The organism is Brevibacterium atlanticum (genome assembly GCF_011617245.1).
In the GTDB taxonomy this organism is placed as follows: Bacteria; Actinomycetota; Actinomycetes; order Actinomycetales; family Brevibacteriaceae; genus Brevibacterium; species Brevibacterium atlanticum.
The window spans coordinates 572,906-630,576 of the sequence record NZ_CP050152.1 but is presented as its reverse complement, the minus strand read 5'-3'; the positions used below and the strand labels follow the sequence as shown (position 1 = coordinate 630,576).

Annotated in this window: 46 protein-coding genes and 2 riboswitches (2 of these 48 running past the window's edge); of the genes, 23 read left to right on the top strand and 23 right to left on the bottom strand. The window is 65.4% G+C overall.

What is annotated here, in order from left to right; genetic code table 11:
* Positions 1-576, top strand: the 3' portion of a protein-coding gene (locus GUY23_RS02750; RefSeq protein WP_166969519.1) for a GOLPH3/VPS74 family protein. Its footprint begins 144 nt before the window's first position; the window shows 576 of its 720 coding nt (coding positions 145-720); its start codon lies beyond the left edge, outside the window; the stop codon is at positions 574-576.
* 129 nt (positions 577-705) lie between these two features.
* Here the strand turns inward: GUY23_RS02750 and GUY23_RS02745 are convergent, their stop codons facing one another.
* Positions 706-1,311 (bottom strand): TetR/AcrR family transcriptional regulator, encoded by a 606-nt coding sequence (locus GUY23_RS02745; protein ID WP_228282680.1) that lies wholly within the window; start codon positions 1,309-1,311, stop codon positions 706-708.
* A gap of 142 nt (positions 1,312-1,453) precedes the next feature.
* Here GUY23_RS02745 and GUY23_RS02740 point away from each other — a divergent pair, with 142 nt between their 5' ends.
* The gene (locus GUY23_RS02740) at positions 1,454-2,311 is read left to right on the top strand and encodes an SDR family oxidoreductase (protein ID WP_228282679.1); all 858 of its coding nucleotides are present in this window, start codon (positions 1,454-1,456) and stop codon (positions 2,309-2,311) included.
* 98 nt (positions 2,312-2,409) lie between these two features.
* Here the strand turns inward: GUY23_RS02740 and GUY23_RS02735 are convergent, their stop codons facing one another.
* Together GUY23_RS02735 and GUY23_RS02730 are read right to left on the bottom strand one after the other, a co-directional pair.
* Positions 2,410-3,396, bottom strand: a complete 987-nt coding sequence (locus tag GUY23_RS02735; protein ID WP_166975500.1) for an LLM class flavin-dependent oxidoreductase — start codon at positions 3,394-3,396, stop codon at positions 2,410-2,412.
* A gap of 116 nt (positions 3,397-3,512) precedes the next feature.
* Positions 3,513-4,463 (bottom strand): ABC transporter substrate-binding protein, encoded by a 951-nt coding sequence (locus GUY23_RS02730; RefSeq protein WP_166969515.1) that lies wholly within the window; start codon positions 4,461-4,463, stop codon positions 3,513-3,515.
* A 162-nt stretch (positions 4,464-4,625) separates the two neighbouring features.
* Between GUY23_RS02730 and GUY23_RS02725 the strand changes: the two genes are divergently transcribed.
* On the top strand, positions 4,626-5,888 hold the full coding sequence (locus tag GUY23_RS02725) for a PQQ-dependent sugar dehydrogenase (RefSeq protein ID WP_228282678.1): 1,263 nt from the start codon (positions 4,626-4,628) through the stop codon (positions 5,886-5,888).
* A 323-nt stretch (positions 5,889-6,211) separates the two neighbouring features.
* Here the strand turns inward: GUY23_RS02725 and GUY23_RS02720 are convergent, their stop codons facing one another.
* Both GUY23_RS02720 and GUY23_RS02715 read right to left on the bottom strand, forming a co-directional pair.
* On the bottom strand, positions 6,212-6,847 hold the full coding sequence (locus tag GUY23_RS02720; protein ID WP_166969513.1) for a copper resistance CopC family protein: 636 nt from the start codon (positions 6,845-6,847) through the stop codon (positions 6,212-6,214).
* 65 nt (positions 6,848-6,912) lie between these two features.
* Positions 6,913-7,488, bottom strand: coding sequence for a low molecular weight protein-tyrosine-phosphatase (locus tag GUY23_RS02715; protein ID WP_166969511.1), 576 nt, complete (start codon positions 7,486-7,488; stop codon positions 6,913-6,915).
* Between the two features lie 73 nt (positions 7,489-7,561).
* Here GUY23_RS02715 and GUY23_RS02710 point away from each other — a divergent pair, with 73 nt between their 5' ends.
* Entirely contained in the window at positions 7,562-9,532 is a 1,971-nt protein-coding gene (locus GUY23_RS02710; protein ID WP_166969510.1) for a M13 family metallopeptidase, read from the top strand.
* Positions 9,533-9,657: 125 nt separating this feature from the next.
* Here the strand turns inward: GUY23_RS02710 and GUY23_RS02705 are convergent, their stop codons facing one another.
* Positions 9,658-11,253 carry a DUF1684 domain-containing protein gene (locus tag GUY23_RS02705; protein ID WP_228282677.1) on the bottom strand — a complete coding sequence of 532 codons (1,596 nt, stop codon included), beginning with the start codon at positions 11,251-11,253 and terminating at the stop codon, positions 9,658-9,660.
* Between the two features lie 136 nt (positions 11,254-11,389).
* Between GUY23_RS02705 and GUY23_RS02700 the strand changes: the two genes are divergently transcribed.
* Together GUY23_RS02700 and thiC are read left to right on the top strand one after the other, a co-directional pair.
* The gene (locus tag GUY23_RS02700; protein ID WP_166969508.1) at positions 11,390-12,697 is read left to right on the top strand and encodes a M18 family aminopeptidase; all 1,308 of its coding nucleotides are present in this window, start codon (positions 11,390-11,392) and stop codon (positions 12,695-12,697) included.
* A gap of 315 nt (positions 12,698-13,012) precedes the next feature.
* Positions 13,013-13,121, top strand: a riboswitch (TPP riboswitch).
* Positions 13,117-14,997, top strand: a complete 1,881-nt coding sequence (thiC, locus tag GUY23_RS02695; protein WP_208085452.1) for a phosphomethylpyrimidine synthase ThiC — start codon at positions 13,117-13,119, stop codon at positions 14,995-14,997. It overlaps the preceding riboswitch by 5 nt.
* A gap of 287 nt (positions 14,998-15,284) precedes the next feature.
* Here thiC and GUY23_RS02690 read toward each other — a convergent pair whose 3' ends face one another.
* Positions 15,285-16,277, bottom strand: coding sequence for a TAXI family TRAP transporter solute-binding subunit (locus GUY23_RS02690; protein WP_208085451.1), 993 nt, complete (start codon positions 16,275-16,277; stop codon positions 15,285-15,287).
* A 53-nt stretch (positions 16,278-16,330) separates the two neighbouring features.
* Positions 16,331-18,787, bottom strand: coding sequence for a TRAP transporter permease (locus GUY23_RS02685; RefSeq protein WP_228282676.1), 2,457 nt, complete (start codon positions 18,785-18,787; stop codon positions 16,331-16,333).
* A 337-nt stretch (positions 18,788-19,124) separates the two neighbouring features.
* Here GUY23_RS02685 and GUY23_RS18885 point away from each other — a divergent pair, with 337 nt between their 5' ends.
* The 4 genes from GUY23_RS18885 to GUY23_RS02665 all read left to right on the top strand — a co-directional run bounded on the left by GUY23_RS18885 (position 19,125) and on the right by GUY23_RS02665 (position 22,681).
* Positions 19,125-19,493, top strand: coding sequence for a TetR family transcriptional regulator (locus GUY23_RS18885; protein WP_166969506.1), 369 nt, complete (start codon positions 19,125-19,127; stop codon positions 19,491-19,493).
* Positions 19,390-19,803, top strand: a complete 414-nt coding sequence (locus GUY23_RS02675; protein WP_166969504.1) for a thioesterase family protein — start codon at positions 19,390-19,392, stop codon at positions 19,801-19,803. The genes GUY23_RS18885 and GUY23_RS02675 overlap by 104 nt, the downstream gene beginning before the upstream one ends.
* A gap of 49 nt (positions 19,804-19,852) precedes the next feature.
* On the top strand, positions 19,853-20,632 hold the full coding sequence (locus tag GUY23_RS02670) for an amidohydrolase family protein (protein WP_166969502.1): 780 nt from the start codon (positions 19,853-19,855) through the stop codon (positions 20,630-20,632).
* 330 nt (positions 20,633-20,962) lie between these two features.
* Positions 20,963-22,681, top strand: a complete 1,719-nt coding sequence (locus GUY23_RS02665) for an ABC-ATPase domain-containing protein (RefSeq protein ID WP_166969500.1) — start codon at positions 20,963-20,965, stop codon at positions 22,679-22,681.
* 190 nt (positions 22,682-22,871) lie between these two features.
* On the opposite strand, the gene GUY23_RS02660 is transcribed toward GUY23_RS02665, so the two are convergent.
* Positions 22,872-24,338, bottom strand: coding sequence for an MFS transporter (locus GUY23_RS02660; protein WP_166969498.1), 1,467 nt, complete (start codon positions 24,336-24,338; stop codon positions 22,872-22,874).
* Positions 24,339-24,473: 135 nt separating this feature from the next.
* Here GUY23_RS02660 and GUY23_RS02655 point away from each other — a divergent pair, with 135 nt between their 5' ends.
* Positions 24,474-25,556 carry a TetR/AcrR family transcriptional regulator gene (locus tag GUY23_RS02655; RefSeq protein ID WP_166969496.1) on the top strand — a complete coding sequence of 361 codons (1,083 nt, stop codon included), beginning with the start codon at positions 24,474-24,476 and terminating at the stop codon, positions 25,554-25,556.
* Between the two features lie 35 nt (positions 25,557-25,591).
* Here the strand turns inward: GUY23_RS02655 and GUY23_RS02650 are convergent, their stop codons facing one another.
* The 3 genes from GUY23_RS02650 to GUY23_RS02640 all read right to left on the bottom strand — a co-directional run bounded on the left by GUY23_RS02650 (position 25,592) and on the right by GUY23_RS02640 (position 30,117).
* Positions 25,592-26,401 carry a hypothetical protein gene (locus GUY23_RS02650; RefSeq protein WP_166969494.1) on the bottom strand — a complete coding sequence of 270 codons (810 nt, stop codon included), beginning with the start codon at positions 26,399-26,401 and terminating at the stop codon, positions 25,592-25,594.
* Positions 26,398-27,495, bottom strand: coding sequence for a hypothetical protein (locus GUY23_RS02645; RefSeq protein WP_228282675.1), 1,098 nt, complete (start codon positions 27,493-27,495; stop codon positions 26,398-26,400). The genes GUY23_RS02650 and GUY23_RS02645 overlap by 4 nt, the downstream gene beginning before the upstream one ends.
* A gap of 105 nt (positions 27,496-27,600) precedes the next feature.
* Positions 27,601-30,117 (bottom strand): thioredoxin domain-containing protein, encoded by a 2,517-nt coding sequence (locus GUY23_RS02640; protein ID WP_166969492.1) that lies wholly within the window; start codon positions 30,115-30,117, stop codon positions 27,601-27,603.
* 100 nt (positions 30,118-30,217) lie between these two features.
* Here GUY23_RS02640 and GUY23_RS02635 point away from each other — a divergent pair, with 100 nt between their 5' ends.
* The gene (locus GUY23_RS02635; RefSeq protein WP_166969490.1) at positions 30,218-31,363 is read left to right on the top strand and encodes a hypothetical protein; all 1,146 of its coding nucleotides are present in this window, start codon (positions 30,218-30,220) and stop codon (positions 31,361-31,363) included.
* A gap of 147 nt (positions 31,364-31,510) precedes the next feature.
* On the opposite strand, the gene GUY23_RS02630 is transcribed toward GUY23_RS02635, so the two are convergent.
* Entirely contained in the window at positions 31,511-32,356 is an 846-nt protein-coding gene (locus GUY23_RS02630) for a glycerophosphodiester phosphodiesterase (protein ID WP_166969488.1), read from the bottom strand.
* A 432-nt stretch (positions 32,357-32,788) separates the two neighbouring features.
* Between GUY23_RS02630 and GUY23_RS02625 the strand changes: the two genes are divergently transcribed.
* From GUY23_RS02625 to GUY23_RS02595, 7 genes are all read left to right on the top strand, one after another.
* Positions 32,789-34,300, top strand: a complete 1,512-nt coding sequence (locus tag GUY23_RS02625) for an alanine/glycine:cation symporter family protein (protein ID WP_407647374.1) — start codon at positions 32,789-32,791, stop codon at positions 34,298-34,300.
* A 138-nt stretch (positions 34,301-34,438) separates the two neighbouring features.
* Positions 34,439-34,747, top strand: coding sequence for a hypothetical protein (locus tag GUY23_RS02620; protein WP_166969486.1), 309 nt, complete (start codon positions 34,439-34,441; stop codon positions 34,745-34,747).
* Between the two features lie 160 nt (positions 34,748-34,907).
* Positions 34,908-35,939 (top strand): Lrp/AsnC family transcriptional regulator, encoded by a 1,032-nt coding sequence (locus GUY23_RS02615; protein ID WP_166969484.1) that lies wholly within the window; start codon positions 34,908-34,910, stop codon positions 35,937-35,939.
* Positions 35,940-36,031: 92 nt separating this feature from the next.
* Complete coding sequence (locus GUY23_RS02610; protein WP_166969482.1) at positions 36,032-36,976, top strand: polysaccharide deacetylase family protein; 945 nt, start codon at positions 36,032-36,034, stop codon at positions 36,974-36,976.
* A 144-nt stretch (positions 36,977-37,120) separates the two neighbouring features.
* A complete protein-coding gene (locus GUY23_RS02605; protein WP_166969480.1) occupies positions 37,121-38,434 on the top strand; it encodes an MFS transporter in 1,314 nt (437 codons plus the stop codon).
* A complete protein-coding gene (locus GUY23_RS02600) occupies positions 38,431-39,273 on the top strand; it encodes an SDR family NAD(P)-dependent oxidoreductase (protein WP_166969478.1) in 843 nt (280 codons plus the stop codon). The genes GUY23_RS02605 and GUY23_RS02600 overlap by 4 nt, the downstream gene beginning before the upstream one ends.
* Positions 39,274-39,289: 16 nt before the next feature.
* The gene (locus GUY23_RS02595; RefSeq protein ID WP_166969476.1) at positions 39,290-40,309 is read left to right on the top strand and encodes a ketopantoate reductase family protein; all 1,020 of its coding nucleotides are present in this window, start codon (positions 39,290-39,292) and stop codon (positions 40,307-40,309) included.
* Positions 40,310-40,361: 52 nt separating this feature from the next.
* Here GUY23_RS02595 and GUY23_RS02590 read toward each other — a convergent pair whose 3' ends face one another.
* From GUY23_RS02590 to GUY23_RS02550, 9 genes are all read right to left on the bottom strand, one after another.
* Positions 40,362-40,790, bottom strand: coding sequence for a hypothetical protein (locus GUY23_RS02590; RefSeq protein WP_166969474.1), 429 nt, complete (start codon positions 40,788-40,790; stop codon positions 40,362-40,364).
* 616 nt (positions 40,791-41,406) lie between these two features.
* Positions 41,407-41,814, bottom strand: coding sequence for an ectoine synthase (locus tag GUY23_RS02585; RefSeq protein ID WP_135810511.1), 408 nt, complete (start codon positions 41,812-41,814; stop codon positions 41,407-41,409).
* A 168-nt stretch (positions 41,815-41,982) separates the two neighbouring features.
* The gene (gene ectB, locus GUY23_RS02580) at positions 41,983-43,281 is read right to left on the bottom strand and encodes a diaminobutyrate--2-oxoglutarate transaminase (RefSeq protein ID WP_166969472.1); all 1,299 of its coding nucleotides are present in this window, start codon (positions 43,279-43,281) and stop codon (positions 41,983-41,985) included.
* Between the two features lie 257 nt (positions 43,282-43,538).
* Positions 43,539-44,033, bottom strand: coding sequence for a diaminobutyrate acetyltransferase (gene ectA / locus GUY23_RS02575; RefSeq protein ID WP_166969470.1), 495 nt, complete (start codon positions 44,031-44,033; stop codon positions 43,539-43,541).
* 595 nt (positions 44,034-44,628) lie between these two features.
* A complete protein-coding gene (locus GUY23_RS02570) occupies positions 44,629-46,191 on the bottom strand; it encodes an L-serine ammonia-lyase (RefSeq protein ID WP_166969468.1) in 1,563 nt (520 codons plus the stop codon).
* Between the two features lie 88 nt (positions 46,192-46,279).
* Positions 46,280-46,678: a glycine cleavage system protein GcvH gene (gene gcvH / locus GUY23_RS02565; protein ID WP_208085448.1), complete on the bottom strand. Its 399-nt coding sequence runs from the start codon at positions 46,676-46,678 to the stop codon at positions 46,280-46,282.
* A 164-nt stretch (positions 46,679-46,842) separates the two neighbouring features.
* A complete protein-coding gene (locus GUY23_RS02560) occupies positions 46,843-48,114 on the bottom strand; it encodes an aminomethyltransferase family protein (protein WP_166969466.1) in 1,272 nt (423 codons plus the stop codon).
* Complete coding sequence (gene gcvP, locus GUY23_RS02555; RefSeq protein WP_166969464.1) at positions 48,114-51,047, bottom strand: aminomethyl-transferring glycine dehydrogenase; 2,934 nt, start codon at positions 51,045-51,047, stop codon at positions 48,114-48,116. Before gcvP ends, GUY23_RS02560 begins: the two co-directional genes overlap by 1 nt.
* A 124-nt stretch (positions 51,048-51,171) precedes the next feature.
* A riboswitch (glycine riboswitch) is annotated at positions 51,172-51,290 on the bottom strand.
* A gap of 75 nt (positions 51,291-51,365) precedes the next feature.
* On the bottom strand, positions 51,366-52,154 hold the full coding sequence (locus GUY23_RS02550; RefSeq protein ID WP_166969462.1) for an SDR family oxidoreductase: 789 nt from the start codon (positions 52,152-52,154) through the stop codon (positions 51,366-51,368).
* A 136-nt stretch (positions 52,155-52,290) separates the two neighbouring features.
* Between GUY23_RS02550 and GUY23_RS02545 the strand changes: the two genes are divergently transcribed.
* The 4 genes from GUY23_RS02545 (at position 52,291) to fabG (ending at position 56,614) form a co-directional block, all read left to right on the top strand.
* Complete coding sequence (locus tag GUY23_RS02545; protein WP_228282673.1) at positions 52,291-53,112, top strand: phosphotransferase family protein; 822 nt, start codon at positions 52,291-52,293, stop codon at positions 53,110-53,112.
* Between the two features lie 148 nt (positions 53,113-53,260).
* Positions 53,261-54,448 carry a CaiB/BaiF CoA transferase family protein gene (locus GUY23_RS02540; protein WP_166969460.1) on the top strand — a complete coding sequence of 396 codons (1,188 nt, stop codon included), beginning with the start codon at positions 53,261-53,263 and terminating at the stop codon, positions 54,446-54,448.
* 88 nt (positions 54,449-54,536) lie between these two features.
* On the top strand, positions 54,537-55,700 hold the full coding sequence (locus GUY23_RS02535) for an acyl-CoA dehydrogenase family protein (protein WP_166969458.1): 1,164 nt from the start codon (positions 54,537-54,539) through the stop codon (positions 55,698-55,700).
* Between the two features lie 92 nt (positions 55,701-55,792).
* Positions 55,793-56,614, top strand: coding sequence for a 3-oxoacyl-ACP reductase FabG (gene fabG / locus GUY23_RS02530; protein ID WP_166969456.1), 822 nt, complete (start codon positions 55,793-55,795; stop codon positions 56,612-56,614).
* A 164-nt stretch (positions 56,615-56,778) separates the two neighbouring features.
* Here the strand turns inward: fabG and GUY23_RS02525 are convergent, their stop codons facing one another.
* A protein-coding gene (locus GUY23_RS02525) for an acyltransferase family protein (protein ID WP_166969454.1) crosses the window boundary here: on the bottom strand, positions 56,779-57,671 show its 3' portion. 424 nt of this gene lie beyond the right edge of the window; only the last 893 of its 1,317 coding nucleotides appear in the window; the start codon falls outside the window, past its right edge; it ends in the stop codon at positions 56,779-56,781.

Here is a 57,671-nt window from a genome sequence, read left to right as displayed (position 1 = left end):
ATGCGCGATCTCGTCGAGGTTCGTGAAGAGAAGAAGACGACCTTTGTGCGTGCGGCCTCCCGCTCCGCAGTCGGATACAACGAACCGACAGACCGGCTGTTGGCTGACGCGTTTACCGCTCTCGGGAACGCGGAACAGAAGGTTTCGACGTTCGTCGAGAACGAATTCCCGAAGATCGACGAGGTGGTGCTCGACCGCCTCGTCGACCGTGGGATCCTCGCACGCGAGACGACGAGATCACTGTGGGTGTTCACGACCACGCAGTGGCCGGAGAAGGATCCCCGCCCCGAGGCGGCGCTGCGTTCGAACATCACCGACGCCCTCGAGGGGCGGGCCGATCCGGACGAGCGCACAGGTGCGATCATTGCTCTGCTCTCGGCGGCAGGTGTGCTCAACTGCCTCAGACCACCGCTGCCGTGGAGCAAGGACATCAAGAAGCGGGCGGCGGAGATCCAGAGCTCGAACTGCGGCTCTGCGGCGGTGTCCGCGACCGTCGAATCAGTCACCTCCGCCGTCGCCGCGACCATGGCCGCAGTACTCGTCGCGACGACCGCAACGACGGTCGTCACCACCTGAAAACAGCGTTCCGACTGGTTGAGGGCTCAGGTCAGACCGTGGGCCAGCCCTAACCGCCCCCGATCCAAGGGCCAGCCGATGCAGCGGACGATTCCCACGCCCTTTCGGGGTCGGCCACCCAATAGTCGACTACTCAACAGGGGTGCGCCGTGCGGGCGGACAGATCCCGTCGAGGATGAACCGGGTGCGCCGCTCATAGTCCGCGGCGAGCGGCCGTCGGCCGAATTTGAGGGCAAGTGAGTTATCCACGGTGATCATCTGAAAATCGTCTGGAGTGAACTCGTCGGACAGCACATTCTCGACACGCCCTGCCTCGACCAGCTCACCGTGGAATTCACCGCCCACTCGACAGAGATCCATCAGCGGCTCCGAGTCGGGGTAGGCCTGGAGCAGGACGTCGTTGACCGCCGGCAATCGGTATTGGAGGTCTCTGATGGCTGTGACGTAGAACCGGATCCTGTCGCGGATTCCGTCGATCGCCCGCGACTCTTCGATGACCGCCTTGAACTCCATCGCCGCGACGTCGTCGATGACGGCGTCGATCAGCCCGACCCTCCCGCCGAATCTGTTGAAGATCGTCGCCTTGCTCACCTTCGCAGCCGCCGCGATGGTCTCCAGCGGCACCGCGAACCCTTCGGCGCGGAAGAGCTCGATCGCCGAGGCGCGGATCCGCTCGAGATTGCGACGTGCGTCGGTGCGCAACGACGACTCAGCACCGCGCCCTGGCACGCTCACTGTCACTCCCTTCACATAAGTTGACTACCCCGGTCAGTTTACTCCAGAATGAGGCTCATCGATAAATTGACCCACATGGTCAGTTTATTGGGAAGCATCCTCACTGCAACTGCCGAAAGCCCCACATCCACGAAGGAACTTCATGATGATCGTCGTCACCGGAGCCACCGGGATCCTCAACGGACACACCGTCGAACACCTTCTTCGCAGACTCCCGCCCGGAGACATCGGTGTCAGCGTCCGTAACCCGGAGCGCGCACAACACCTGTCCGATCGCGGAGTCAGAGTGAGACGTGGAAGCTATGACGACAGGAAGGCGCTGCGTGATTCGTTCGAGGGGGCCGATCAGGTTCTCCTCGTCTCCTCCAGCGATGTCAAAGCCGACGTCGTCACGCAGCACCGCAATGCGATCGACGCGGCGGTCGAGGCCGGCGCCTCTCGGATCCTCTACACCAGCGCTCAGGGCTCCGCATTCGACTCTCCTTACCCGCCTCTGGCGATTCATGCTGCCACCGAACAGCATCTTGCCGACTCGGGGGTGGCGTGGACGGCCCTGCGCAATGGCTTCTACGGAGACCTCGGGCAGCTGCTCGGCCCCTGGTGGACAACCGGCACGATCGCCATGCCCGGCGATGGACCCTTCTCGTGGGTCGACCGACGGGATGCCGGCGAGGCGGCCGCTGCGATCCTCATCGACGAGGCCGCGGCCCACGGCCCCCTCGATCTCACTCTGCCGGCACCGGTCACGCTCGACGACTTCGCCGCGCAGGCATCCGAACTCGTCGGTCGTCGCATCGAACGCATCGTCGTCGATGATGAGGAATGGGTCGCAGCCGAGACTGCTCGCGGAATGCCGGAGACTGTCGCACGATTCACTCTCTCGATGTTTCAAGCCACACGCACAGGGCACTTCGCACATCCCGACCCCGCACTTCAGCGCCTCCTCGGGCGAGAGCCCCGCAGCATCGCCGATCAGCTCGCAGACCAGACGGGAGTGTGACACAGCGGCGGTCGCGCACAGACGGCGAACGGAGCGTAGGGGTCACGCCACCAGCTGGGGCGTCTATTGCGGCTTCTCCACCCGCCGGCCCTCGCCCTTCAGAACCAGGCGTCGGCGAGCAGCCGCAGAGACTGGCGCTGCACCTCAGGGTCAAAGGCGTAGGTGACGGTGATGAGCTCATCGGCGCCGGTGCGCCGGACGAACTCGGCCATCTGCGCGGTCGCCGTGTCCGGGGAGCCGACGGCACTGATCGCCAGCATCGGGCTGGTCCCGCCCTGTGCAGCGATCTCGGCCGGGTCGACCGGGGGCTGCAGCGACCGGCGGCGCCCGCTGCGCATGTCGGCGAACATCTGCTGGACGGAGGTGAACTGGCGAGCCGCCTCGGCGTCGGTGTCGGCGACCATGACGTTGATTCCGGCCATGACATAGGGTTCGTCGATCTGCGCGGTCGGAGCCTCGGTGGTGAAGGAATCGCGGTAGGTCTTGATCGCAATGTCGATCTGGTCGGGCGCGAAGTGCGAGGCCAGCGAGAACGGCAGACCGAGCTGACCGGCGATCGAGGCACCGTTCATCGTCGATCCGAGCACCCAGATCGGCACGTTCATCCCCGCCGAGACGGCGGACTTGATCGGCGCGGTGTGGGCCTGCCCGGTATCGGAGAACCATCCCTGCATGTCGTAGATGTTCTGCGCGAAGTCCTGCGGTTCTGCCGAGGATCTGGCGAGCGCCTGCGCGGTCATTCCGTCCGTGCCGGGCGCCCGGCCGAGGCCTAGGTCGATGCGGTCACCGTGGATGTTCGCGAGCGTTCCGTACTGCTCGGCGACCATGAGCGGGGAATGGTTGGGCAGCATCACGCCGCCGGATCCGACCCGAATCTTCTCCGTCACCGAGGCGGCCTGAGAGATGAGCAGGGCCGTGGCGCTGGCGGCCAGCCCCATCGTGTTGTGGTGTTCGGCGAACCACAGCCTTGTGTATCCGAGTTCGTCGGCCAGTCTCGCCGAGGTCATCGATTCCGTGATCGCCTCACGAGCGGTGGATCCGTCGCGGATGGAGACGAGGTCGAGGATATTCAGCGGGACGGACACGGTGCGGGGCCTTTCGATCGGTGGATGCCGGACACCCTCAGCGAAGAGCGCGTCCACTGATGGCAACAGCCCACCGTGATGGTTCTATTCCGCGTGCGATCGGCGACCGCGACCGATCATTTCTTGAGGATGTCCTCGATGCCGCTCTCGGTATCCAGCCATTCGAGGCTGGCGGGGCTTGCCGCGTTGATCGCCGCAGCGAAGTTCTCGTCGATGAACATCGCCGAGTCGTTCTTCACCGACGGCAGATCCTCATACGCAGGATTGTCTTCGACGAGCTTCTTGCCGTCACCGTCGAGGGGCCAGATGAAGAGGTAGTCGGCATCGAGCTCGTTCATCTTCTCCGTGGACAGGGCGACGTTGTTGACCTCGTCGGGTATCTGGTGCTTACCGGGCTTGAGTCCGTAGAGTTCGAGCGGCTTCGCGTTGCCGAAGTAGATCTCGCCCTTCTGCGGGGAGATCAGTTGGTACGTCTTGCCCGTGACTCCGAGTTCGTCACCGGCGGACTCAAGGTCGCGCTTCGTCTTGTCGATGAGTTCGTCGACCTCTTTGTCCTTGCCGAGTGCCGTGCCGACTGCCTTCGCGGTGTCATCCCAGTCGGGGTTGGCCGCATCGGAATCCGGCGTGACGACCGGCGCGATGGCCGAGAGCTGCTTGTAGACCGAATCGTCGGTGACGTTCCACGGTGCTGCCAGGATGACGTCGGGTTCGAGATCGGCAACGTTCTCGACGTTGACCGCGAACGACTGCCCGTCGACGAGCGAGTCATCGGCGACATCGCCGAGGAGGTCCTGCTCCCAGGGATAGAGTCCGTTCGATCCCGTGGCTACTGTCCCTGCCACTGCAACCGGCTTGCGCCCCAGCTCCGCAGCCGTGTCCGCAGCAGCTCCGTTGATCGCCACGATCCGCTTCGCATCCTTCGGAACCTCGACCTCGCCTTTGCCCGTCGGCACGGTGATCGTTGCCGACTCGTCTGCCTCATCGGCGGCGGAGCTGCTGCCGCATCCGCCCAGTGCCAACGATCCGACGGCAAGTGCCGACGCGAACGCAACGACTGACTTCTTCATCTCAATCCCTCTCGCAGGAGTATTTTAGGTCAGGCTAACCTAAAGCTAGCGGACGGGTACGTGTCCGGCAAGAGGAGGCCGCTCGCCGAGCTGCCGGCCATTCTCCCCACCGCCCCGAGACGCTAGGCTGGACGGTACTGGCCCTCACGCACAGGAGGAACCGTGGACTCCACGGCCCACCCGCATCGACCCTCTCAGTCCACTCTGCTGTCTGACCGGCGCCGCCGAATGCCGGGCCAGAGGCGACTCACCGGTGTCGCCTTCGCCGTGACAGCCCTGCTCACGGCCTGCTCGTCCGGCTCCGGCGAGACCGACGGTCGGGACGGACGCGAGCCGGGAGCCACCTCGGCGGGGGCGGACTCCGGATCGTCAAGCACACGGTCGGGATCGGATTCCGCTGCGGGAGCACCCGATGCCGACTCCCCTGAGGTCATCGCCACCGGGCTCGAAGCCCCGTGGTCAGTCGCCTTCATCAGCGACACACCCCTGGTCAGCGAGCGCGATTCCGGGCGCATCCTCGAGATCTCAGGAGGCGGGCGGGCACGGGAGATCGGTCGCATCGACGAGGTCTCCGCGGGAGGCGAGGCCGGCCTCCACGGTCTCGCCGTCGATGACGACCGGCTCTATGCCTTCTTCGCCGCCGATAAGGAGAACCGGATCGTCAGGTTCGACCTCCGCGGCGAGGCGGGGGATCTGTCTCTGAGTGACCCCGAGACGATCGTCGACGGACTGCCCACGGCGAATTTCCACAACGGCGGGCGCTTGGCCTTCGGACCCGATGGGATGTTGTACGCCACGCTCGGCGACACCGGCGATCGTGACAGTGCGCAGGACGAGGACGCACTGTCAGGCAAGATCCTGCGCATGACGCCCAACGGAGAGGCCCCAGAGGACAACCCCTTCGGCGATTCCCTCGTCTACAGCATGGGCCACCGGAACCCGCAGGGGCTCGGCTGGGATGACGAAGGCAGGATGTACGCCGCGGAATTCGGGCAGGACACGTGGGATGAGCTCAACGTCATCGAACCCGGCGGCAACTACGGCTGGCCCGAGGTCGAAGGCATCGCCGAGGATGGGCGCGGTGGAGGCGGTACCGCTGGTGGCGGTGCCGGCAGTGGCGATGGCGGCGCGGGCGACGCCGAATTCATCGACCCTGTGCAGCAGTGGTCGACCGACGAAGCGAGCCCCAGCGGACTGGCCGTCACCGAGAAGTCCATCGTCATCGCCGGCCTGCGCGGTGAACGCCTGCACCAAGTACCCCTCGACGACCTTGCCGACTCCACCTCTCTGTGGACGGGAGAATACGGTCGTCTGCGCGATGTGGTGCAGGGCCCCGACGGTTCGCTGTACGTGCTGACGAACAACACCGACGGTCGCGGAGACCCCGGCCCGGACGACGACCGCCTGCTGCGCTTCGCACCCTGAGTTGCCTGGCACACGCTGAGCGGCCCCCTACCGCCCTGGTCACACTGCCGGGCCCGCCACCGCTCGGCCCTCAAGGCACACGTTTCTCTGAAATCCTCACAGAAGAACGTGAGTATTTGAGAGAAGAGTGTCCCGAATTCCGTGGATGCCACTGGGGCCCGCGAACAAAGACCGGCACTCGACCTCGCCGAGTCACCGGATCGCCGCCCGTCATCGGATCGCCGCCCCGACTCCGGATCACCGCCCGTCACCGGATCGCCGCCACGACAGAAGTTCGGGCCCGGAAGCGATCGCTTCCGGGCCCGAGTTTGTCCGAGTGCGCCTCAGTCGCCCTTGGTGCCGGGCAGTCCCTTGGACTTGCGGCGCATGAGCAGGACGACGATGACGATGATCGCCAGGCCGCCGACGGAGAGCAGCACGATCATCGGCGTCGACATTCCCGAGTCGCTGCCGGTGGATTCGCCGATCTCGCCGCGGTCCTCGTTGTTCTTGCCCGGCTCGTCGACGACACCGCCGCCGAGTCCGGCCTTCGTCGACTCCTCGACCGAACCGCCGGCACCCTCGGAGTCCTTGATCGCGAACGAGTAGTCCCCGGAGATCGGGTGACCGTCCTGCGAGACCACACGCCAGGTGACCTTGTAGTCACCGGGCTTGAGGTCATCGGGCAGTGCCACAGACAGTTTCTTGTCCTTGACGGTCAGCTCACCTGCGGAGACGTCCTTGCCGTCGACGACGACGGTGACCTCGGAGCCGACCTCCTGGATGTTGCCGGAGAAGGTCATCTCGAGCCACTTCGGCTGCTGATCGAGTTCGGCGCCGTCCTCGGGATTCGACGACACCAGCTGGTCGTGCGCGCTGGCGGCGGGCGCGAACGCGAACACGCTCATCGCCGCCACCAGCAGAGCGGCGAAGCTCATCCTGAGAGCGGACCACTTCGTTCGAGCGGCGGATCGGGTCATGAGAGATTCTCCTTCAAGGCGTACCTGGGATATCGGCCGTGCCGACACGCTTCTGCCTACCAGTATCACCGAGAGGCCGCCGCCAATGCATACAGTCGGTCGGTGATTCCCGGCACGGACACCTCGATTGTCTCAAGAGTTTCTTCGAAATCCTTCAATTCCCCGTACCAGGGGTCCTCGACGTCGGGCGCGGGCACTCCGTCGACCTTCGCCGAGGCGGCCCCGCCCTCTCCGACATCATCCGCGGTCGCCTGCCCTCCCGCACCGGGGACATCGGGCACCCGCGGATCGAACTCGCGCAGCATCCGCAGCTCCGGGGCCGCCTCGGCGGGCAGATCGGCGATCATCCGCTCAAGGGCACGGTAGTGGCGGGCGGTCATCGCCACGGCGAGGTCGCGGTCGGCCAGCCATTCGGGAGTGATCTGGCGGGCGACATGATCACCGGTGCGGTAGCCGGCGGCGGCAAGCACACGCGCCTGACGTGGGTCGATGGGGTTGCCGGCCTCCTCGTCGCTGATTCCGGCGGAGTCGACGACCGCCTCGGCGCCGTTGACGGCAAGATGATGCTCAAGCACGCGTTCGGCGGTGACGGACCGGCAGATGTTGCCGGTGCACACGAACACGACGGATGCCATACTCATTCGCTCCTCCTCGTCGATGCTGCGCCGCAGATTCTCAGCACGGATCGCCCACTGATCACGATACTGTTGGACCATGACTTCTCAAACCTCATCCGGCTCGATCCGGCCGCAGGACGACCTCTACCGGCACATCAACGGTGAGTGGATCGATTCCTTCACCATCCCCGACGATCGTGCCGGCGACGGAGCGATGCGGGAGCTCTTCGACACCGCCGAGACCAAGGTCCGCGACATCATCACCTCCGTCTCCGACACCCCTCAGGAACCCGGAACCGAGGGCCAGAAGGTCGCCGACCTCTTCACCTCGTTCATGGACGTCGAACGCATCAACGACCTCGGCGTCGCACCCCTGGAGTCGACGTTCGCGGCCATCGACGCCGCCGAGGACAAGTCCGAGCTCGCGGCACTGCTGGCCCGGCTCGAGACCGAGGGCATCGGGGGTGTGCTCGGCGGGTACGTCACCGCCGATGCCAGGGACTCCGACGTCTACGCCCTCTACCTCGTCCAGGCCGGCATCTCCCTGCCCGATGAGGACTACTACTTCAACGACGACCACGCCGAGGTGCGGGCGAAGTTCCTCGCGCATGTGCAGAAGATCGCCGCCCTGGCCGGGCTCGGTGAGAAGTCGGGAGTCTCCGACGCCGAGGTGGCCGCGAAGGTGATGGCGTTCGAAACCGAGATCGCCCGCCACCATTGGGACCGGGTCGCCTGCCGGGATGCGGAGAAGACCTATAACAAATACTCGATCGCCGAACTGCGCGACCTCGGGCCCGAGTTCGACTTCGACTCCTACCTGGGCATCCTCACCGCCGATGCGACGGACCTGAAGTACCTCGTCGTCTCCCAGCCCTCGTTCGTCACGGGCATGGCGAAGGTGTGGGCCGAGACGGATCTCGAGACCATCAAGACCTGGCTGCGCTTCGTCGTCGTCTCCGACACCGCCTCGCTGCTCTCCGATGAGTTCGTCGAGGAGAACTTCGACTTCAACTCCCGCACCCTCTCGGGCACGCCCGCACTGCGGGAGCGCTGGAAGCGCGGGGTCAGCCTCGTCGAGGGCTACCTCGGTGAGGCCGTGGGCAAGCTCTACGTCGCGGAAGAGTTCCCGCCCGAGGCCAAGGACGCCATCGACCACCTCGTGGCGATGCTCATCAAGGCCTACGACGCCTCGATCCGGGACCTCGACTGGATGAGCGCGGAGACCAAGGACAAGGCGCTGGTCAAGCTCTCGAAGTTCACCCCGAAGGTCGGCTATCCGGAGGTGTGGCGGGAGTACCCGGCCACGATCGACGCCTCCGATCTGGTCGGGAATGTGAGGCGCTGCTCGCAGGCTGAGCACGCTCGGCAGGTGGGTCGCATCGGCGGTCCGATCGACCGGACCGAGTGGCTGATGACCCCGCAGACGGTCAACGCCTACTACCACCCGGTGATGAACGAGATCGTCTTCCCGGCCGCGATCCTGCAGCCGCCGTTCTTCGACGCCGAGGGCGAAGTGGCGGCGAACTTCGGGGCGATCGGCGCGGTCATCGGACACGAGATCGGACACGGCTTCGACGATCAGGGGTCACGCTATGACGGGGACGGCAACCTCGTCGACTGGTGGACGGAGTCGGATCGGGAGCTCTTCGAAGAGCGCACGAAGGCGCTCATCGACCAGTACGAGGCCTTGGTGCCGGCCGGGTTGGACGAGAATCAGCACGTCAACGGGGCACTGACGGTCGGTGAGAACATCGGCGACCTCGGCGGACTGTCGATCGGGTGGAAGGCGCTCGAGCTCGAACTCGGCGAACGCGCCGGGACGCCCGGTGTGCCGGTGACACCGTCGGCGGAGCAGGCGAAGGAGTTCTTCGAAGCATGGGCGAAGGCCTGGCGGTCGACAATGCGCACTGAGGAACGCGTGCGCAGGCTCTCGATCGACCCGCATTCGCCGGAGGAGTTCCGGTGCAATCAGGTCGTGAAGAACATGACGGCCTTCCACGACACCTACGAGGTGGCCGAAGGCGACGCAATGTACCTCGCCCCAGCAGACCGAGTCACCATCTGGTAATTGCTACCTGACGGCGGCCCAGCAACCTCGCGCGAGGTTGCTGGGCCGCCGTCAGGTGGTTCTGGGGGTGAGACGTGGGCGCGTCGGGGCGTGCGGCGTTTCGCGCCCGCGACCGCGACCGCGGGTCAGCGGTGGTGGCGGATGAGAGCGACCATGCGGTAGTCGAATTCCTGCCAGCTGGTGATCGGGCTGTCCGCCTCCATCGCCGCGGCGAAGTCCTCGACCTCGGTGCGCTCGGATTCGAGCGGAATATCGAAGGGCATCTCGACGTAGAGCAGTCCGCTGGCGTCCTGGTGGACGACGTCGAACCCGGCCCTGCCCGGTTCGAGCTCATTGTTCATCACGATGAGCAGCCGGTCCGCCGATGCCTCGTATTCGACGTCAATGCCGTCGTTGTAGCCCTGCTGCGAGCGCAGCTCCCGCTGGGCCTGGATGACGAAGGCGGAGTACGCGCCGATGCCGATGACCGGTATCCGGGAGGTCAATGCCTCGGTGGCGACGTCGATGAGCCGCGACCGCGCCTTGCGACCCAGCGGTCCGAGGTCGCCGCCGGACATCGCGACCCCGTCGAAGCCGACGAGCGAGACCCGCTCCTCGTCCTGGGTGGGGTTGAGGATGGTGATGTCGAGGCCGAAGCGGGAGTACCAGGGTCGAGTCACCTCGGCGCTGTCTTCGTCCCACCAGACGTAGAACAGGAACGGAACGTTGATCCCGGCCTCCGAATAGAAGAACGGGGGACGCCGCTCACCTGCAGTGACGTCGAAGGGAACGACATTGCCCTCGATCGGGGCGGGGCAGGTGGCGAACGCGGTGAACGCGAACGGGTAGTTGACCGCACGGTTGAAATCGATGACGAGCGAACCGTCCTGGTTCGGCACACCGAGGTCGATGGTCCGCCACGCCGAGGTGGTCCTGCCGTTGGTGCCGTCGTGGAAGTCGAGCTGGAGCCCGGTCTTCGGGCAGCCGGTGGCGAGCAGACTGACCTCGCCCTGTTCGGTCTCGAAGGTCACCGTCCCGGCCGCCTGGGTCTGCAGCTGCAGGTCCTCCTGCGCGGTCTCGATCGTGTGCGTCGGGAACGGGTCGAAGCGGGTGAAGCGGCCGAGGAACACGAAGTCCGGATTCGGGTCGAAGGCCGGGACCTCGAAGAACTTGCCGAGCAGCGGTGACTTCGAATCGCGCACGCGCACGCCGATCCGCCCACCGCGGTCGATGAGTTCGTAGAGCACGTTGCCGACGGTGAACCAGTTGAGCGATCCGCCGGCGGGCAGGTGGGCACTGAAGCCGTTGTCCTCGACGCGCACCTGCGGGCGCTCTGGTGCAGGCTCGGCCCCGTCTTCTGCGGCGAGCTGTTCGGTCACGGTGGGCATGGTCGAGGTGTCGCTGGGCACCGACGGGCTCGTCGCCCTGGTCACCCCGCCGCTGCCTCCGACACCGTTCCCGGCACCGCCGGCCCCGTCCCCAGCACCGGCCGCACCGCCGTTGCCGCCACCGGCACGGCTCAGGAGGTCGAAGGTCTCTGCGGCGGGTCCGGCCTTGATACCCGATTCGAGGGCCACGGTGACCCAGCCGTCGGCGACGGTGAAGGTGCCGGGAGCACCGGGCCACGTCGATTCCTGATCGAGCCAGTGCAGTCCGACGACGCTGAGCCAGCCGAAGGGTTTCGCCAGTGCCGAGTTTCGTGAGTCGCGCCAGGTGTTCCACTCAGTCACGAACTGGTTCACGTCGAACACTCCTTGCTTTCGCTGCCGCGGTCACCGGGTCGGGGATCACCCGCCACAGCCGCCGAATCCGGGAGGACCCGACGCCTGGGACAAAACCCTTTGTCATCCAAACTACCGCAAAGGATAGGCTGGGGAAATGAGTGAATCGCACCCGAGCCCCGACACCGCCGCGCAGACGGTCGCCGACCTCGCAGACTTCGTCAGCGCCTCCCCCAGCTCGTATCATGCGGTCGCCACCGCCGCCGCCCGCCTGGAGGCGGCCGGGTTCTCCCGCCTCGACGAAACGCTGAGCTGGGCGCTGACGCCCGGGTCCGGGCACTACGTCGTCCGCGACGGCGCGATCATCGCGTGGATCAACCCCACGACCACCGCCGAGGCTGTCCCCGGGTTCCGCGTCTTCGGATCCCACACCGATTCCCCGGCCTTCAAACTCAAACCCGGCGAGGACTACATCGCCGAGGGCGTGCGCCAGGTCGGCGTCGAGATCTACGGCGGACCGCTGCTGAATTCGTGGCTCGACCGCGAGCTCGCGTTCGCCGGGCGCCTCAGCCTCGCCGACGGGCGTGTCGTGCTCGCCCGCACCGGTCCGATCGCGAGGATCCCACAGTTGGCCATCCACCTCGACAGGCAGGTCAACGACGGTCTGACCTTGGACAAGCAGCGCCACACCGCTCCGGTGATCGGCCTGGCCGATCTCGCCGAGGCCGATGTCATCGACCTCCTCGCCGCCGCCGCCGAGGTGGATCCTGAGTCGGTCGTCGGACACGACGTCTACACGATCCCCGCCCAGGAGCCGGGCCGTTTCGGTGCCCGTGAGGAGTTCTTCGCCTCGCCGAGGTTGGACAACCTCCTGTCCGTCCACGCCGGTGTCAGTGCGTTGGCCGACGTTGACGCCGATGGTCTCGACGCCATCGCCCTGTTCGCCGCCTTCGACCACGAGGAGATCGGGTCGAACTCGCGCTCAGGTGCGTGTGGACCCTTCCTCGCCGACGTCACCGAACGCATCATCGCCTCCCTGTTGCCGAACTCGACGCGCAGCGACTACCTCGCCGCTCTCGCCGCGTCGGTGTGCGTGTCCTCGGACGCCGGGCATGCCGCCCACCCGAACTATCCGGAACGGCACGATCCGCATGTCCGCCCCTGCCTCGGCGGCGGTCCTCTGCTCAAGCTCAACGCTCAGCAGCGTTATGCCACGGATGCCGTGGGCACGGCGGTGTGGTCGCGGGCGTGCGCGGCGGCCGGGGTCGAGCACCAGGACTTCGTGTCGAACAATGCGATGCCGTGCGGATCGACGATCGGTCCGCTCACGGCGACCCGTCTGGGTATGACGACCGTCGATGTGGGGCCGGCGCTGTTCTCGATGCACTCGGCCCGCGAGATGGTCGCGGTCTCCGACGTCGTCGCCCTCGGCGCAGTCGCAAGGACGTTCCTCCAGGGAGCCTGACCACGCGGCGCCTTCGCACACGCACCCGCTCGCGCGGCTCCTCAAGGCGCCGCGCGGAAATGTGCCCTTCCCTCGACCGCCCTGCGCGCCACCAACGTCGATCAAGGCGCAGCGCATCTGTCGACCGGTGCACAGCTCCATAAGCGTGCCGCGCCTTGATCGAGCTGCGCGGACCGAACGAACTTCGCCTAACGCGCTTCCTCGCCCATCCATGAGGGAAGTCCAGACCACTCACCTCACTCCGCTCAGCTCTTCTCCCGCGCCCGGCCCACGGCGCCGAGTTTGTCCTCACCACAGCAGTCGTGATACGAATTGCACGACCCCACGGGAGCCCACTGCAAGGGCTGAGATCGGACTGGATCGTCCGAGACCGTAGAACCTGATCCGGTTGATACCGGCGTAGGAAGTGAGGACTGCAGATGACTGCATTCACCCCTGAAACATCCGTCCCAGCCACTGCTTCACGCAACTCGCCTGCTCTGCAGGAAGCCCTGCAGGAAGACGCCACCACGCGCAACATCTCCGATCGCAGCACTGAGGAATCCTCGGCCGGCGAATCGTGCACCCTCGAGCAGTATTCGACCCATTCCCCGGCGTGGCTCGAGGACACCGAGCACGACATCCGCGTTCCCGTCACCCGCATCGAACTCGACGACTCCAACGGACTGGCCAACGACCCCGTCGAGGTCTACCGCACCGTCGGGCCGGGCAGCGTCCCAGAGGAGGGCTTGCCCGCGCTGCGGTTCCCCTGGATCGACTCCCGCCTCGACAGCGAGACCTACGAGGCCCGCGGCCACCTCATCGCCGATGACGGACGCGCCGCCGTCCGCCGAGGTGCGCCCTCGCAGCAGTGGAGAGGTCGCAAACCGGTTCCCCGCCGTGCCAAGCCCGGACGGACGGTCACCCAGATGCACTACGCCCGCCAAGGCGTCATCACCCCGGAGATGCGCTTCGTCGCCCTGCGCGAGCAGTGCAATGTCGAGCTCGTCCGCTCGGAGCTCGCGGCTGGCCGTGCGATCATTCCGAACAACATCAACCACCCCGAGTCCGAACCGATGATCATCGGCAAGGCATTCCTCGTCAAGATCAACGCGAACATCGGCAATTCCGCCGTCACCAGCTCCATCGCCGAGGAGGTGCAGAAGCTGCGATGGGCCGCGAAGTGGGGTGCCGACACCCTCATGGACCTCTCGACCGGCAACGACATCCACACCACCCGGGAGTGGATCATCCGCAACTCCCCCATCCCCATCGGCACGGTCCCGATCTACCAGGCGCTGGAGAAGGTCGACGGTGATGCGAACGCTCTGACCTGGGAGATCTACCGAGACACCGTCATCGAGCAGTGTGAGCAGGGCGTGGACTACATGACCGTGCATGCCGGTGTGCTGCTGCGCTACGTCCCGCTCACAGCCAACAGGGTCACCGGGATGGTCTCCCGCGGCGGGTCGATCATGGCCGGCTGGTGCTTGGCTCATCATGAGGAGAACTTCCTCTACACGCACTTCGACGAACTCTGCGAGATCTTCGCCCGCTACGACGTCGCCTTCTCACTCGGCGACGGACTGCGGCCAGGCTCGATCGCCGACGCCAACGATGCCGCCCAGTTCGCCGAACTCGACACCCTCGCCGAACTCACCGAACGCGCGTGGGCCCACGACGTCCAGGTGATGGTCGAAGGGCCAGGGCACATTCCGCTCCACCTCGTGCGCGAGAACGTCGAGCGCCAGCAGGAGCTGTGCCACGGGGCGCCGTTCTACACCTTGGGTCCCCTCGTGACCGACATCGCGCCCGGCTACGATCACATCACCTCGGCGATCGGGGCGACCGAGATCGCCCGCTACGGCACGGCGATGCTCTGCTACGTCACCCCGAAGGAGCACCTCGGCCTGCCCGACCGCGACGACGTCAAGACCGGGGTCATCACCTACAAGATCGCCGCACATGCTGCGGACGTCGCGAAGGGCCACCCCGGCGCGACTGCCAGGGACGATGCGCTGTCGAAGGCGCGGTTCGAGTTCCGGTGGCGCGATCAGTTCGGCCTCGGCCTCGACCCGGAGACCGCAGAGGCGTTCCACGACGAGACGCTGCCCGCGGAACCGGCCAAGACCGCGCACTTCTGTTCGATGTGCGGTCCGAAGTTCTGCTCGATGCGCATCTCTCAGGACATCCGCGACACCTACGGCAGCGCCGAGGCGCAGGCGGCTCTGGCCGGAATGCAGCAGAAGAGCCGCGAGTTCCTCGCCTCGGGCGGCAAGGTCTACCTCCCCGAACCGACAGTCGGCCCCGACGAGGTCTGAACGCGGAGTTCGGCCGGGGCGCGCTGCGACCGCATCACATGGCGATCGCCTCGGCGCCGCCGTTCAAGGCGCAGCGCGCCTATCGACCGGCGCACGAATCGAAATGTGCGCCGAGGCTTGAACGACGCTCATCCCATCGTCGTTCAAGGCGCAGCGCGGATATACGCCCGTACCGCAGCACGCCCAGCCTCGCCACCGTCGTTCAAGCGTCAGCGCGGATGCCGAAAGGAGCACCAATCGACATCCGCGCTGCGCCTTGAGCGAGCGGCTGCGCTGCCGACCTCCCCCTAGTTGTTCAGCTCGTCGAGGGCATTCTGCGATCCCGGGTGCAGGGTGATCGGTTCGGGCGGTTCGGCGGTGTCGGCGCTGATCTCCTTCGCTGCGGCGTGGACTTTGACCAAGTCGTCCTGCTTGTCGAAGATCAGCTTCGTCAGGGCGCAGGCGGTGCCTTCGTCCATATCGTTGCGGACCATGAGCACGTTCGGGGTCACGATCGTCTTGACGGTATCGACGCCTTTGTAGGTGTCGCCGGGAATCTCGGCCACCTCGTAGACGGGGTTGATCTCCTTCATCTTGTCCTCGAGGTCGGAGATGTCGAGGAATTCGACGTCGCCTCCGTTCGAGGTGAACAGGTCGGTGATGCCCGCAGTCGGCAGGCCGCCAGACCACACCATCCCGTCGATCGTGCCGTCCTTCATCCCGTCGACGGTCTTCGACAGATCGAGGCGCTGCTTGGTCACGTCGCCGTCCTTGAGCCCGGCGGATTCGATGAGGCGGTTGGCGATGACCTCGGTGCCGGATTTCGGCGATCCCGTCGAGATGGTCTTGCCCTTGAAGTCCTCCACCGACTCGATCTTCGCGTCCTTGCGCACGACCACGTGGGTGAAGTTGTCGTAGATGCGGCTCAGCGCTGAGATGTCCTCGGCCTCCTTGAAGTCCGCGTCTCCGGAGACCGCGTCGGCGGCCGTGTCGGCCAGCGAGAACGCGATGTCGAAGTCGCCCTTGGCCAGCTGTTGGAGGTTCTGCACGGAAGCACCGGTCTCCGAGGCGGTCGCCTTGAGGTCCGTGTTGTCCGAGATCACCTGCGCCAGACCACCGCCGAGCACGTAGTACACACCCGTCGAATTGCCTGTGGCGATGGTGATCTGTCCCGAGGCGGCGGTGCAGCCGTCCCCACCCTCGGCAGCGGGTTCGGCTTCGCGTTTGCCGCCGCACGAGCTCATGGTCAGCACCGCGGCCAGGGCTGCCGCGGCGATCGTGAACATCTTCGTTCGCTTCATGGACTTCGTCCCTTTCTCAGTTGGTCCCGACCGGTGATCCGGCCGAGGGCGGTTCATTCGAGGTGTCGTCTGAGTTCGTCATCCCCGTCGCCGAGGCGGCCGTTGAGTTCGTCGTCCCCGTCGCCGAGGTGGCCGTCGGAGTTCGTCATCACCCTCGCCGAGGCGGCCGTTGAGTCGGTCCCCGTCGCCGAGCCCGCCGACGCACTGCGATCCCCCGCCGAGGCGGACGTCGCGTCCCCCGCCACCGCACCCCCGCCTCGGCGGATGACCAGATGGATGACGACGGCGAGGACGAGGGCGGCGAATCCGACGATCATCGACAGCGGCTGCAGGTAGAGCAGCGCTCCGGCGGCGATGAAGCACAGGATCCGCTCGGGCCAGCCGGCGCGGCGGATGATCCATCCGCCCGCTCCGGCGGCGAGCGCAGCCACCGCGAAGGCCGAGACGACACCGGTCCACACTGCGCCGACGAACCCGCCCTGCGCGACCAAAGCGGCACCTTCCGGGGTGAAAGTGAAGGCGAGCGGAACGAGGAAGGCCGGGATCGCGTACTTGCACGCCTGCCACATCGTGGCGATGACGCGGCCGCCGGTGATCGCCGAGGAGGCGACCGCGGCCAGCGCGGTCGGCGGAGAGACCTCGGAGAGGACGGCGTAGTAGAAGATGAACATCGCGGCCGCCGCCTCGGGGACGCCGAGGGTGATGAGCGCGGGGCCGACGATGACCCAGCTGATGATGAAGGAGGCGGTCACCGGCACCGCCAGGCCCAGAACGGTCACGGCGACGGCGGCGAAGATGCAGGTGAGGACCAGAACGACCGTCGGATCGGTCGAAAACGCCTGCGCACCTCTGATGAGGATGTCGGAGATGACCTGGCCGAGGCCGGTCTTCGTGATCGTTGAAACGATGATCCCGGCGGCCGCGCACACGCTGGTGACCGGCAGAACGGAGCGGATTCCCGTCGACAGCGCTCCGTAGAATACGTCCCAGACGGCGCGGAGGATCCCAGTCGGTTCGCTGCGGCGGGCGAGGATGATCTCGATGATGCCGAATCCGATGCCGACGAGCGTGGCGTAGACGACAGCTTTGAACGGTGCCATGCCGAGCGCGAGGAAGACGACGATGATGCCCAGCGAGATGAAGTGGTAGAAGCCTTTCTTGAAGATCGGCCACGACCGCAGTCCCGGCGGCGGGGAGTAGTCGACCTCGATCTTGCGGGAGTCGATCTCGATGGCGAGGAAGATGCCGAGGTAGTACAGGAGGGTGGGAACGACGGCCCAGAGGAGGACGAGTCCGTAGGAGACGTTGAGGAGTTCGGCGATGATGAACGCGGCCGCACCGAGTGTCGGCGGGGACAGGATGGCGCCGATGCCGGAGGCGGCGAGCATTCCGCCGGCGTTCTCCTTCGGGTACCCGGCCCGTTTGAGGACCGGCCAGGTCACCGCTCCGAGGGAGACAGCGGTGGCGGTGCCGGAGCCGGAGACGGTGCCGAGGAGGAAGCCCGACAGCGCCACGGTCCGGCCGGGCGCGGCCTTCGACTTCTTGAACAGGGAGAAGCTGAGGTCGATGAAGAAGCTGGCGGCGCCGGTCTTGTCGAGCACGGCACCGTAGATGGTGAAGAGCACGATGTAGGTCGCGGCCACGTCGAGCGGAATGCCGTAGAAGCCGGAAGCGTCGTTGTAGAGCGCGTTGACGATCTGGTCGAAGTTCTGCCCGGCATGCGAGCCCGGCCAGCTCACGGGAATGTACGAGCCGTAGTAGCTGTAGAGGAAGAAGGCGACGCAGAAGATCGGCAGGATGAGCCCGGTGGTCCGCCGGGTGGCTTCGAGGATGAGCAGCAGCAGGACACCGCCCATGATGACGTCGAGCGTCGTCAGGGACCCCTGCCGGTTGAGGAATTCATTGAACCCTCCGGAGAAGAACGGCAGCACCGGGTAGGCGCAGGTGAGGAAGGTGATGACGACGAGCGCCCAGTCGATGATCGACGGGTTGTCGTTCTTCGCACGTTTCGTGGAGTTCGCACGTTTCGTCGGGTTCGTCGTGCCCGGTTTCGCCGAGGCGGCCCCACCCGAGCGTCGGCCCGTGCCCTCGTCTGCGCTTCCGTCCTCGACCCCGTCCGGGGCCCCGGCGGTGGCCGATCCCGCCGCGTCCGCGGCTTTGTCGGCGGCTTTGTCGGCGGCTTTGTCGGCGGCTTTGCCGGCGGCTTTGTCGGCGGCTTTGTCGGCGGCTTCAGCCTTGCGGCCGAAGCCGGGCCGATAGCAGACGAAGACGAGCGGCAGCACGAAGGCGAGGAACCACATGAGATAGAACTGGTTGCCCTGTCGCAGCGGGAAGAACACCTGGTCGAGCACGAACAGGGAGACGACGAAGCAGACGACACCGACGCCGAGGTCGAGCCGACGGGTCAGAGTGCGCTGCGGCAGTTCCTCGTCATACTGCGCGATCAGGTCATCGACGTTGGTCTGCAGTGCAGGGTCCGCTGTTGCTGATCCGGCCGTCCGTTCGGACATCCTCGCCCTTTCTCGAGCCCAAGCGGCGGAGACGTGATCTCCGTTGATCGTCACCGCCCGTCCACGACTCTGTGAACTCCATCACACTATAACGGCGTGAACCCCGATGGGTTCCGACACCGATCCCTTAACGCGATCGTTACCCCCGGTACCGATATCCAGACTCCGTGCTCCTCCAGCGTCAATCAAGGCGCAGCGCGTCTGTCGAACTGCGCACGAATCGACGACTGCGCTGCGCCGTGAACGACGAGTCGCCCGGCGAACGCCTGGAGCTCACGCTTCTCCCGGCGACGACAGACCCTTGACCGGAAAATTTGCAGACCTGTAAGTTCATGGCATGGATCTGTCCCGATCCGGCGGGCACATCCTCGAGACCGCCTCCGCCCTCTGCACCGAAGGCGCCGATGCCATCGGCGTCGACCGCATCGTCGCGGAGTCAGGGGTGCCGAAGCCGACGCTCTCTGCGCAGTTCAGTTCGCAGGCGCGGCTCATCGCCGAGGTGCTCCGACCACGGCTCCTGCCGCACACTCGCCGTCCACCTCATCTGCCGCAACGCCCGCCAGAACATCGCCAGCCGCTACAACTACTGCCAGGGAGACTCGATGAGCGAATCACTCGCCGCCGGACTCACTCACCGCATGGAGTACACCGTCCCGCCGGAGAGGACCGTGCCGCATATCCTCCCCGAGGCGCCCGGGTTCGCTGAGATGCCCGACGTCCTCGCCACCGGATATATGGTCGCCATCATCGAATGGGCGTGCGTCGAATCGATCAAGGACCACCTCGGCGAAGATGATCTCACCCTGGGCACCCACGTCGACCTCAGCCATCAGGCACCCACGGTTCCGGGGTCGACGGTGACGATCGATGTCACTGTGACTCATGCGGACCACCGCAGTCTCGAGTTCGCCGTCGAAGCTCGCGACGAGCATGCCGTCATCAGCGTCGGCACGCATAAGCGCGGCATCGTCAGCCGCACACGCTTCGACGAGCGCATCGCCGCGCAGGCGCACTGATTCCTGACCACCACCAGTCCCAGCAGACTCCGACAGAAGGCGCCCGCCGATGACCACGCCCGCACACCCGCGCATCTTCGACTCCCACCTGCACATCATCGATCCGAGTCATCCGCTCATCGAGAACAACGGCTTCATGCCCGATCCCTTCACGGTCGCCGACTACCAGGCCCGCATCGACGGTCTCGGCATCGCCGGCGGCGCCGTGGTCTCGGGATCGTTCCAGGGCTTCGACCAGGGCTACCTCGTCGAGGCACTGCAGGCGCTGGGTTTCAGTTATGTCGGTGTCACCCAGCTTCCGCCGGAGACCAGCGACGGCGTCATCAAGTCCCTCGACGAGGCGGGAGTCAAGGCGCTGCGCTTCAACGTCGCCCGTGGCGGGTCCGCCACCCTCGATGACCTCGAGCGCTTCGCCCGCCGGGTTCATGATCTCGTCGGCTGGCACTCCGAGCTCTACATCGACGCGCGCACGATCGATGAGAACCTCGCCGCGAAGATCGCCGATCTGCCGGCGGTGAGCATCGATCACCTCGGCATGCATGCCGACGGACTGCGCAACCTCCTTCCGCTCGTCGAACGAGGGGTCAAGGTCAAGGCCACCGGGTTCGGACGGGTGGAGCTCGACCCCGCCGAGGTGGTCCGCCTCATCGTCGACACCGACCCGAGTGCGCTCATGGTCGGCACCGACCTGCCCTCGACCCGGGCCGAACGCCCGTTCGCCGATTCCGACCTCGAACTCATCCGCGACGCCCTCACCCCCGACGAAGCCGACGCCGTGTTCTGGGGCAACGCAGCGGCGTTCTACCTCGGCGAGAATACCTCCGCCTGAGTGAATTCCGCCCGAGAGAAGTGATCAGCTCTTCCGACCCCGTCGTTCCTGTTCCGACCCATCGTTCAAGCCGAAGCGCACTTTTCACCCCTCCGCCCCGTCCCGAGCCCTCGTTCAAGGTGGCGCGCACTTGTCGAAAGGTCGACGAGTCGACATCCGCGCTGCTCCTTGAACGAGGGACGTAGAGCGGTCTCCGGTCGCCGAATAGCGACCGGCGTGCAGGAATCCGCGCTGCGGCCTAAGCGGGCACCGAGCACCGAGCAGTCGCCTCCGGACCGAGGCCACTTCTGAGTGGTCACCGTGGGTGGTGCATCCCGTAGCATGACTGGGATGAGCCCCCAACGATCGAATCTCGCGGACACACTGCACGGACTCGACGGCCGCAGCTACGGCAATCTCAAGCAGATCCGAGGGCGCTACCGGTTCGGTTCGGTCACCCTGTTCGTCGACCGCGTCCAGGCCGACCCCTTCGCCTCGCCGTCGAAGGTGCGTGTGCGCATCGAGCATGCTGACGCAAAACTCCCGCCCGAACTGATCACTGATCGGCAGGACCGCATCGCCGCAGCCGACTACCTGCTCCGCGCCGGCAACACCGCGCTGGGCCGGTTCGACCGGAAGGCGATCATCCTCGGCCGCCCCGGCCAGGAGGTGCTCGAGCGCACGAACGTGCGCATCGACGATGCCGGTGTCGAAGCGCGACTGCTGGTCAATCTGCCCGCTCGCGGCCGGAGGATCCTCGGCCATCGCGCCGCCGATCTCCTCACCCAGGATCTGCCGGACCTCGCTCGTGCGATGTTCCTGTGTGAGAAATGGAACGGCGGCGTCGACGGATTCCGTCAGCATGTGCAGCTCCACCGCGATCAGCTGGAGCTGCGGGACCACCTCGGTGAGGCCGGCCTGGTCGGCTTCATCGGCAACGGCGCGATCCTCCCCCGCAGCGCAGGCGACTCGGATGAACCGATGGACGCCGCGCATGCCGTCCCCTTCGCTTCTCCTCCCGAGCTCGAGCACACGGTGGAACTCTCGAGCGGCCGCAGCCTCACGGGCATGGGGATCCCCTGCGGGGTCACCGTCATCGTCGGCGGCGGCTACCACGGCAAATCGACGATTCTGCGCGCACTCGAACGCGGCGTCCATCCGCACATCGCCGGCGACGGACGCGAATGGGTCATCGCGGATCCCGGCGCCACCGCGATTCGCGCCGAAGACGGTCGAGCCGTGACCGGAGACGATATCTCTCCCTTCATCGCCAATCTCCCATCCGGTACTGACACGAGATCCTTCTCGACGACGAATGCGAGCGGGTCGACCTCACAGGCGGCCAACCTCGTGGAGGCGATCGAGGTCGGCGCGCGCACGCTGCTCATCGACGAGGACACCTCGGCGACGAATTTCATGATCCGTGACAGTCGGATGCGCGCCCTCATCCCTGCAGAACGGGAGCCGATCACCCCCTTCGTCGACCGGGTCCGACCTCTGCTCGACCGCCGAGGTGTCTCCACGGTGCTCGTCGCCGGCGGCTCGAGCGCATTCTTCGAGGTCGCCGACCACGTCATCGCCCTCGACGCCTACATCCCACGCGACGTCACGGAGCAGGCGCACGAACTCGTCGGCATCGACCCCGCAGCACTCTCGGGTGCAGTCACCGATGACGACGCCGTCACTGATGACGACTCCGTCGGTACCCCGGCGCCGCGGGTCCCGACGGCGAAGGCTCTGCGTCCGGCCTCGAAGACGAAGTCCGCGCGGGCCAAGGGCACGGACCGGATCCAGTTCGGCAGGGCCTTCATCGATCTCCTCGCCGTCTCTCAGATCGTCGATGCCCAGCAGACGGCTGGCGTCGCCGAGGCCCTCGAATACCTCGCGGAGATCTTCGACGGTCGGACCGCGATCACCGAGGCGCTGGCGGAGATCGATGAGATGCTCGACGAGCAGGGCATCGACGGACTCACCGGTCATCGCGACCACCCGGGACACATCACCCGGCCCCGTGCTCAGGAGATCGCCGCCGCGCTCAATCGCTACCGCGAGCTCCGCCTCGTCGAGTGATACGCGCGGCCCCGCCTCGGAATGAGGCAGCGCTGCGTCCAGCGGAGCAATAAGCATGGCCCCACCTCGGGGAATGAGGCGGGGCCACGTCTTCACATGAGCGCCGAGGCGGCCGCGTAGCTGTCAGCGCTCGTCGAACGCTTCAGTGCTCATCGATCGCTTCAGTGCGCTTCAGTGCGCGTCGAAGGACTCAGTGATCCTCGGTGGCCTTCGAGTTCGTCAGTGTCCGCGCCCCGATGAACCCGAGGACGAGGACGATGCCGGCGAGTACGGTGAACGAGATCTGCTGGGAGTGGATGAAGCCGGCGACTATCGCCGAATCCCAGGCACCCTGCGGCAGCGTCGACCCGAGCACGGTGGCCATGATGGTGCCGACGATCGCCACACCCACGGCATTGCCGAGCTCCTGCGCGGTGTCATTGAGCGCCGAACCGATCGAAGTGTGCGTCTCGGGCAGTGCGCCCACGAGCGCGACGGCGCCGGTGGTCATCACGGTCCGCATGCCGAAGGTCATGATGAGCATGCCGATCGCGCACCAGAGGAATCCGTGCGAGAGCGCAAAGATCCAGATGACGAGGCTGATGAGGACGAGGCCGACGCCGCCGATCGATGCCGCGCGGTGACCGTACTTCGCGACGGCACGGTCGACGAACGGACTGGCGAGGAGCATACCGACGACGAACGGCAGGTTCGCGAGCCCGGCCTGCAGCGGCGTCCACCCCCAGGCGAACTGGTAGAGCTGAGTGGAGACGAACATGACACCGACCATGGCGATCATCGTCGCGGTCTGGAGGATCGCCGAGCCGCTGACCGTCGGCAGCGCGAGCAGCTTCATGTCGAGCATCGGATCCGCCGCAGTCTTCTCCCGCCAGATGAAGCCCACCAGTGAGAGCACGCCGGCGGCGAAGACGGCGATGGTCAGCGGGGCCGTCCAGCCGTTCTCGACTCCGGCGGTGAAGCCGTAGAGGAGGAAGCCGAGCGCGGCGACCGAGAGCACGGCTCCGGGTACGTCGGCGCCGCCGGTGCGACGGTCGGCGGGATCATCGGGGGCGATACCGAAGCGCACACCCAGCCAGGCCAGGGCTGCCACGGGTGCATTGAGCACGAGGAGGGCCTGCCATGGCCAGCTGGCGATGGCGAGCCCGGCGAGTGTCGGACCGAGCGCGAAGCCGATCATCGACACGACCATGATGAGGCCGATCGCCTTGTTGCGCAGCTCGTCGAGATCGAAGAGTCGGAAGATCAGGGACATCGTCAGCGGGGCGATGAAGGCGGCGAAAGCGCCGGAGAGGGCGCGCACGATGATGAGCTGGGCCGGCGTGGTCACGAGCAGCACGGCGAGTCCGGCGAGTCCGAAGAGAGCGAGCCCGACAAGGAGGGTGCGCCGTCGGCCGAGTTTGTCTCCCATCGTGCCGCCGACCATGAGCAGGCCGCCGAAGGTGAGCGAATAGGCGCCGACGATCCACTGCAGATCGGTCGGTGAGGCGCCGAGGTCGCGGCCGATCGTCGGCAGCGCGATGTTGAGGATGGAGTTGTCGACCATCTCGACGAGCATGGTCAGGCACAGGGCGACGAGGGCGGGCCAGGCGGCGCGGAGACTCTGCGGCTTGCGCGACGGAGTCTCGACGGCGCCGAGAGCTGGGATTGGGGTAGTCATAGCGGTCCTTTCAGATCGAAGGGAGGAAATTCATCGAACCGCGTTCGCTTATGGAACGTTGTTCGAGTAAGTCGAACCATGTTCGAGAATAGAACGTTGTTTGATACTTGGCAAGTCCCTCGGTAGATTCGAACCATGGCTTCTGACACACCCCGGCATCCGCGCGGCAGCTCGGACCCGCGCTCGCGTGGTCGCGCCCCGCATTCTCCCCGATCCGCCGAGGCGGATCCTCGAGCGACCGAATCCGATCCCCGAGCCGCCCGAGCGGCGCGGATCCAACGATCGACTCAAGCCCGGAAAGCGGGGCAGTCTCGCCGAGCAGCGGCCCAGGCCCGCGGAGCGGCAGCTCGAGCGCGCGGGGCCGACCGCGCGGATCTCCGTCGCCGAGGCGGCGGCAGGCAGTCCCGTGCGCGGGCTTCGCTCTCACTCGACCAGATCATCGAAGCAGCGATCGCCACGCTCGATGCCGTCGGCGCGGAGAAGGTGACCCTCCGTGGGCTGGCTGCCCAGCTCGACAGCGGCGTGGCCAGCCTCTATTGGTACGCCTCAGGCAAGGACGAGCTCATGGCGATCGTCGCCGACGAACTCCTCGGGCGCGCCCTCGACGATGCCGACGAGCTCATCGATGCCGGTGAGGCGACTCCGCCGATGTTCGCCGAATACCCGGGAATCGATATAGCAGAGTCGACGAGCACGGCCACGGCCGAGGCGCTGGCCGACATCCGCCGTCTCGTCCTCTGCCTGTTCGTTCAGATGATCGAGCATCGCTGGCTCGCCGGACAGCTCATCAAGGCGGGTCCGGACGAACCGAACTCGCTGACCTATTGGGAGCGGATCGGCCAGGCGCTCCAGCGCACCGAGCTCGACCTCACAACTCAGTTCCACGCTTCGCTGGCCGTGGTCAACTACGCCTCAGGCATGGGCGCGGAGGTCTCCCAGGGGGCGATCGACAGAGACGCGATGGACGATGCCGATGCCGAATTCGCCGAGCAGATCGACCGCTGGTCGAGCTTCGATGAGCAGGAGTTCCCCTTCGTCCACTCCGTCCTCGGCGAGTTCGCGAAGTTCGATGCGAAGTCCGAGTTCATCGTCGGACTCCACCTCGTCCTCTCCGGCATCGAACGGCTCACCTGGGACCGAGCCGCTGGGGATATTCGTCCGTGCAGCGCCCGAGCGGATCGAGATTCGGACAATTACCATTTTCCGCCGCCGACGTAATAACAGTATTTCCCGAACATCGCCAAGGTGACGCCCTAACTGTCCCTCCTCAGCGCGTCGATAAGGTCGGAAGAGAGCACCGCCGACGCTGCAGACACCTCAGCCGGAGACCCGATACCGACCTCAGCGCGCCCAGCCATCAGCGACCCCACGGCCGAATCCCCTGCGGCGAAGAGGCGGGCAAGATGAGCGAGAGCCTCCTCGCTGGCGACTCGGCTCAACTCGTCGGACAACAGGCCGGAGAAGGAACGCCTCAGATCATCCGTGCTTTCAGCTCGCAGAATTCGGTAGATATCGTGTGCATCTTTGTCATTGAGCCGATGCGGCGCCTCAACGCGCTCCGCGATCTTATGGAGCTTTGCCACAAGCAGTGCGGCGCTTCCGGCGACATTGGCGCGCATTGTGCGACCATCGCCGTGATCGATGGCAGAGATCTCGAGTTCACCGAAATCGACGAGCGCCGCTTCTAACCCTCGCGCCTTCCGGGTCGCCCGCTTGCTGTGCGGAGGAATCCGAGCGCCCCGACGTCCGCCGCCGCCAAGCCCCTCAGGAACCATAAGGTCGATGGGAATTCCGTCTTCACGTGCCCACGAACCAGGCTGGTCCAAAGGAAAGAACCCCGCCGACCGCATCGCCTCCTCGAGCAGCGGCGCATCGTTGAGCCGTCGAGGATCGATGGTCACGTCACTGTCTTTGGTCGCTTCCGCCAATGCAACGTCGATGCCGCCGGTGCGCAGGTAGACGGCCTGCGCGCCGATGACTATCACCGCATGGCCCTGGGCCCTCAGCGCCTCAAGAGCATCGAGCAGAGTCGAGCGCGACCGGACCAGCAGGTCGTCGCTCATCGCCACATCTCCTCGTTTGCTCGCATCCAGCGGATCAAATCTTCACCTTCCGCTGGAGCCCTGCCCGGCCCCGTCAGCAGATCCGCCGCAACCTGAGCCGGAGCCGCAATTCGCAGTCCGTCGTTGCGAACCGACACCCGGCGGGTCAGAACAGGGTAGGCGGGGACGGCCACGAGCACATTCACCCCAGAGTCGACGGAGCGCAGTCCCCACCGACTCGCAATCTCACTCGGCCGGTCTGCGTAGAGCATGATTGAGCGCGTCGGGGCATATTCCGACCAGGTCGCCGCCGCAAGGGACCCGGTGACGGCGTAGTCGTCTGCACCCTCTGAGACGGCACGATCGATGATGCTGTCGATGCCGCGCGGAGCCAGCCATGAGGTCACGGAGTTGGTCTCAAGGAACCGATAATCGACACTCCAGCGTCGCAGCAACTCGGCCCAGTCCTTCACATCAAGCTCTCCCCGAGCCTCGCGCGCCACCAGGTCCTGCGCCTCGAGGAAGTCGACCACTCGGTAGACGGAGCCGGCCGACACACCTGCTGCTTCGATCAGCTCCCGCATGCGCCATGACCCGGGCCGATCACACAGGGCGCGGACAATGGCCGCCGCCGGCGCCCCCTTCAGGTCTCCCTTCGGGCGCCCCGGACCTCGCCATGGATCCGCATCTGCCCCACGATCGGATACGAACAGTGCCGGATCGTCGATCTCGAGTCGAACGTTTCCGGTCGCATCCACATAGGACAATCCCGCCGCACTGAGTCTGTCGCGTACCGACGACGTCAGGTACTTGGTGACGACCACGGCCGGCTCCCCCCGACTGCCGACCCACCGCTTCATCAGTGCTTCGACCACCGATGGAATGTCGCGAGGTTCGAGAGTGCGCTTCACCTCCACAGGGATCAAGCGCTCCCGCGCTCCCGGTGCCTTGATCCGAAGCCGACCGTCCGCTTGAACTGCCCTACCGCGCCGGTCGTCCCCGCGATCAATACCGACCTGCCAGTCCGCAGGAAGCCGCCGACGCAGCTGATCCTCAGCAGCGTCAAGAAGCTGGGATTCAGTGTCTAGCGGCTGAGCGTCGAACGAAACAGGCATGTTCATATAATACCGCCTTTCCGTCGCCGACGGAATAGCTCTATTTCCCGAACATCCGCACGGGTCCGCCGACTGCCCTGACCCAGATCGCCGAGGCGGCTCTCCCTACCCGTCCAGCAGCGCCGAAAGCTCGGCGACCGTTCCGACCGGCAGGGAGCATTGCGTACCTCGGCAGACGATCGCCGTCCCCGCGGGGACGTCCATCTCGCCGCCATCCGGCCCCGGCACCCCGGTCGAGTCCGTCAGCAGAGTCACGGATGGGTGCCGAACGGCAGCTTGTCGCAGTTCCGTCTCGCGGGTCGCGACTCGCACGGGACCCAGCGCCCGCTCGGCTTGCCAGAGTGCGTGTCCGCAGCCGCGCGGAGCCTGTCCGGCGAGCGCCCGATAGACACCGAGCAGCCGGTCGCGCACCTCGAGCAGCCGACCGGTGCTCACCGGCACAACCCCGCCTGACCCGACGATGCCGTCACCGGCACCGTCGTCACCGGCCACACCGCCACCCGCAGCGCCTGTCGCAGCATCGGCCCCGCCTGCTTCGGCGCCGAGTTCGGCGAGCAGCAGCACCGCCTCGGCCGCGGCCGACCGGCCAGAGGGCACCGTGTTGTCCACCGGGTCCGCTGACTTCACATCGATGATCCCGTCACCGAGCGAATCGACGACCTCGAGCATGTCATCCGGCTCGCCCGCGGTGAAGAGGTCGAGCATCTGCGCGGTCGCCTCAGCCAGAAATCCCACCGGCACCGAGGCGGCCCCGCCCCGCAGCTGCCGAACCGTGATTCCAGCGGTGATGAATTGCGCCCAGTCGGCCAGTCCCCCGCGCCCGGGTCCGGCCCTCCCGTCGGTGAAGCTGCGCCGCAGGTCGAATTCCTTCGCACCACTGCCGTTCAGATCCGCTCCTCCTTCGGCAACCGTGACTTCGTCGCCCGTACCATCGCCACCTGCGCCTTCGTCACCCGCACCGTCGAAGCGCGCATGCATCGCCGTCCAGAACCGCAGCGCGGTTCTCCCCCACCGCTCCGCTTCGGCGGCACCATCAGCTGTCCCCGAACTCTCGGCGGCACCGTCCGCACCACTCGAATCCTCTGCACTCGCACCCATGTACAGGGCCGCCTCGGCGAGTGAGGTGACGCCGAGGGAGTTCCACTCGGTGATGATCTTCTCGTCGCGGGCCGGCTGTGCGCGCCGAGCCCGGATCTCGTCGAGGATCTCACGTTGGTGCCGGGTGTCGGCGATGTTCCACGGTGCGGGGTGCTCGGCGTCGAAGGGCACATCCTCCATGCCCAGCCAGTCGATGATGCGCACGGCCGCGACCACCTGACCCGACAGCTCCGCGCCGGCCGGCGGATCGACGAGCCCGAGCAGACCCGCCTGCCCGGCTTCGGCGAAATCTTCGGGCGTGAACACATACGCCGCCCCCTCCTCGGAGACCCCGGCAGCGTTGAGCGAATCGGCGTCGAGTGCGGCGATGAGCCCGTCGTCTGTCGACAGGTCGTCGATGAGGAAGTCCGCGGTTTCGGCGATCTCCCGCTCAGCCAGCGCCAGCCATTTCGACGCCGGGTCCAGAGCGCGTTCGACCTTCGCCCACGCGACCACCGCGCGCAGATAGAGAGCATTGTCGTAGAGCATCTTCTCGAAGTGCGGCACGAACCACTGCCGGTCGACGCTGTAGCGGGCGATACCTCCGCGCACCTGGTCACGCATGCCACCCGAGGCGATTCTCGCGAGCGTACTGCGGACCGCGATGAGGCAGTCGAGGACGAGTTCGCCGCTCAGGTGCCCGTCGGCACCGAGCCAGCCCAACCGCCCTTCGGACCGCACCCGATCCACGGGGTGAACGTCCGTCCCCTTCGACGACTCATTCGCCGAGGTGGCCCCGTCCTCCACAGAACTCACCGCGGTCGCGTCGCCGCCTGCCCCATTCGCCGAGGTGGTCCCGCCCAATCGCACGAACGCCGCCAAGAGCTGCAGCACGTTCATCATCGGCGGGAACTTCGGCGCCGCACCGAACCCGCCCCAGGCCGGATCGTAGGAATCGAGGAGGGCCGCGGCGGCGGAATCGAGCTCGTCGGGGCTCAGCGACTCAGCAGCCGCCTCGGCGGGGAGGGCGCTCGTCACGGCATCGGCCATCTCGGCGAGCCCGCGGTCCATGCGCTTGGTCATCTGGTCGACTTCGGGGCGGCGATCGGTCCACGTCTGCGAGACAGCAGTGAGCACCTGGGTGAATGCGGGCAGGTTCCCGCGTGGAGCGGACGGGAAGTAGGTGCCCGCATAGAAAGGACTGCCCGTCGGGGTCGCGAAGATCGTCATCGGCCAGCCGCCCTGCCCGGTCATCGCCTGCAGCGCGTTCATGTAGTAGGCGTCGATGTCCGGCAGCTCCTCGCGATCGATCTTGATCGGCACGAAGCGTTCGTTCATCAGTGTCGCGACCGCCTCGTCTTCGAAGGATTCGTGCGCCATGACATGGCACCAGTGGCAGGTGGAGTAGCCGATCGAGATGAGGAGGGGCACGTCACGGCGAGCCGCCTCGGCGAGGGAATCCTGCGACCACATCCGCCAGTCCACGGGATTGTCGGCATGAGCGCGCAGGTACGGGCTGGTCGAAGCGGCGAGTTCATTCGGCATGGCCCCAGCGTCTCACTTCGGACCGGCACACGCGAGGGCAGAGCGATGATCCCCACCGCTCCAAAAAGCAAGGACACTGGTTCTATGGAATGATGGAATCATGAGCGTGACCCCGAACGAGACCACGGGAACCGCCCACGAGGCGGCCCCTCCCGCCGCGCCGACAGCCATGGGCAGCACCAGCATGTCCATCACAGTCGTCGCCTTCGTCGTCTTCATCGCGGCATGGATCGGAGCGAAGGCAGTTGCCCTCACCGCTCCCACCAGACTCACCGGGCTCTCCGGCGTGAGCGATTTCGACCTGCTTCGGCTCGTTCTGTTCGTCATCGCCGGCGCGGCCGCCGTCGTCGTCGGACGGCAGCTGAGGTCGATCCAGCGCAGCGTCTTCATCGTCATCACGGTCCTCTACTTCGTGTTCGCCGGGCTGGGATCGATCTTCGCCTCGGACGGATTTGAGGGCGATGTCCCATTCCTCACTGCCCTCACGGCGATCGTCTTCGTCGCCGACCTGGCCTATCCGCTCATCGTCGCCCAGGTCCTCGCCGTCACGGTCTCCCGAGTCGCGCCCGTGCCAGACGCCGCGAGCGACGAGGCAGACAGCACCGTGGCCAGCGACGAACGCGAAGGCGCCGCAGATCCCGATCTCGACGCCGACACCGACGCAGCCACCCCCACAACCGCTGCGGGCGCCGAACTCGACGCCCGAGCTCGCCGTCACGGCAAGACGGCCGCGACGTTCCTCTTCATCACGGCGGCCATGACGATCGTCGTCTGGCTGGTGCGCACGGTGCCGCTTTTCCCGCCGTACTGGCAGTTCATCGACTGGGTGATGGCGTCCGGGCTGTGGACGTGGATGGATGCCCTCAACGCGATCGCCGCGGCGGTCGGCTCGGTCGCCGCCGTCTTCGCCCTCCGCGCCGTCGCGGAGTCACGCACGCTGCCGACTCCTGACCCGGTCGTGGGTCCCTGGCCGAAGCAGACGCGCCCGAAGCTTGCCCATACGCTGACATTCCTCACGGTCGCCGGCGGCCTCTACTTCTGCCTGACGTCGACCTCCATCGTCATCGGCTTCGCCTTCGGAACCGATGGAGGCTACCCCGCGTGGGCGCTGGGAATGATCCTCTTCACGCTCGGCGCCATCGTGCTCGCGATCGTCACCCTCGACGCCGTGACCAGGCGTCGGAGGGACTCCGAACCCGGGAGGTCGGACACCGAGGCGGCCGTCGAAGACAGCACAGCGGACTGAACCGCGGAGACGGGCTCAACCCCGCAACGGCGGACGGCACACCCCGACCGACCACGCTGATTCGCGCCGAGGTGGGGCACCCCGAGCCCGTATGCAACGCTGCGCACGACGTTCGGTGGGGCCGCCTCGGCGAGGGTGCTGATCGGCCTAGAGCGCTTCGACGATTTCGACGAGGCGGTCGGGGGTGTTCGTGATGATGCCGTCGGCTCCGACGTCGATGGCGCGCTCCATCTCGCCGAGGTCGTCGACCGTCCACACGAGACTCGACATTCCGAGTTCGTGGACGGCGGTGACGAAGTCCTCGTCGGCGGCGCGGAATTCGGGGTTGATCTGGTCGACCCAGTCGGCGAAGTCCTGGAGTTCGTCAGGGCACGGTCGGCCGAGGATGCCGACGGGGATCTCGGGTGCGAGCCCGTGGAATTCGCTGATGAATGCCCAGTTCGCGGACTGGACGACGAGCATGCCAGCGGCCAATGCCCGCTCCAGATAGTTGGGCACGGCGCGCAGGGACTCGACGATCGCCTCGGCGATTCCGGGATAGCGTTCGGGGTGTTTGACCTCGAGCAGCAGGCCGGTGCGGGTGTCGTGGACGAGGGTGAGCACCTCGGCGAGGCGGGGCACACCGATTCCGGCGAACTGCTCACCCTTCCATCGCCCGGCATCGAGGGTGGCGATCTGGGCGGCGTTCATGGCCGCGATCGACCGGTCGGTGCGGCCGGGGTAGAGCGTGCGGGCGTCGGTGGTGCGGTCGACGGTGGTGTCGTGCATGATGATGAGTTCACCGTCGGCGCTCATGTGCACATCGGTCTCGATCATGTCCGCGCCTTGGTCGATGCCGGCCATGAACGCGGGGATGGTGTTCTCCGGCCAGTCTTCGGACGCTCCGCGATGCGCGATGACCAGGGGCGGGACACGGTGACGAGAGGGATCGGCCAGGTCGGCGGGTCGCTGCGGGGCGGGTCCGGCGGTGGGGGTGATGAGGGTGATGGGCATGTTCTGAACTCCTCCGCGGAAATGGCGAGGGTGGGGATCGAGCGTTGGTGCGGGCGGCCGATCGAGCTGTGCTCGGCAGGTGGACGGGTGGTGCTGTGGCGGCCAGCCTAGGCTGCGAGGGCGAGTTCCCGGTGATATGCGGGTGGACGGGACGTGAATCCTGCTGGTGCCGGAGCTTGACGTTCGCTTGGTCGACGCTGCGTGCTCGGAAGTGACGGCGGTCCGTTCCGGACCATGCGCGCCCGAGAGCGGCCACCGAAGTGCTGCTGAAGGACGAGCCGACGCCCGGTCACGACAGGGCAGTCCCTATTCGACAGGGGCCACTGCTCCACTGACCCACCGTTGATGACAGACTGGGGGCAACCACGGACGGAGTCTTCACTCCCGTCCCCGTCGACTCACAAGCACGATTGCCGAAGGAGGCGCAGTTCGTTGGAGATGCTCCAGAGTGCGTTCGACAGCGTGAGCACTGTCTCGTCATATGTCCTCGTGGCGGTACTCATCCCCACGGGCCTGTATTTCACGATCCGCACGGGAGCAGTCCAGGTGCGGCTGCTGCCGGAGATGTTCCGCACGCTGGTGGAGCCGGGCGGACGGGATGCCGAAGGCAACCGGAACATCTCGCCGTTCCGAGCCTTCTCGATCTCGGCGGCTTCCCGCGTGGGCACTGCAAATATCGCGGGCGTGGCGTTGGCCATTTCGCTCGGTGGTCCTGGTGCGATGTTCTGGATGTGGCTGACGGCGATCGTCGGCGGCGCCACCGCTTTCGCCGAGTCGGCTCTCGGCCAGCTCTACAAACTCAAGGACGGCCCGAACTTCCGCGGCGGTCCGGCGTATTACATCAAGCACGGGCTGAACATGAAATGGCTCGGACTCGTCTTCGCCGTCATCGTCGCGATCACCTATGGCATCGTGTTCAACTCGGTGCAGTCGAATTCGATCGTCGACGCGGTCGGGGCATCGCTGAACGTCGACTCCTCGAACGGGGCCTTCGCCGCGATCGCCGGTGCGATCATCGCCGTGGCCGCCTTCGCGATCTTCGCCGGCGGTGCCAAACGCATCTCGAACATCTCCGCCTACCTCGTGCCGTTCATGGCCGGCATCTACCTCATCGTCGGCATCATCGTCGTGGTGATGAATATCGGCACCGTTCCCACGATGATCGCGACGATCTTCTCCGAGGCGTTCAGTGTGCATTCGGTCGCCGGCGGCACCATCGGTTCGGTCATGCTCCTCGGCATTCAGCGCGGGTTGTTCTCGAACGAGGCGGGCATCGGTTCGGTGCCGAATGCGGCGGCGACGGCATCGGCCTCGCACCCGGCCAAGCAGGGGTTCGTGCAGGCGCTCGGCGTGTACTTCGATACGATCCTCGTCTGCTCGATCACCGCATTCATCATCCTGCTTTCGAACCCCGAGTACGGCAGTTCCGCCGAGGGCATCCAGCTCACGCAGACGGCGCTGAGCGGCCAGCTCGGGCAGTGGGCGATCCACTTCCTGACCGTGGCGATCTTCCTCTTCGCATTCTCGTCGATCCTCGGCAATTACTATTATGGCGAGGCGAACATCGAGCATCTGACGACGAGCAAGGTCGCGCTGCGCATCTACCAGGTGATCGTCATGGCGGCCGTGTTCGTCGGTGCGATCGCCGCGTTGGATCTTGTGTGGACCGCCGCCGATATCTTCATGGCGATCATGGCGCTCATCAACCTCTTCGCTCTGCTGTTGCTGTCGCCGCTGGTGTTCTCGCTGCTGAAGAACTACCAGAAGCAGCGTCGCGCCGGCGAGGAGCCGATCTTCCGCCGTGGAGATCTGCCGACGTTCAAACGCATCAACACCGAGGTCGACGCTTGGGACGGCACCGACGAGGTGACCACCGCGAAGTTCTGGCGCGACCGCGGGAAGAAGGTGCGTTCCGACGCTGACGACGCTGCCCGCGCCGAGTGAGGCCGCGAGCAGTCTGATCAGCAGTCTGATCCCGCACGCACAGTGATCTGAATAGCCGATCGGGCACCCCATCACGGGGCGCCCGATCGGCTTTCCCGAAGTCCGAAACCATCCCTTGATCCTTCAGAGGAGGCACTGATGAGTATTGATCGTGCTGAGTTGGCGAAGGCCCTCGCCGAGGCGACTGGCTGGTCGGTCACGGCTGATCCCCGCCGCTTCACCTTCGTCAATGATGATCCACCGCAGGTGGTCATCTGGACGGTCACCGATGCTGAGATCAGCGAGATCCACTACAGCCAAAACGTCCGTGCCAAGGGCTTCGGTGGCAGCCAGACGAACGATCCTGCCATCGTGGGCGTTCCCCTCGACGAAGCCTTGGGTCCTTTTGAGCTATTTGGGGGATCCCGAGGCTACATGGATGGAACGGACCTGACGATCCGCGAGTAAGGCCCTGCGGCCGACGGATGGTCCGACTCAGCACAGCACCGAGGTGGTGCCGCAGCAGGCACCACTAAGCCGACAGATATGGGTCATACTTTAATTTGCGATCCATTGCATGAAGCAAATCAACTGTTGACTTCATTCATATGGCGAATATGATCATCATGTGAACACGAACACACTGGAACGCGAAGTCTTGGATCCCGTAGACCGCGCAATCGTCGATGCACTGCATCGTGACGGACGCGCACCGTGGTCGAGGGTCGCCGAGCAAGTCGGTGTTTCTGCTGTCACTGTCCGCCGTCGATATGAGAGCCTGCACAGCCGAGGACTGATTCGTGTCATCGGTGCCACGGACGTCGTCCGACTCGGTTTGGGAACTCCGATCTATATGCGCATCTCGAATGCACATGGCGACCTGGACGTGCTCATCCCCCGGCTGAGAGAGCGAATCGAAGTTCGCTCGTTCCACACACTCTTGGGCTCCGTCGACATCGCCGCGGAGATGGTTCTCCCTCCCGACGCGGACTACAGCCGAATCGTCTCTGAGATCACCGAGGGGACGTCGGCGTCGGTGGAAAGCTTGCTCCTCACACATGCTTTCGCCTCTGGGCAAGATTGGGCTCCTCCGTTCGAGTCAAAAGAGCCGACGCGTCTCGCTCCCGTCAAACCAGAGCCAGCACCTCACCTCGACCTCTCGCAGTCTGAGGTCAAGGTACTCGGCATGCTCATGCACGATGGGCGGACCTCGCTCGGTGACCTCGCAGCGTCGATCGGCAAGTCCGAAAACACCGCTGCCCGCACAATCGAACAGCTCAAAGAGCACGGGGTGCTCGATTTCCGGATTCTCGTCGAACCCGAGTTGCTTGGCTTCAACACCGAGTTCCACCTCTGGCTGGTTGTCGAACCTCAGCACCTCAGGCAGACCGCTCTCACGCTCGCGGAACATCCGTCCACGAAGTACCTCACCGCGACCACTGGCAACTGCAGTCTTGCCGGTCAGTTCATCGTCCGCGATCGCACCCAGCTGTTCCACTACACAACCGAAGTGCTCGGCTCACTGCCCGGGATCCGCAGTGCAGAACTCTCGATTCAAACGGCCACCTACAAGCGGGTGTGGACGTCGATCATCGCCGGTAAATATGCAACTGAGGGACAGCCGCTCGACCCGCTCGAGTACCTCCGACCGCGACCTTGATCCAAGTGGCGCTCAGTGACGTCGACGACGCAGAGAAGCACCGTCTGACGTAGAGCCACGATGCCGAACGACCCGAACCGACAGGAGAAGCAATGTCCACACAGAATCCGTCATCGGAATCCGCCAGCACCGAGCCGTGGCAGTGGCCGCAAGAACAATGGCGCGCGGAAGTGAATCGCGTACGCGCTGGCCGCAGTCTCGTGCACGACGATGTCATGCAACGTTGGCCAGACCAGGCTCGCTGTGCTGTCCTCATCGCCTACGACTCCGATCACGAAACACCATACCTGCGCGACGGGCAGACCTCACCGGGTTCCCTCGCTCAAGGCGAGTACGGAAGCCGAAGCGCTGTACCGAGGATCCTCGCGATGCTCGCACGGCACGAAATTCCCACCAGCTTCTATGTCCCCGCGGTTTCGGCCCTCCTCCACCCGCACGACATTGAGGGGTACGTTGCGGGCGGCCACGAAGTCGCCGTGCACGGGTGGATCCATGAACGCAACACCGTTCTTCCCTATGAAGCCGAGCTCGACCTCATCGGTCGTGCCACCGACGTGCTCGAACAGCTCAGCGGTGCTCGTCCGACCGGTATCCGCACGCCGTCCTGGGACTTCTCCCAATCAACATTGAGGGTCATCAGGGAGCTCGGGTTCGAGTATGACTCCTCCCTGATGGCCGACGACGAACCCTACGAGCTCAATGCCGAAGGCGAACCGACCGGGATCATAGAAATCCCTGTCGAATGGATCAGGGATGATGCCCCCTACTTCATGATGGACCGCTTCGGAGGCTTGCGCCCCCATCTCTCACCCCGCGATGTCGAGAGGATCTGGATCGACGAATTCGACGCCGCGTATGCCACCGGAGGAGTCTTCGAACTGACTCTCCACCCGCACATCAGCGGGCACCGCTCCCGACTTGCCATGGTCGACCGGCTCTTGGCCTACATCCGAACGTTCGACGATATCTGGTTCGGCACTCACGCCCAGCTCGCCGACCATCTGAAAGCCAAGTTCGCACTGCCCGCTGCGAACTGATTGGTCTGCCTCGACCCTTCTCTCGATCAATCCGCAGTTACTACTCTTCCCCGTGCCATCTCGTCACAACGAACCATTCCGCTCCCTCCATCCGAAACCGGGGTCCTTGACGCCCCATTCGCCGCACGAAGGAACGAACAGCTCATGTCCTCTGAAGCACATCAGACACACCTGTCCCACGACACGAAACTGTCGAAGAAAGGTCGAAAAGCGCTGCTCGCCGGCGCCGTCGGCAACACGGTCGAATGGGTCGACTGGGCCATCTACACAACATTCTCCTCAGTCTTCGCTGTTCATTTCTTCCCCGGCGATGACCCAGCAGCGGCGCTGCTCGCCACGCTCGCTGTCTTCGCCGTCGGCTTCATCATGCGGCCGATCGGCGCCGCGGTCCTCGGGAACTATGCCGACCGTCACGGCCGAAAGAAGGGAATGGCACTGACCATCGGCCTGATGGCCGGTGCCTCACTTCTCATCGCAATCACCCCTGACTATTCGATGATCGGCCTCGCCGCTCCGATCATCCTGGTGTTGGCCCGCATGCTCCAAGGCTTCTCCGCCGGTGGTGAGTTCGGAGCATCCTCGGCTTTCATGGTTGAGGCCGCAGCCCCCAAGCGCCGCGCATTCGCCGGGTCCTGGCAACAGGTCTCCGTCGGAGCCGGGGGACTCATCGCTGCCGGCATCGGTGCAGTCATCACCTCGGCACTCGACTCCGATGCCCTCGATTCCTGGGGCTGGCGATTGGCCTTCGCGCTCGGAGCGCTGCTGGGACTATTCGGACTGTGGCTGCGATCGAATGTCGCTGAATCCGAGTCGTTCGAAGCCACCAAGGCCGCTCGCGAAAACGAACCGACGCAGAAGCGCTCCTACCTCACGATGTTCATCAAGCATCCCGGTGCCGTCGCTCGAGTCTTCGGCATCACCATCGCCGGAACCCTGCTGTACTACATTTGGGTCTCCTACCTGCCAACATACGCCCATGTCGCCACCGGCCTCCCGCTCAACCAGGCTCTGACCGCCAACTTCATCTCGATCGGGTACTTCATCTGCCTGCTGCCGTTCGTCGGCATTCTCTCCGACCGGATCGGGCGCAAACCGACGATGTCCGCTTTCGCCGGTGGCTTCCTCATCCTCGCGTTCCCGCTCCTCAACTTCCTCGACAATAACTTCTGGGTCTTCCTCGCCGTCGAAATCGTCGGCATGACTCTGCTGCTCGGCTACTCTGCCAACTGCGCAGTGATCATGGCCGAGCAGTTTCCTCCGGAAGTACGCGCGACCGGCATCGGACTCCCCTACGCTCTGGCTGTGGCCGTCTTCGGCGGGACCGCTCCGTACATCATCACGTGGATGAACGACGTCGGAATCGGCGACAAAGTGTGGATCTACTGCGCCATAGCGGCTGCAGTCGGTCTGGCCGTCTATCTCACTATGCCGGAGACCAAGGGAAAGAAGATCGAATGACAACGGAATTCGCTCCTCACGTCCTCGTCACTGGCGCTGCGAGCGGCATCGGCAAAGAAATCGCACATCAATACGCCGACCAAAGCGTCCAACTCACCATCGTCGACTTTGATGCCGAGGCACTCACCGTAGTTGCCGACGACCTCCGCCGAAGCGGTTCCGTCGTTAATACGATCATGTGCGACTTGCGCCGACCGGAGGCACCGGCCTCCGTGATCGATTCAGCCTTTTCCCACGGTGACGTCCATGTCCTCATCAACTCCGCGGGCATATATCCTGCCGTCCCTCTGCTCGACATCACTGCTGAGGTCTGGGATGCAGTTCAGTCGATCAATGTGCGGACGCCGCAGCTGTTGACAGTGGAATTCGCCAAACGAGTCCGTCACCTCGCCAACGAGTTGCCGATCGGATACCCGTCCGTCGTCAACATCTCCTCGGGCGCGGCGCTGCGAGCCCGTCCCGGTGCTGCACCGTACACGACCTCGAAGGCCGCATTGGAAATGGTTACGCGAGCCAGCGCATTAGAACTGGGGCCGCAGGGGATAAGGGTCAACGCGGTGGCACCCGGTTTCGTCGTCGTTGACAGCGACCTCAATCGTCTCAGCGACGACTATGTGGAGAAGGTGTCGGCCAATCCTCTCGGGCGCAAGGGTCGACCTGACGACATTGCTCGTGCCGTCCTCTGGCTCGCTTCCCCCGAGGCCGAATGGATCACCGGTGAAATATTGAGAGTCGACGGCGGCTCCGCCGCCGGAGCGCTCAATCTTCCGATTCATTGGCCCGAGACGCGCACCGAGATCGATACGCCGGCACCAGACGCTCAATACCCGCACCAATGAAAGTGAGCACCGTCGAATGACATCCACCCCTTCCCCCTCAGAAGTGACCTACACAGTAGTCGGAGGAGGTGCCATAGGAGGCACACTTGCCGCACATCTCTCCCTGGGCGGCCACTCCGTGCAGATCGTCGACACCGATGAAGCCCACGTCGCAGCCATCCGCGATCGCGGACTGATGATCGACGGTCCCAGTGGGTCTATCAAAACGGATATTCCGGCCTTTGTTCCCAACGATGCTCCGGAAGAATTGGGCCCTGTGCTGCTCGCGGTGAAGTCTCAAGCGACCGAGAAGGCAATGACTTGGATCGCACCTCGTCTCCGCAGCGACGGCTATGTGGTATCAATGCAGAACGGACTCAACGAGGCGACAATCGCCGACTATGTCGGCCGCGACCGTACAGTGCTCGCATTTGTCGACCTTTTTGCCGATCTCGGCGAGCCAGGAGTCGTCAAAGACGGGGGGATCGGCACCATCGCAGTCGGCGAATTCGCCGGTGGAACAAGCAACCGAGTACGTGACCTGGCTGATTCACTGTCACATTGGGGAACGCCGATTGTCAGCGACAATGTCAGCGGCTTCCTCTGGTCCAAGCTGGCGTTTGGTGCGATGCTCACCGCCAGTTCGTTCATCGACCACGACATGTCGATAGTGATCAGCGAGAACCGCGCTCCGATGCTCGAGCTCGCCCGCGAGGTATTCGCGATCTCGGACGCCCTTGGTCTGCAGCTTGAAGGCTTCGACGCTTTCGAACCGGATCACTATAGGAAGAACGTACCAGCAAGCACTGTCGACGCTGCTTTCAATTCACTCTGTGAGTGGCTTGCAGGTCAGACGAAGACACGCTCGGGAATCTGGAGGGACATCAACGTGCGCAAACGTCCCACCGAAGTTCCGGCACATTACGAGCCGGTACTGCACATCGCCGAAGAACACGGTATTTCCGTACCGAGACTCCGGACAATGGTGGAGGTGATCCGTGAGCTCGAACGTGAAGAGGCAACGATGGGTGACCATCTCCTGATGCGCATAGCATGAAGCACTCGCACCAGGAGTCGGCGGCGAAGGTCCTTCGGTAGGACGCTCGCTGCTACTTCTTCACCGACTTCGAGGTGGCTCCCGTCGCCCAGCTGACCTGGCTGAAGGTGACGCGATAGGTCTTCTTGCTCTTCGACTTCACCTTGTACGTGGCCTTGCCCTTCTTCGCGGCGACCGTCTTCAGGGTCTTCCACTTGCTCCCGGACTTGACCTGGAACTTCACCTTCGGGTTGTAGCTGACCTTGCCGTACTTCTCGGGGTTGTAGACCTTCGTCGTCGAGGTCAGAGTGACGGTGCTTCCGCTGCGCTTGGAGGACAGCGATGCGTAGGTCTTCCCGCGGACGTAGAACGAGCCCTTGGTGTAGTCTGCACGTTCAACTTCGTCATAGTCGTCGTAGTCTGAACCGCCGTGATAGTACGCCCTGATTTCAGAAGGACCTAGCGTGTATTTCCCGAGGCCGTCCGACGACGGGCAGATCATGATCCGATCCTTCTTGGAGCTGCTGAAGTCAGAAAACCACGCTGTATCTGTCCAACCATGGCGTCCACGGATATCGGTGTCGACATCCCAGTCATCAATTCTGGACTTCTTATGCTTCATGTAAACGTTTGTATATTTGCAGTTCCAGTCCGACACAACGACGCTATCTCCCGACAGCTGGGTCACATCGAATGATGACCCGGCCGCCTCGACAGAAACAGCCGGACCTACAACAAGGGCAAGAGCAGCAACCGCCGACACGAGGGCGCGATTGAGGAACTTCATGAACACTCCAATGAGTTGAGGGAGACAAGATGAAAACGAACAGAGGATGCCAAAGTCGAAGTCACTGGAGTGATGTCGGCAGACTGCGTCACGATAGTTGAAGTTTCGTCAAACCGAAGAATACCACACCTGCAGTCGACGTGATCCACCAACCGGCTCATCAGCAGGCAGACAGCACGAAAGGGCGGCCCGAGCGCAATGCTCGGGCCGCCCTTTCTCAGCTGTTGTCCGCAGAGGCCGAGCGAGGCCGACCTCAGCGGTTCCCCACCTCAGCGGTCGATCTCAACGGCCGGCCACCTCGGCGAGGGTTGCTCCTTCAGTTCTCAGGAGCTCAGTTCGCAGGTGCCGCTTCGTCCTCGAGGATGAGCGGGTACACGCCGTTTTCGTCGTGGACCTCGCGACCGGTGACCGGCGGGTTGAACACGCAGGCCATGCGCAGCTCTTCTTCGGCGACGACCGTGTGCTTCTCGTTGCCGTCGAGGAGGTACATCACGCCGTCGTGGAGCGGGTAGACCTTGCCGGTCTCCTCGTCGGTCAGCGTTCCCTTGCCCTGCACGCAGTACACGGCTTCGACGTGGTTCTGGTAGTGGAACGTCGAGGTGGTTCCGGCGTAGATCACGGTGTCGTGGAAGGAGAAGCCGACGCGCTCCTTGCCGAGCACCATACGGCGGCTGCGCCAGGTCTCGGACTTCACATCGCGGTCGGTGTCGTTGAGGTCATCGCGGTTGACTACGTACATAAGTGGTCCTTTCGGGAAGGGACGGTGATGTTCAGGGGTGGGCCGCGGAATTTCGTCTTGAATCAACGGTATCCGTCAGCCCGAATGGGCGATAGAGCAGATGAGCTCGATTTCGCCCATAGCGCGGGCCGGCGCCACTGTTGCGACGCCGGCCCGGCAGAGGTGGGTTCAGGCCAGAACGGCTTCGGCCTTCGGAGCGAATTCGAGCACTCCGGCTTCGATGATGTCCAGACCCGCCTGCAGATCGCGCGAGTCGATCGTCAGCGGCGGCATGATCTTGATGACTTCGTCTTCGGCACCCGAGGTCTCGAGAAGCAGGCCCCGCTCGAAGGCGTAGGCGGCGACCTTCTCGGCCACCTCGGTGTCCTCGAAGTGGATGCCGGCCAGAAGACCGCGTCCGCGGATCGAGGCGCCTTCGGCCTTCTCGATGATCGTGTCGAGGCGCTGGTGCAGTTCGGCGATGGTGTCGGCGAGCTGGTTCTGGAACTCGTTGTCGGCCCAGAAGTTCTTGATCGCGGCGGTCGCAGTGACGAACGCGGGGTTGTTTCCGCGGAAGGTGCCGTTGTGCTCGCCGGGCTCCCAGACATCGAGTTCTCGACGGAACAGCGTCAGCGCCAGCGGCAGACCCGATCCGGAGATCGACTTCGACAGGCAGACGATGTCGGGTTCGATGCCGGCCTCCTCGAAGCTGAAGAACGAACCGGTGCGGCCGCAGCCGGCCTGCACGTCGTCGACGATGAGGAGGATCTCGTGCTTCTTGCACAGGTCAGCCAGAGCACGCAGCCATTCGGCGCGAGCAGCACGCAGTCCGCCTTCACCCTGCACGGTCTCGACGATGACGGCGGCGGGCTTGTCGACACCCGAGCCGGAATCCTCGAGGACCTTCTCCAACCACAGGAAGTCCGGGATCTCCCCGTCGAAGTAGTCATCGTAGGGAATCTTCGAGCTGTTGGTCAGCGGGATACCCGCACCCTCGCGCTTCATCGAGTTGCCGGTCACCGACAGCGATCCCAGCGTCATGCCGTGGAAGGCATTGGTGAACGAGAGCATGTGCTGACGTCCCGTGACCTTGCGGGCGAGCTTGAGAGCTGCCTCAACGGTGTTGGTTCCCGTCGGTCCGGGGAACATGACGGAGTAGTCGAGTCCGCGAGGCTTGAGGATGAGGTCCTGGAAGGTCTGCAGGAATTCGCGCTTGGCGGGGGTCTTCATGTCCATCGAGTGCAGAACGGCGCCGGACTGAAGGTATTCGACGAGCGGATTCATCACGATCGGGTTGTTGTGCCCGTAGTTGAGAGCGCCGGCTCCGGAGAAGAAGTCGAGGTATTCGTTGCCGTCCTCGTCCCACTGCTTCGCGCCCTGCGAGCGGGCGAAGGTCGCCGGCCATGAGCGGCAGTAGCTGCGAACGGCGGATTCACGGGTCTCGAAGATGTCGGGTTTGTCAGTCGGTGCGGTCGTGCTTTCGGTCATCACTTGAGTCCTTTCGACTTCTGGATTCTGCGCCTGCCGCGTGAGCAGGCGCTGCAGGCGGTGGCAACGCGGCCGCCGGGCTGCCGATTCGCGTGATCGCTCATCGGATCTCGGCTCATCGGCTGGTCTGCCGGTCGGCCGGCGGTCGCTTCCGCCTCGGACACCGGGCGCGGGAATACCCTTGCATCCAGGGAATCACCCGTGTCACGGGAGTTCACTCGCGTGTCTGGGTCCGCGCTGTGTCGGGATGCGGCTCGTTACAGCGGTGCGATCTCGTAGAGGTATTCGGTGTCGTGGCCGTCCGGGTAGAGATCCGGGGTGAACAGCGGGCGACGGTCGAAACCAGCTCCGCGCTGATCGGCGAACGCCTGGAAGAGACGGTTCGACGCCGCGTTGTCCGCGGTGATCGTGGTCTCCAGGCGCAGGGCGCCGGTGCGGTCGGCCAGATCATGGAGCATCGTCGATGCGAGTCCATGACCACGGAACTTCTCGTCGACGGCAACCTGCCAGATCATCAGGGTGTCCGGATTCTCCGGACGCGTGTACCCGGTGATGAAGCCGGCGGGTTCTCCGTCGATCCGTGCGATCACCGAGGTGTCCGCGAAGTCGCGACACCACAGCAGGTAGGAGTACGAGGAGTTCAGATCGAGCACGGCTGTATCTTTCGCGAGCCGCCATAGATGTTGTCCGTCCTCCAGCTCGGGAGTACGAACGTCGGTTTGCGTCTTCGGTTCAGCGAGTGCGTTTCTCACGCCAACAAACCTAACGGGATGAGACTGAGCGTCAACCCCGAAACCGGCGAATCCGGGGCACTTTCGCAACGATCACCGCAGCCTGCCCACATGTAGCGGACCAGGCTTTCCCCATGGCATCTCTGGGATGCGACGGGGCACTCCTTCGCGCTCATCTCGCGGTTCGGCTTCGTTATCGTTTCGTTACATTAGCACTTAGTTGGAACAGTGGTTCCACGTGTTCCATGTCACTCGGGCGCATTTGGGACAGCAAGGATTCCTGCTGATTAGGCGCACCGCCGAAGGCTCTGGTGAGCGGTTCTGAGTCGATTGCTGAGCGCCGAAAGGCGCGACGGCCCATCGTCGCGTCGCAGAGGCGGTCGCATCCGTGACTCCGAAGGCGCGAGGACCATCACGATTCCGAGAGGGACAGACGACGATGCGGCGAGAACACCGCTGCTATTGGTCAATCCACCGGCAGGCCGAAATCCGGCCACGGTCACACCGCCCCGGCCGTCAGACCCCGGTCACACCGGCCCCAGCCCCTCAGCGAAAGCCCGAGCCCCCGCAACGGACCCAGCCAGGCCCGCCGCTCAACACTTCAGCACTCAGACCCTCAGCACTCGACGACGTTGACGGCCAGGCCGCCCTGCGCGGTCTCCTTGTACTTCGACGACATATCCGCACCGGTCTGGCGCATCGTCTCGATCACCTCGTCGAGGCTGACGCGGTGCTGGCCGTCGCCCCACAGCGCCATTCGGGCGGCGTTGATGGCCTTACCTGCCGCGATCGCGTTGCGTTCGATGCACGGGACCTGCACCAGCCCGGAGATCGGATCGCAGGTCAGGCCCAGGTTGTGCTCCATGGCGATCTCGGCGGCGTTCTCCACCTGCTCGGGCATCCCGCCCATCACCGCAGCCAGTCCCCCGGCAGCCATCGACGAGGCGGATCCGACCTCACCCTGGCAGCCGACCTCGGCGCCGGAGATCGAGGCCCGCTCCTTGTACAGGACACCCACCGCCGCCGAGGTGAGCAGGAAGTCGATGATGGCCCTGTGCTTGGCGCCTTCGCCGCCGTCGACCACCGATTTCACGTAGTTGAGTGCGTAGTGGAGCACTGCAGGGATGATGCCCGCCGCCCCGTTCGTCGGGGCGGTGACGACGCGTCCGCCCGACGCGTTCTCCTCATTGACGGCCATGGCGATGAGGTTGACCCACTCGAGGTAGTAGCCGGGATCGCGGTTGGGATCCTCGGCCTTGAGCTTGAGGTACCAGTCGTGCGCACGGCGACGGACCTTGAGGCCCCCCGGCAGGTGGCCCGACCGGTCCAACGACGCCGAGGCGCACTCCTCCATCACCGAGTAGATGTGGAGCAGTCCGTGCCGGATCTCGTCCTCCGATCGCATCGAGCGTTCGTTGGCGTACATGATCTCGGTGATCGACATGTCGTTATCGGCGCAGCGCTGCAGCAGCTCGGCCCCTGAGTGGAAGGGGTAGGGCAGTTCCTCGCTGGAGGACTCGAGCACGGCTTCGATGACGGACTCGGACACCGCGAACTCGGTTCCGTCTCCCCCGCCGGTTGCGACAACACCGGACTCCGGCTCGTCCCCGACCGACCCTGCCGGCCCGCCCGACCCTCCCGCCGACTCAGCATCCCCACTGGTCCCCGCAGCCGCCTCGGCGGCCCGTTCCTTCTCGAGGAACTCGGTCTCCGAGGTGACGAATCCGCCGCCCACGGAGTAGTAGGTCTCCTCGGCCAGGGTCTCCCCTGAGGCGTCGAACGCGGTCAGCGTCAGGGCGTTGGTGTGGCGCGGGAGGACGGTCAGGGGTCGCTTGACCATGTCGTCCTCGGTGAAGGGCAGCTCGACGCCATTGCCGGTGGCGTCGCCGAGGATGATCGTCCCGGTCTCGGACATCCGCGTCCGCCGGGAGGTGAGTTCATTGGCCTCGACGATATCGGGGCGGCAGCCTTCGAGGCCGAGCAGGATCGCGTCGAAGGTTCCGTGGCCGGCACCGGTGGCGGCCAGGGATCCGTACACGTCGACGCACAGGCCCGTCACGGACTCCAGCGCATCGCCGAGGAGGGTGATGAAGCTCGAGCCCGCGCGCATCGGTCCGACGGTGTGCGAGCTCGAGGGTCCGATGCCGACGGTGAAGAGGTCGAAGACGCTCAATGGCATGGCAATCACTTCGTTTCTGGTGGAATGACGACGGGGCCGACGAGAGGCCGGCTCGGCTCTCTGTCGGCCCCGTTGCAGGGAGGTGGTGTCAGAGGGAGTTGGCTTCTGCGTAGCCGGCGGCGTCCATGACCTCGCCGACCTCGGTGACGTTGACCGTGAACAGCCAGCCCTCGCCGTAGGGATCGGAGTTGAGCAGGCCGGGGTTCGCGGTGGCGAGTTCGTTGATCTCGACGACCTCACCGGAGACCGGCGAGTAGAGGTCGGAGACGGACTTCGTCGATTCGACCTCGCCACAGGTCTCACCGGCGCTCACACTTTCGCCGACACCGGGCAGATCGACGTAGACGACCTCGCCGAGCGCATCGGAGGCGACGGCGGTGATGCCGACCTTGACGGTCTGTCCGACAAGGGCATCGGCAGGTCCGGCGACCCACTCGTGCTCGGCCGAATACGTGTATTCCTTGGGGAGCGGGGGCAGCTGTGCCATGTTTCTTCCTTCTCTGCGACCGACACTTGAGAGCGACGGCCACGACGTTGTTGGGGCAGGTGAGACCAGTGTACGAGCCACCGGCATCGCCCGATTGAACTCCGGGTGAGCGATTCCCGGCCGCGCCGAGTTGGTTGATCCGCCTCGGTGCGAACGGGAGCTGCTCAGTGCGACTGACGCGTGTAGAACGGCAGTCCGGTGACGGTGAAGTCGTGCGCCTTGCCCCGGATGTCCACGGTGACCGCGGTTCCCGCCTCGGCGAATTCCCGATCGAGGTAGGCCAGGGCGATGGGATGACCGAGCGTCGGGGACGGCTGCCCCGAGGTCACGGTGCCGACCTCGGCACCGTCGACCGACACGGTCGCACCCGAACGTGCGGCGCGGCGCCCCTCCGAGGTCAGGCCCACGAGCACGCGCTCCGGCTCGGTCTCGCCGAGCTTCGCGAGCGCCTCCCGCGCGACGAAATCGTCCTTGGTGGTGAACCCGATCATCCGACCCAGTCCCGCATCGAACGGGGTGGTGCCCAGGTCGAGTTCGTTGCCGTAGAGCGGCATCCCGGCCTCCAACCGCAGCGAATCGCGTGCGGCCAATCCGCAGGGCACGAGCCCGTAGTCGGCACCCGAGGTCACGAGCGTCTCCCACAGCCGGGTGGCGCCGATGTTCGGGGCGTAGAGCTCGAAGCCGTCCTCGCCGGTGTATCCGGTGCGGGCGAGGATGAGGTCGATCCCGGCGATCGTCAGCGGCATCCACGCGTAGTACCCCAGTTCGCGCACCGCCTCGCCGATGGTGATGGTCCCATCCCCCGCCGAGGTGGCTCCCCCGTTGGCAACATCCGTGACCTCGGCCTTCGCCTTGTCCCCGGCGCCGGTGCGGGGTCCGAATTCGCCGTCGGCGCTGTCGTCGAGGGCGCGGAGGATGATGGCCTCGGAGTTCGGGCCCTGGACGGCGATGAGCGCGGTGGCGTCGGATTCGTCGACGAGGTGGACATCGGCACCCGGGATCACCTCTTGGACGAAGTGCTCCACGCGGTCCTTGAGCGCTGCGACCACGGTGGGCGTGTTCGAGGCATTGGGGACGATGAGGTACTCCTCGTCGCCGATGCGGTAAGTGATGAGGTCGTCGAGGAGGTAGCCGGCCTCATTGACGATGACGCCGTATTTGGCCTTGCCGACCTTCATCGTCGAGTACTTCGCCACGAGCGCGTAGTCGAGGAAGGCCACAGCATCGGTTCCCGAGATGCGCACCTCGCCCATGTGGGAGAGGTCGAAGAGGCCGGCGGCCTCGCGCACGGCCCGGTGCTCGGCGAGCTCCGAACCGTATTTGAGCGGCATGTCCCAGCCGCCGAAATCGGTGAACGAAGCACCCAGATCGGCATGCACCGTGTGCAGCGGGGTCTCCTTGGTCTGGGTGGTCTCACCCTGCGTGTTCTCAGTCATCACTTGTCCTCTTCCTCGAACTCTTCGAACGCCTCGGGAGGCGGGCAGGAGCACACCAGGTTCCGGTCGCCGTAGGCTCCGTCAATGCGGCTGACCGGCGGGAAGTACTTCGTGTGGCGCAGTCCTGGGACCGGGAACACCGCGGTCTCACGCGTGTACTGGGCGTCCCAGTCTTCCATCACCACGCTCGCCGGGTGCGGGGCTCCGACCAGCGGCGACTCCTCGTAGCTGTAGGACTGACCGATCGCGTCGATCTCGGCGCGGATGGTGCGCATCGCTTCGATGAACCGGTCGAGTTCGGCCTTGTCCTCGGATTCGGTGGGCTCGACCATGAGGGTTCCGGGGACCGGGAACGCGAGCGTCGGAGCGTGGAAGCCGAAGTCGATGAGACGCTTGGCGACGTCTTCGGCGGTGACTCCCGTCGCCGAGGTGATCGCGCGCAGATCCAGGATCGTTTCGTGACCGACGAGTCCGTTTTCGCCCGAGTAGAGGACGGGGAAGACATCGCCGAGCTTCTTCGCGATGTAGTTCGCGCCCAGCAGAGCGGCCCGGGAGGCCTCGCGCAGTCCTTCAGCGCCCATGAGTTCGAGGTAGGCGAAGCTGATGGGCAGGACGCCGGCGGAGCCGAACAGCGATCCGGAGATCGGCAGCTCGTGCGCGTTCTCATCGCCGGCGACGAGCTCGGCGGCTGTGGGGTCGCCGGGCAGGTAGGGAGCGAGGTGGTCGCGCACGGCGACCGGCCCGACTCCGGGTCCGCCGCCGCCGTGGGGGATGCAGAAGGTCTTGTGCAGGTTGAGGTGGGAGACGTCGCCGCCGAACTCGCCGGGCTTGGCGAGGCCGACCATGGCGTTGAGGTTCGCGCCGTCGACGTAGACCTGGCCGCCGGCGGCGTGGACCTTCTCGCACACCTCGCGCACCTGCGGTTCGAACACTCCGTGCGTCGAGGGGTAGGTGATCATGATCGCGGCGATCTTGCCCTCGTGCTTGGCGATCTTCGCATCGAGGTCGTCCATGTCGACCGATCCGTCGTCAGCGGTGGCGACGACCTGGACCTGGAGTCCGGCGAGCACCGCGGAGGCCGCGTTCGTGCCGTGCGCGGACTGCGGGATGAGCACGACGGAGCGTCCCTCATCGCCGTTCGCGAGGTGGAAGTTGCGGATCGCGAGCAGGCCGGCGAGTTCACCCTGGGAGCCGGCGTTTGGCTGCAGGGACACCCGGTCGTACCCGGTGACCGCGGTGAGCGAGTCCTCGAGGCGGGTGATGAGCGTGCGCCATCCCTGGGTCTGCTCCGCCGGGGCGAAGGGATGGATGGAGGCGAATTCCGGCCAGGTGATGGGCTCCATCTCGACGGCGGCGTTGAGCTTCATCGTGCACGATCCCAGCGGGATCATCGTCCGGTCGAGTGCCAGGTCCCGGTCGGCCAGGGTGCGCAGGTAGCGCATCATCGAGGTCTCGGAACCGTGGGTGTTGAACACGGGGTGGGTGAGGAATTCCGTGTCACGGTGGAACTTGGCGTCGAACGCGGGCTCGGGCACAGCGTTGGCTCCGAAGGTCCCCGCCGAGGCGGCGTCGAATTCCGCTGCGTCGATCCTCGCGTAGATGCCGAGTGCGTCGAGCAGACCGTTGGCGTCGGCGACCGTGTGGGGTTCGCCGAAGGAGACGCCGACGGTGGTGGAGTCGATGACGCGGATGTTGTATCCGGCCTGGTCGGCGACGGCGCGGGCGGCTTCGGCGTCAGCCACGCGGATGGCGACGGTGTCGAAGAACTCCCAGGTGACCACCTCGGCGCCGGGGGCGGTGTCCGCGGCACCAGCGAAGGCGTGGGCGAGCCGGTGGATGCGGGAGGCGATGCGGGTCAGGCCGATGGGGCCGTGGTAGACGGCGTACATCGAGGCGACGTTGGCCAGCAGCGCCTGCGCGGTGCAGATGTTCGACGTCGCCTTCTGGCGGCGGATGTGCTGTTCGCGGGTCTGCAGGGCCAGGCGGTAGCCGGGCTTGCCCTGAGCGTCCTTGGACACGCCGACGAGGCGGCCGGGCAGCTGGCGCTGGAGGCCGGACTTCACGGCCATGAAGCCGGCGTGGGGTCCGCCGAAGAAGAGGGGAACACCGAAGCGCTGGGCCGAGCCGACGGCGATGTCCGCCCCCTGGGAGGCAGGATCCTTGAGCAGGGTGAGCGCGAGCAGGTCGGCGTCGAAGGTGACGAGTGCGCCGCGATCATGGGCGCCGTCGACGGCGTCGGTGAAGTCGCGGATGGCGCCGGTGGTGCCGGGCTGGGCGCAGACGATGCCGAAGATGTCTTCGCCGACGAGACCCTCGGCGAGGTCGGCGACGGTGACGCGGAAGTCCATGGCCTTGGCCCGGGCGCGGACGACGGCGATGGTCTGCGGGTGGAGTTCGGAGTCGAGGACGACGGTTGTCCCCTTCTTCACGGCTCGACGCATGAGCAGCACCGCCTCGGCGACGGCGGTCGCCTCATCGAGCAGGGAGGCATTGGCGATGTCGAGGCCGGTGAGGTCCTGGACGACCTGCTGGAAGTTCAGCAGCGCTTCGAGTCGGCCCTGGGAGATCTCGGGCTGGTAGGGGGTGTAGGCGGTGTACCAGGCGGGGTTCTCCACGAGATTGCGGCGGATCACGGCCGGGGTGATCGTGTCGTAGTAGCCCTGGCCGATGAACTGGGTGCGCATGACGTTCTGGGAGGCCAGGTTGCGGAGGTCGGCGAGGACCTCGAATTCGGAGCGCCCGGCGGGGAGGTCGAGGTCCTCGTTCTGGATCGAGGAGGGGACGGCGGCGTTCGACAGGGCGGCCAGCGAATCGTAGCCGAGTTCGTCGAGCATGGCCTGCACATCGTCGGCGCGGGGGCCGATGTGGCGGTCGGAGAAGGGGCGCGAGGTGTCCCCGGTCGCTGCAGTGGTATGGGCGAGTGAACTTGTCATTGCCGTCCTTGTGTCGGTGTCGCGCCCACCGATGGAGGACGCGTTGTGCACTGTGTCCTCCCCGATCTGTCGGGCGCGGGGGCATACCACAGGCGTGCGGCGATCTCGCGTCCTTCAGAAGTGCCTGCAATCGGTGGTACTGGGCCTGAGAGTTTCCCGGGGAGGGAATTGCACCTACGGCGCTGCGTCGCACTGCCTGCAACTGGTCGTTGCGGCAGCGGGCAGCTCTCCCACGTCATGTCTTAGCGGCGTATGAAGTTATCCGGATCTCAGTCTAGTCAAAGCTCACACGGCGGCCAAACAGCCTGTTCGGGGCGCTCAGGCGCTGCCGCCGGCGGTGATGACGCCGCCGTCGGCGGTGAGCACCTGGGCGGTGATCCATTCGGCGTCCGCTGAGGCGAGGTAGGCGACGGCTCCGGCGATGTCTTCCGGGGTGCCGAGGCGACCCGCGGGGTAGGTGGCGGCGACCTCGGCCTCGCGGCCTTCATAGAGGGCGGTGGCGAAGTCGGTCTTGACCACGGCCGGAGCGACGGCGTTGACGCGGATGTCAGGGCCGAGCTCGACTGCCAGGGACCGCGTGAGGTGCGAGACCGCAGCCTTCGAGATGCCGTAGAAGCTGATGCCCGGACTGGGAACCTGCCCGGCGACGGAGGAGATGGACACGACCCGGCCCTTGTTATCGCGGAAGTTCAGGCGCTCGTGATGGACGGCTTCCTGGATCCAGGCGAGCGTGCCGATGACGTTGACGTCGAGGATCTTCCGCGCGGCGTCGAGGTCGATGTCGATGAGCGGCCCGTAGACGGGGTTGATGCCGACATTCGTGACGAGCACGTCGAGGCGGCCGAACTTCTCCGCGATCGTGTCAAAGACCTCCGCCCGGTGGGCGGGGTCATCGGACTTGCCGGCGATGCCGAGCGCGGTGCCGTCGGGGAACTGTGCGACCGCCTCGGCGAGGGCCCCTGCCTTGCGGGCGGTGAGGATGACAGTGGCGCCTTCGGCGTTGAGCCGCTGGGCGATGCCGAGACCGATGCCGCGGCTGGCACCGGTGATGAGGGCGACCTGACCGGCGAAGCGCTGTCCGGACTGCGGGGCGGTGGGCTCTGACATGCGTGAACTCCAGTGTTCTGTCGGTGACGGAGGACTCTGATCGAGATTGATCGTTCGTTCAGTATCTGGATTCATCGTAGCCACGGCGAGCGCCCGATGACAAGGAGGCCGAGGAGCCGGACGATACGATGCCCCTATGTCGACCGCGCAGCAGCACGCACTCAGATCAGCCTCGGTGCTGTTAGGTCGTGAGCTGCGATTGGTGGGGGTCTTCACCGCGGGTCAGCATGCGACGACGCTACTCGCCTCGGACGGGGAGGATGAGTTCGTCGTCCGCTCCTTTCCTGCCGGTGACGACACCGCGTCGAAGGAGCCCGAGGTTCTGCGGCGGCTGAGCACGCTCGGCAAGCAGGCGCCGCGGCTCATCGCCCATCGGGCCGATCTCGACGATCCGCTCATCATCACGACCAAAGTCCCCGGCTCCACCCCGGAACCGGCGCTTCCCGCCTCGACGATCGCGCGCGAAATGGCGAGAGCGCTCGTGCGTATCCACGATCTCGACGGAGCCGGTCTGCCACGGACACCGACTGCCCCACCCGTCGGCGACTCCCCCATCGCGCACCGCGTCCGCGCCGGTTTCTCTCATCTGATCCGAGGCGAGCGCGTCCTCAGCCACGGCGACTTCTGGTGCGGCAATGCCCTCTGGTCAGGCGAGCGGCTCACCGGTGTCGTCGACTGGACCGGAGCCTCACATGCACCCCGCGGTCGCGACCTCTCATGGTGCCGCCAGGATCTCGTCCTGCTCGGCTCCCCCGATGCCGCCGCCGAGTTCCTCGACGAATACGAGTCCCTGCTCGGTCGCCGGATCACCGACATCCACGCCTGGGATCTGCATGCGGCAGCGAGTGCGATCGACCGCGTCGAGACCTGGCTGCCGAACTATCTCGGCATCGGTCGGGCGGAGATGACGGCCGATCTGCTGCGGCGCCGCCTCGATGAGTGGAATGCGACGCTCTGAGGAGGCCCGGGAGATGCCGGTGCGGCCATGGGCGTCTGTCGCCGACAGAGATTCATGAATCAAGAAGCAATAATAATCTTCAATTATGACTGATCAAGCGTTAAAGTGGAACGAGCCGCTGACCCGCTCAAGAATGGACCGCCCGACGATGACCGACTCCGATGACCTCCTCACCCGCAACGGCTCCGGCCCGCTGTCCGGCCAGGTGGTCGTCGACTTCTCCCGTGTCCTTGCCGGCCCCTATGCGACGATGATGCTCGCCGACCTCGGCGCCACCGTCATCAAGGTCGAGGGCCCGAAGGGCGATGACACGAGGCACTGGAGTCCCCCGGTCCGTGATGACGATTCCACCTACTACCTGTCGATCAACCGCAACAAGTACGACATCGTCCTCGACTTCGCCGACGCCGAGGACCTCGCCGCCGCCCAGGCTCTCGCCGCCCGTGCGGACATCATCGTCGAGAACTTCAAACCCGGCGGACTGAAGAAGTTCGGCCTCGACTACGAGTCCGTCTCCGCCGCCAACCCCGAGGTCGTCTACGCCTCGATCACCGGATTCGGTGCGGACAATCCGCTGCCCGGCTACGACCTCCTCGTCCAGGCGATGTCCGGTTTCATGTCGATCACCGGCAGCCCCGACGGCTCGCCCTACCGGGCCGGCGTCGCGGTCTTCGACGTCATCACCGGGCTGCACACGACGATCGGCATCCTCGCCGCCGTCCAACACAGGACGGTGACCGGAGAGGGCCAGCTCGTCGAGACGAACCTCATGTCCTCGGCGATGTCGGGCCTGGCCAACCAGACGGCGGCGTACGCCGCCGCCAGGGTGACCCCGACCCGAATGGGCAACGCCCACCCCAGCCTCTACCCGTACCAGCCGATGGAGACGAAGGATGGCAAGATCATCATCGCCGCCGCCAATGACGGTCAGTTCGCTGCCTTGGCCAAGGCGCTCGGCCGACCCGACTGGTGTGAGGACGAACGCTTCGCGAAGGCGAAGACCCGCAACGCCCACCGTGACGAACTCGAACCCGAACTGTTGGAAGCGCTTCAGGCGCACACCGCACAGGAATGGTTCGACAAGCTCACTGCCGTCGGACTGCCCTGCGCCCCGATCAACTCGATCTCCCAGGGAGTCGAACGAGCACGCGATCTCGGCCTCGATCCCATCGTCGAGACAGGACAGGGCGAGCGCGTCATCCCGACCATCCGCAATCCGATCCGCCTGTCGAAGTCCGAGGTCGCCTACGACCTCGCACCGCCCAGCCTCGGCGCCGACTCCGAGATCGTGCGGGCCTGGCTTCGGGGATCCTCCGGTGAACAGACCACGGACTGACCGTCAGCCGCTCCGCCGATAGACCGACCACCGCCAGACCACACCCCGACTCGCACCCACCGACCGATCCCGATGAGGAGAGCACACCATGGACACCACTGAACTCGACGACATCCTCGCTGCCGTCCGCGAATTCGTCCGGGAGAAGGTCGTCCCGCTCGAGACCCAGGTCGAGGACGACGATGCCTTCCCGGAGGCCATCATCAAGGAATCCGCCGAGATGGGACTCTTCGGTTGGGCCCTGCCCGAAGAATATGGCGGGCTCGGCCTCAATGCCGAGCAGGACGCACTGCTGGCCATGGAACTCGGCTACACCACCCCGTCGTTCCGCTCCCTCTTCGGCACGAACAACGGCATCGCCGGCCAGGTCCTCGTCAACTACGGCACGGATGCGCAGAAGTCCGAATGGCTGCCCCGCCTGACCTCCGGCGAGGTTGTCGCCTCCTTCGCGCTCACCGAACCCGAGGCCGGCTCCGACCCCTCGGGGCTGCGGACCAAGGCCGTGCGCGACGGTGACGACTACATCATCAACGGCTCCAAGCGCTTCATCACGAACGCCGAGACCTCGGACGTGCTCATGGTCTTCGCCCGCACGGACCCGAACGCCACCGGGTCGAAGGGGATCTCCGTCTTCCTCGTGCCGACGAAGTCCGACGGCGTGACCGTCGGTCCGCACGATCACAAGATGGGCCAGGCCGGAGCCTGGACCTCGGAGATCTTCTTCGACGACGTCCGCGTGCCGGCCGCCAACCTCATCGGCGGTGAGGAGGAGAAGGGCTTCTACGCGGCCATGGCCTCGCTGAATAAGGGCCGACTCCACATCGCCGCGATCTGTGTGGGCCAGTGCATCCGCATCCTCGACGAATCCGTGAAATTCGCCGCCGAGGCGAAGCAGGGCGGGGAGCCGATCGCCCGGTTCCAGCTCGTCCAGGGGATGCTCGCCGACATCTACACCGACACCGCCGCGGCGAAGTCACTCGTCCTTTCGGCCGCCCAGCGCTGGGACGCGGAGACCGATCGCAAGCTCGGCCCCTCCTCGGCGAAGCTCTTCGCCTCCGAGGCACTCGCCCGCGTCGCCGACAAGGGTGTGCAGATCCAAGGCGGCATGGGGTACATGCGCGAGTCCGCGGTCGAGCGGTTCTACCGCCACGCCCGCCTCTTCCGGATCTACGAAGGCACCTCCGAAGTCCAGCGCGTCGTCGTCGCCAAGCAGCTCCTCAAGGGCGCGCACAAACCCCAGTTCAACCTCTGACCTGCACAAACAGGATTCTGCGCGTGCAATCGCAGCGGATAGCCGCCTCGGCGACGCCCGCGCTTCATCGCCCACGAACGAAAGGAATCACTATGACCGACTCATCCTCTCCCGCAGCGAACTCCGCTGCCGGCATCACCACCAGTGAATTCGGCGGAGTCACCGCCGTCCCCGGCCTCCTGACCGGCAAGGTCGCCGTCGTCACCGGTGCCGCGAAGGGCCTCGGCCTGGCCATGGCTCGCAGCCTCGTCGACTCCGGGGCGAAGGTCGTGCTCGGCGACATGAATGACGAGAGCCTGCAGGCGGCCGTGGCCGAACTCGGCGGTGAAGACGTTGCTGCCGGGGTCGTGTGCAACGTGTCCTCGCTCGAGGCCGTCCAGGAACTCGCCGACACTGCCACGAAGACCTTCGGCGGAGTCGACATCTGGGTCAACAACGCCGGCATCACCCGTGACAAGACGATCCGCAAGATGACCGAGCAGGAGTTCGACGACGTCATCTCCGTCCACCTGCGCGGCACGTGGAACGGGCTCAAGGTCGCCACCGCACTCATGCGCGAGCAGGATCGGGGCGGGTCGATCATCAACGTGTCCTCGATCAGCGGCAAGGTCGGCAACGCCGGCCAGTCGAACTACTCCGCAGCGAAGGCCGGCATCGTCGGCATGACGAAGGCCGTGTGCAAGGAGGTCGCGTTCAAGAACATCCGCGTCAACGCGATCCAGCCCGGCTTCATCAACACCGCGATGACCGCCGCAATGCCGCAGCACGTGATCGATTCGAAGCTTGCCGAGATCCCGCTCGGGCGTCCGGGTGAACCCGAAGAGGTCGCCTCGGTGGTCCTCTTCCTCGCCTCCGGACTCTCGAGCTACCTCACCGGCACCGTCACCGAGATCTCCGGCGGCCGCAACATCTGATCGGGAGCGGCAGACCTCGATTCGGAGGGAGAGGGATGTTGATTTCGGACGATGAAATCAACAGTCCTCTCCCTCCGAATTGCGTTTCCAGACGGATGGCTGTCGACTGAGCGACAGATTCAGTCTCAGGGATGCGTTCGGCGGTTGAGCCACCTCGGCGAGGATCAGCTCTGGGCGCTCGTGCGGCGGCCGGGCAGGCGGACGACGCCGAAGGCGAGCATACCGACCAAGGGCAGCAGCGGCCAGATCCAGGTCACTCCGTCCTCGTTGACCATCCCGGTGTCTGCCATGATCGCCAACCCCGCGCAGATGGCCACCGAGGCGGCGATCGGCATCCACATCGGCGGTGCGGGCCGGTCATCGGAGGCCGGTGATTCGAAACGGCCGAAGACGAAGACGAGCACTCCGGTGATCGCCAGCAGGGCGAGCGCCCACAGCGGACGGGTCAGCCACCAGATCCCGGTCAGCGGGGTCGGCAGCAGGGCATCGGCGCCGAGGCCGATGAAGACGTTGGCCAACGCCGTCAGGGCGGTCAGGTGCCAGAGGAACCAGGTCATGATGCGCTGGTTGACCAGGACGGTGAGGAACCACAGACCGGGACTGCGCAGCAGTCTCGCGAGCGGGCGCTGGAGCATGAGCACGATGCCGGCCTGGGCCATGCCGAGGAAGGCCATGGTTACGCGGGTCGGTGACGAGTTCGAGATGGCGTCAGTGCCGGCGGTGATCATCGAGACCGGGTACGGTCCGAGCCCGACGAGAAGCCCGAGACCGACCGCCCCGATGACGAACAGCAGCAGACAGCGCTTGATGCTCGAGAGTCGTCCGTCGAGCCACGCGTAGCCGAACTGATGGAAGCTGGCCCACACGAGCAGGTAGTTCGGGTAGCCGGCGAGCGTGCTGTCGGTGACGATGCTGATGACATCGACGACTCCGGCCAATCCGATGCCGAGGATGATCGACCACCAGCCCCATCGCTCCCACAGCAGCAGGCAGGGCGGGGCGACGATGACGACGAGCAGATACGCGGCGAGGAACCACGTCGGCACGAGAGCCATCT

Coding starts and splice junctions, on each gene's coding strand:
- GUY23_RS02630 (WP_166969488.1), bottom strand. CDS start 32,356: ATGCCCATCACCCTCATCACCCCCACCGCCGGACCCGCCCCGCAGCGA.
- GUY23_RS02550 (WP_166969462.1), bottom strand. CDS start 52,154: ATGTCAGAGCCCACCGCCCCGCAGTCCGGACAGCGCTTCGCCGGTCAG.
- GUY23_RS02570 (WP_166969468.1), bottom strand. CDS start 46,191: ATGCCATTGAGCGTCTTCGACCTCTTCACCGTCGGCATCGGACCCTCG.
- GUY23_RS02660 (WP_166969498.1), bottom strand. CDS start 24,338: ATGACTACCCCAATCCCAGCTCTCGGCGCCGTCGAGACTCCGTCGCGC.
- GUY23_RS02670 (WP_166969502.1), top strand. CDS start 19,853: ATGACCACGCCCGCACACCCGCGCATCTTCGACTCCCACCTGCACATC.
- GUY23_RS02540 (WP_166969460.1), top strand. CDS start 53,261: ATGACCGACTCCGATGACCTCCTCACCCGCAACGGCTCCGGCCCGCTG.
- gcvH (WP_208085448.1), bottom strand. CDS start 46,678: ATGGCACAGCTGCCCCCGCTCCCCAAGGAATACACGTATTCGGCCGAG.
- GUY23_RS02720 (WP_166969513.1), bottom strand. CDS start 6,847: ATGACCCGATCCGCCGCTCGAACGAAGTGGTCCGCTCTCAGGATGAGC.
- GUY23_RS02645 (WP_228282675.1), bottom strand. CDS start 27,495: ATGCCTGTTTCGTTCGACGCTCAGCCGCTAGACACTGAATCCCAGCTT.
- GUY23_RS02610 (WP_166969482.1), top strand. CDS start 36,032: ATGTCCACACAGAATCCGTCATCGGAATCCGCCAGCACCGAGCCGTGG.
- GUY23_RS02700 (WP_166969508.1), top strand. CDS start 11,390: ATGAGTGAATCGCACCCGAGCCCCGACACCGCCGCGCAGACGGTCGCC.
- GUY23_RS02675 (WP_166969504.1), top strand. CDS start 19,390: ATGAGCGAATCACTCGCCGCCGGACTCACTCACCGCATGGAGTACACC.
- GUY23_RS02710 (WP_166969510.1), top strand. CDS start 7,562: ATGACTTCTCAAACCTCATCCGGCTCGATCCGGCCGCAGGACGACCTC.
- GUY23_RS02585 (WP_135810511.1), bottom strand. CDS start 41,814: ATGTACGTAGTCAACCGCGATGACCTCAACGACACCGACCGCGATGTG.
- fabG (WP_166969456.1), top strand. CDS start 55,793: ATGACCGACTCATCCTCTCCCGCAGCGAACTCCGCTGCCGGCATCACC.
- GUY23_RS02690 (WP_208085451.1), bottom strand. CDS start 16,277: ATGAAGCGAACGAAGATGTTCACGATCGCCGCGGCAGCCCTGGCCGCG.
- GUY23_RS02535 (WP_166969458.1), top strand. CDS start 54,537: ATGGACACCACTGAACTCGACGACATCCTCGCTGCCGTCCGCGAATTC.
- gcvP (WP_166969464.1), bottom strand. CDS start 51,047: ATGACAAGTTCACTCGCCCATACCACTGCAGCGACCGGGGACACCTCG.
- GUY23_RS02665 (WP_166969500.1), top strand. CDS start 20,963: ATGAGCCCCCAACGATCGAATCTCGCGGACACACTGCACGGACTCGAC.
- thiC (WP_208085452.1), top strand. CDS start 13,117: ATGACTGCATTCACCCCTGAAACATCCGTCCCAGCCACTGCTTCACGC.
- GUY23_RS18885 (WP_166969506.1), top strand. CDS start 19,125: ATGGATCTGTCCCGATCCGGCGGGCACATCCTCGAGACCGCCTCCGCC.
- GUY23_RS02640 (WP_166969492.1), bottom strand. CDS start 30,117: ATGCCGAATGAACTCGCCGCTTCGACCAGCCCGTACCTGCGCGCTCAT.
- GUY23_RS02655 (WP_166969496.1), top strand. CDS start 24,474: ATGGCTTCTGACACACCCCGGCATCCGCGCGGCAGCTCGGACCCGCGC.
- GUY23_RS02545 (WP_228282673.1), top strand. CDS start 52,291: ATGTCGACCGCGCAGCAGCACGCACTCAGATCAGCCTCGGTGCTGTTA.
- GUY23_RS02595 (WP_166969476.1), top strand. CDS start 39,290: ATGACATCCACCCCTTCCCCCTCAGAAGTGACCTACACAGTAGTCGGA.
- GUY23_RS02590 (WP_166969474.1), bottom strand. CDS start 40,790: ATGATCTGCCCGTCGTCGGACGGCCTCGGGAAATACACGCTAGGTCCT.
- GUY23_RS02715 (WP_166969511.1), bottom strand. CDS start 7,488: ATGAGTATGGCATCCGTCGTGTTCGTGTGCACCGGCAACATCTGCCGG.
- GUY23_RS02600 (WP_166969478.1), top strand. CDS start 38,431: ATGACAACGGAATTCGCTCCTCACGTCCTCGTCACTGGCGCTGCGAGC.
- GUY23_RS02620 (WP_166969486.1), top strand. CDS start 34,439: ATGAGTATTGATCGTGCTGAGTTGGCGAAGGCCCTCGCCGAGGCGACT.
- GUY23_RS02635 (WP_166969490.1), top strand. CDS start 30,218: ATGAGCGTGACCCCGAACGAGACCACGGGAACCGCCCACGAGGCGGCC.
- GUY23_RS02740 (WP_228282679.1), top strand. CDS start 1,454: ATGATGATCGTCGTCACCGGAGCCACCGGGATCCTCAACGGACACACC.
- GUY23_RS02685 (WP_228282676.1), bottom strand. CDS start 18,787: ATGTCCGAACGGACGGCCGGATCAGCAACAGCGGACCCTGCACTGCAG.
- ectB (WP_166969472.1), bottom strand. CDS start 43,281: ATGACCGAAAGCACGACCGCACCGACTGACAAACCCGACATCTTCGAG.
- GUY23_RS02650 (WP_166969494.1), bottom strand. CDS start 26,401: ATGAGCGACGACCTGCTGGTCCGGTCGCGCTCGACTCTGCTCGATGCT.
- GUY23_RS02560 (WP_166969466.1), bottom strand. CDS start 48,114: ATGACTGAGAACACGCAGGGTGAGACCACCCAGACCAAGGAGACCCCG.
- GUY23_RS02730 (WP_166969515.1), bottom strand. CDS start 4,463: ATGAAGAAGTCAGTCGTTGCGTTCGCGTCGGCACTTGCCGTCGGATCG.
- GUY23_RS02605 (WP_166969480.1), top strand. CDS start 37,121: ATGTCCTCTGAAGCACATCAGACACACCTGTCCCACGACACGAAACTG.